At 55.6% G+C, this 55,813-nt stretch carries 62 protein-coding genes (2 of these 62 cut by a window edge); 31 read left to right on the top strand and 31 right to left on the bottom strand.

Going from position 1 to position 55,813, the window contains the following annotated elements; genetic code table 11:
• The 5 genes in view from cysE to nifM are tightly spaced (at most 3 nt apart) and all read left to right on the top strand, a layout consistent with a single transcriptional unit that may run on beyond the window.
• Positions 1-94: the 3' portion of a serine O-acetyltransferase gene (gene cysE / locus QOY30_RS13180; protein WP_283745084.1), read on the top strand. It extends 692 nt beyond the left edge of the window; 94 of the gene's 786 nt are visible here — the last part of the coding sequence; its start codon lies beyond the left edge, outside the window; the stop codon is at positions 92-94.
• Positions 95-97: 3 nt separating this feature from the next.
• Positions 98-619 (top strand): hypothetical protein, encoded by a 522-nt coding sequence (locus tag QOY30_RS13175; protein WP_283745083.1) that lies wholly within the window; start codon positions 98-100, stop codon positions 617-619.
• The gene (gene nifW / locus QOY30_RS13170; RefSeq protein WP_283745082.1) at positions 619-960 is read left to right on the top strand and encodes a nitrogenase-stabilizing/protective protein NifW; all 342 of its coding nucleotides are present in this window, start codon (positions 619-621) and stop codon (positions 958-960) included. The genes QOY30_RS13175 and nifW overlap by 1 nt, the downstream gene beginning before the upstream one ends.
• Positions 944-1,420 (top strand): nitrogen fixation protein NifZ, encoded by a 477-nt coding sequence (locus tag QOY30_RS13165; RefSeq protein WP_283745081.1) that lies wholly within the window; start codon positions 944-946, stop codon positions 1,418-1,420. Before nifW ends, QOY30_RS13165 begins: the two co-directional genes overlap by 17 nt.
• On the top strand, positions 1,404-2,252 hold the full coding sequence (nifM, locus tag QOY30_RS13160) for a nitrogen fixation protein NifM (RefSeq protein ID WP_283745080.1): 849 nt from the start codon (positions 1,404-1,406) through the stop codon (positions 2,250-2,252). The genes QOY30_RS13165 and nifM overlap by 17 nt, the downstream gene beginning before the upstream one ends.
• A 36-nt stretch (positions 2,253-2,288) precedes the next feature.
• Here nifM and QOY30_RS13155 read toward each other — a convergent pair whose 3' ends face one another.
• The 9 genes from QOY30_RS13155 to QOY30_RS13115 all read right to left on the bottom strand — a co-directional run bounded on the left by QOY30_RS13155 (position 2,289) and on the right by QOY30_RS13115 (position 9,392).
• Positions 2,289-2,825 (bottom strand): hypothetical protein, encoded by a 537-nt coding sequence (locus QOY30_RS13155; RefSeq protein WP_283745079.1) that lies wholly within the window; start codon positions 2,823-2,825, stop codon positions 2,289-2,291.
• A 282-nt stretch (positions 2,826-3,107) separates the two neighbouring features.
• Entirely contained in the window at positions 3,108-4,394 is a 1,287-nt protein-coding gene (locus tag QOY30_RS13150) for a TRAP transporter large permease (protein WP_283745077.1), read from the bottom strand.
• A complete protein-coding gene (locus tag QOY30_RS13145) occupies positions 4,391-4,906 on the bottom strand; it encodes a TRAP transporter small permease (RefSeq protein WP_283745076.1) in 516 nt (171 codons plus the stop codon). Before QOY30_RS13145 ends, QOY30_RS13150 begins: the two co-directional genes overlap by 4 nt.
• A 3-nt stretch (positions 4,907-4,909) precedes the next feature.
• A complete protein-coding gene (locus QOY30_RS13140; protein WP_283745075.1) occupies positions 4,910-5,917 on the bottom strand; it encodes a TRAP transporter substrate-binding protein in 1,008 nt (335 codons plus the stop codon).
• 176 nt (positions 5,918-6,093) lie between these two features.
• Positions 6,094-7,032, bottom strand: a complete 939-nt coding sequence (locus QOY30_RS13135) for a TRAP transporter TatT component family protein (RefSeq protein WP_283745074.1) — start codon at positions 7,030-7,032, stop codon at positions 6,094-6,096.
• Between the two features lie 64 nt (positions 7,033-7,096).
• Positions 7,097-7,231, bottom strand: a complete 135-nt coding sequence (locus QOY30_RS13130) for a hypothetical protein (protein ID WP_283745073.1) — start codon at positions 7,229-7,231, stop codon at positions 7,097-7,099.
• Between the two features lie 87 nt (positions 7,232-7,318).
• Positions 7,319-8,548: an NnrS family protein gene (locus QOY30_RS13125; RefSeq protein WP_283745072.1), complete on the bottom strand. Its 1,230-nt coding sequence runs from the start codon at positions 8,546-8,548 to the stop codon at positions 7,319-7,321.
• Between the two features lie 51 nt (positions 8,549-8,599).
• On the bottom strand, positions 8,600-8,914 hold the full coding sequence (locus QOY30_RS13120) for a TusE/DsrC/DsvC family sulfur relay protein (protein WP_283745071.1): 315 nt from the start codon (positions 8,912-8,914) through the stop codon (positions 8,600-8,602).
• Positions 8,895-9,392, bottom strand: a complete 498-nt coding sequence (locus tag QOY30_RS13115; protein ID WP_283745070.1) for an RrF2 family transcriptional regulator — start codon at positions 9,390-9,392, stop codon at positions 8,895-8,897. Before QOY30_RS13115 ends, QOY30_RS13120 begins: the two co-directional genes overlap by 20 nt.
• Positions 9,393-9,533: 141 nt before the next feature.
• Here QOY30_RS13115 and QOY30_RS13110 point away from each other — a divergent pair, with 141 nt between their 5' ends.
• Genes QOY30_RS13110 through QOY30_RS13100 form a run of 3 tightly spaced genes read left to right on the top strand, consistent with a single transcriptional unit; the run spans position 9,534 to position 11,479 of the window.
• A complete protein-coding gene (locus QOY30_RS13110) occupies positions 9,534-9,965 on the top strand; it encodes a hemerythrin domain-containing protein (RefSeq protein ID WP_283745069.1) in 432 nt (143 codons plus the stop codon).
• 15 nt (positions 9,966-9,980) lie between these two features.
• Positions 9,981-10,199: a DUF2249 domain-containing protein gene (locus QOY30_RS13105; RefSeq protein WP_283745068.1), complete on the top strand. Its 219-nt coding sequence runs from the start codon at positions 9,981-9,983 to the stop codon at positions 10,197-10,199.
• The gene (locus tag QOY30_RS13100; RefSeq protein ID WP_283745067.1) at positions 10,196-11,479 is read left to right on the top strand and encodes a hypothetical protein; all 1,284 of its coding nucleotides are present in this window, start codon (positions 10,196-10,198) and stop codon (positions 11,477-11,479) included. Before QOY30_RS13105 ends, QOY30_RS13100 begins: the two co-directional genes overlap by 4 nt.
• A gap of 97 nt (positions 11,480-11,576) precedes the next feature.
• Here the strand turns inward: QOY30_RS13100 and QOY30_RS13095 are convergent, their stop codons facing one another.
• The gene (locus QOY30_RS13095) at positions 11,577-11,954 is read right to left on the bottom strand and encodes a c-type cytochrome (RefSeq protein WP_283745066.1); all 378 of its coding nucleotides are present in this window, start codon (positions 11,952-11,954) and stop codon (positions 11,577-11,579) included.
• Between the two features lie 169 nt (positions 11,955-12,123).
• Complete coding sequence (locus QOY30_RS13090; protein ID WP_283745065.1) at positions 12,124-12,324, bottom strand: hypothetical protein; 201 nt, start codon at positions 12,322-12,324, stop codon at positions 12,124-12,126.
• A gap of 76 nt (positions 12,325-12,400) precedes the next feature.
• Here QOY30_RS13090 and QOY30_RS13085 point away from each other — a divergent pair, with 76 nt between their 5' ends.
• Positions 12,401-12,751 carry a hypothetical protein gene (locus QOY30_RS13085; RefSeq protein ID WP_283745064.1) on the top strand — a complete coding sequence of 117 codons (351 nt, stop codon included), beginning with the start codon at positions 12,401-12,403 and terminating at the stop codon, positions 12,749-12,751.
• 24 nt (positions 12,752-12,775) lie between these two features.
• On the opposite strand, the gene mnmL is transcribed toward QOY30_RS13085, so the two are convergent.
• The 3 genes from mnmL to QOY30_RS13070 form a co-directional block, all read right to left on the bottom strand.
• Positions 12,776-13,729, bottom strand: a complete 954-nt coding sequence (mnmL, locus tag QOY30_RS13080) for a tRNA modification radical SAM protein MnmL/YtqA (protein WP_283745063.1) — start codon at positions 13,727-13,729, stop codon at positions 12,776-12,778.
• A 209-nt stretch (positions 13,730-13,938) separates the two neighbouring features.
• A complete protein-coding gene (locus tag QOY30_RS13075) occupies positions 13,939-14,346 on the bottom strand; it encodes a bacteriohemerythrin (protein WP_283745062.1) in 408 nt (135 codons plus the stop codon).
• Positions 14,347-14,385: 39 nt separating this feature from the next.
• Positions 14,386-15,609, bottom strand: coding sequence for a methyl-accepting chemotaxis protein (locus QOY30_RS13070; protein ID WP_283745061.1), 1,224 nt, complete (start codon positions 15,607-15,609; stop codon positions 14,386-14,388).
• A gap of 303 nt (positions 15,610-15,912) precedes the next feature.
• On the opposite strand from QOY30_RS13070, the gene QOY30_RS13065 reads away from it, so the two are divergent.
• The 3 genes from QOY30_RS13065 (at position 15,913) to QOY30_RS13055 (ending at position 20,195) form a co-directional block, all read left to right on the top strand.
• Positions 15,913-16,614: a pirin family protein gene (locus QOY30_RS13065; protein ID WP_283745060.1), complete on the top strand. Its 702-nt coding sequence runs from the start codon at positions 15,913-15,915 to the stop codon at positions 16,612-16,614.
• 169 nt (positions 16,615-16,783) lie between these two features.
• A complete protein-coding gene (locus tag QOY30_RS13060) occupies positions 16,784-17,413 on the top strand; it encodes a hypothetical protein (RefSeq protein ID WP_283745059.1) in 630 nt (209 codons plus the stop codon).
• Between the two features lie 544 nt (positions 17,414-17,957).
• Positions 17,958-20,195 carry a hypothetical protein gene (locus tag QOY30_RS13055; RefSeq protein ID WP_283745058.1) on the top strand — a complete coding sequence of 746 codons (2,238 nt, stop codon included), beginning with the start codon at positions 17,958-17,960 and terminating at the stop codon, positions 20,193-20,195.
• 251 nt (positions 20,196-20,446) lie between these two features.
• On the opposite strand, the gene QOY30_RS13050 is transcribed toward QOY30_RS13055, so the two are convergent.
• A complete protein-coding gene (locus tag QOY30_RS13050; RefSeq protein ID WP_283745057.1) occupies positions 20,447-21,580 on the bottom strand; it encodes a GGDEF domain-containing protein in 1,134 nt (377 codons plus the stop codon).
• Positions 21,581-21,913: 333 nt separating this feature from the next.
• Between QOY30_RS13050 and QOY30_RS13045 the strand changes: the two genes are divergently transcribed.
• Positions 21,914-22,546, top strand: coding sequence for a hypothetical protein (locus QOY30_RS13045; protein ID WP_283745056.1), 633 nt, complete (start codon positions 21,914-21,916; stop codon positions 22,544-22,546).
• A gap of 11 nt (positions 22,547-22,557) precedes the next feature.
• Here QOY30_RS13045 and QOY30_RS13040 read toward each other — a convergent pair whose 3' ends face one another.
• From QOY30_RS13040 to nifB, 10 genes are all read right to left on the bottom strand, one after another.
• A complete protein-coding gene (locus QOY30_RS13040; RefSeq protein WP_283745055.1) occupies positions 22,558-23,835 on the bottom strand; it encodes a Y-family DNA polymerase in 1,278 nt (425 codons plus the stop codon).
• Positions 23,836-23,838: 3 nt separating this feature from the next.
• Entirely contained in the window at positions 23,839-24,318 is a 480-nt protein-coding gene (locus QOY30_RS13035) for a LexA family protein (RefSeq protein ID WP_283745054.1), read from the bottom strand.
• 74 nt (positions 24,319-24,392) lie between these two features.
• Positions 24,393-25,271: an ADP-ribosyl-[dinitrogen reductase] hydrolase gene (draG, locus tag QOY30_RS13030; RefSeq protein WP_283745053.1), complete on the bottom strand. Its 879-nt coding sequence runs from the start codon at positions 25,269-25,271 to the stop codon at positions 24,393-24,395.
• Between the two features lie 9 nt (positions 25,272-25,280).
• Positions 25,281-25,916 (bottom strand): nitrogen fixation protein NifQ, encoded by a 636-nt coding sequence (locus tag QOY30_RS13025; RefSeq protein ID WP_283745052.1) that lies wholly within the window; start codon positions 25,914-25,916, stop codon positions 25,281-25,283.
• Between the two features lie 9 nt (positions 25,917-25,925).
• Positions 25,926-26,285: a 2Fe-2S iron-sulfur cluster-binding protein gene (locus QOY30_RS13020; RefSeq protein WP_283745051.1), complete on the bottom strand. Its 360-nt coding sequence runs from the start codon at positions 26,283-26,285 to the stop codon at positions 25,926-25,928.
• 34 nt (positions 26,286-26,319) lie between these two features.
• Positions 26,320-26,604, bottom strand: a complete 285-nt coding sequence (locus QOY30_RS13015; RefSeq protein WP_283745050.1) for a 2Fe-2S iron-sulfur cluster-binding protein — start codon at positions 26,602-26,604, stop codon at positions 26,320-26,322.
• Positions 26,605-26,717: 113 nt separating this feature from the next.
• Positions 26,718-27,989 carry an FprA family A-type flavoprotein gene (locus QOY30_RS13010; protein ID WP_283745049.1) on the bottom strand — a complete coding sequence of 424 codons (1,272 nt, stop codon included), beginning with the start codon at positions 27,987-27,989 and terminating at the stop codon, positions 26,718-26,720.
• A complete protein-coding gene (locus tag QOY30_RS13005; protein ID WP_283745048.1) occupies positions 27,986-28,501 on the bottom strand; it encodes an ArsC/Spx/MgsR family protein in 516 nt (171 codons plus the stop codon). The genes QOY30_RS13010 and QOY30_RS13005 overlap by 4 nt, the downstream gene beginning before the upstream one ends.
• A 12-nt stretch (positions 28,502-28,513) precedes the next feature.
• The gene (locus QOY30_RS13000) at positions 28,514-28,768 is read right to left on the bottom strand and encodes a 4Fe-4S dicluster domain-containing protein (protein ID WP_283745047.1); all 255 of its coding nucleotides are present in this window, start codon (positions 28,766-28,768) and stop codon (positions 28,514-28,516) included.
• 112 nt (positions 28,769-28,880) lie between these two features.
• Positions 28,881-30,440, bottom strand: coding sequence for a nitrogenase cofactor biosynthesis protein NifB (gene nifB, locus QOY30_RS12995; RefSeq protein WP_283745046.1), 1,560 nt, complete (start codon positions 30,438-30,440; stop codon positions 28,881-28,883).
• A gap of 360 nt (positions 30,441-30,800) precedes the next feature.
• On the opposite strand from nifB, the gene QOY30_RS12990 reads away from it, so the two are divergent.
• The 5 genes from QOY30_RS12990 (at position 30,801) to QOY30_RS12970 (ending at position 34,605) form a co-directional block, all read left to right on the top strand.
• Positions 30,801-31,532 (top strand): dinitrogenase iron-molybdenum cofactor biosynthesis protein, encoded by a 732-nt coding sequence (locus QOY30_RS12990; RefSeq protein ID WP_283745045.1) that lies wholly within the window; start codon positions 30,801-30,803, stop codon positions 31,530-31,532.
• Positions 31,533-31,535: 3 nt separating this feature from the next.
• Positions 31,536-31,799 carry a hypothetical protein gene (locus tag QOY30_RS12985; protein WP_283745044.1) on the top strand — a complete coding sequence of 88 codons (264 nt, stop codon included), beginning with the start codon at positions 31,536-31,538 and terminating at the stop codon, positions 31,797-31,799.
• Positions 31,796-33,157: a (Fe-S)-binding protein gene (locus QOY30_RS12980; protein ID WP_283745043.1), complete on the top strand. Its 1,362-nt coding sequence runs from the start codon at positions 31,796-31,798 to the stop codon at positions 33,155-33,157. Before QOY30_RS12985 ends, QOY30_RS12980 begins: the two co-directional genes overlap by 4 nt.
• The gene (locus tag QOY30_RS12975) at positions 33,151-33,501 is read left to right on the top strand and encodes a ribonuclease HepT family protein (protein ID WP_283745042.1); all 351 of its coding nucleotides are present in this window, start codon (positions 33,151-33,153) and stop codon (positions 33,499-33,501) included. Before QOY30_RS12980 ends, QOY30_RS12975 begins: the two co-directional genes overlap by 7 nt.
• A 243-nt stretch (positions 33,502-33,744) precedes the next feature.
• On the top strand, positions 33,745-34,605 hold the full coding sequence (locus QOY30_RS12970) for a peptidoglycan DD-metalloendopeptidase family protein (protein WP_283745041.1): 861 nt from the start codon (positions 33,745-33,747) through the stop codon (positions 34,603-34,605).
• A gap of 255 nt (positions 34,606-34,860) precedes the next feature.
• Here the strand turns inward: QOY30_RS12970 and QOY30_RS12965 are convergent, their stop codons facing one another.
• A complete protein-coding gene (locus QOY30_RS12965; RefSeq protein WP_283745040.1) occupies positions 34,861-35,586 on the bottom strand; it encodes a hypothetical protein in 726 nt (241 codons plus the stop codon).
• A gap of 248 nt (positions 35,587-35,834) precedes the next feature.
• Between QOY30_RS12965 and QOY30_RS12960 the strand changes: the two genes are divergently transcribed.
• The 8 genes from QOY30_RS12960 to QOY30_RS12925 all read left to right on the top strand — a co-directional run bounded on the left by QOY30_RS12960 (position 35,835) and on the right by QOY30_RS12925 (position 47,043).
• Positions 35,835-36,227 (top strand): hypothetical protein, encoded by a 393-nt coding sequence (locus QOY30_RS12960; protein ID WP_283745039.1) that lies wholly within the window; start codon positions 35,835-35,837, stop codon positions 36,225-36,227.
• Between the two features lie 97 nt (positions 36,228-36,324).
• On the top strand, positions 36,325-37,587 hold the full coding sequence (locus QOY30_RS12955) for a hypothetical protein (RefSeq protein ID WP_283745038.1): 1,263 nt from the start codon (positions 36,325-36,327) through the stop codon (positions 37,585-37,587).
• A gap of 348 nt (positions 37,588-37,935) precedes the next feature.
• Complete coding sequence (locus tag QOY30_RS12950; protein ID WP_283745037.1) at positions 37,936-38,547, top strand: GNAT family N-acetyltransferase; 612 nt, start codon at positions 37,936-37,938, stop codon at positions 38,545-38,547.
• A 95-nt stretch (positions 38,548-38,642) separates the two neighbouring features.
• On the top strand, positions 38,643-38,855 hold the full coding sequence (locus QOY30_RS12945; protein WP_502958691.1) for a hypothetical protein: 213 nt from the start codon (positions 38,643-38,645) through the stop codon (positions 38,853-38,855).
• A gap of 785 nt (positions 38,856-39,640) precedes the next feature.
• Entirely contained in the window at positions 39,641-41,344 is a 1,704-nt protein-coding gene (locus QOY30_RS12940; protein ID WP_283745036.1) for a putative bifunctional diguanylate cyclase/phosphodiesterase, read from the top strand.
• A gap of 285 nt (positions 41,345-41,629) precedes the next feature.
• Positions 41,630-45,481 (top strand): PAS domain S-box protein, encoded by a 3,852-nt coding sequence (locus QOY30_RS12935; RefSeq protein WP_283745035.1) that lies wholly within the window; start codon positions 41,630-41,632, stop codon positions 45,479-45,481.
• 139 nt (positions 45,482-45,620) lie between these two features.
• Positions 45,621-45,926 (top strand): hypothetical protein, encoded by a 306-nt coding sequence (locus QOY30_RS12930; RefSeq protein WP_283745034.1) that lies wholly within the window; start codon positions 45,621-45,623, stop codon positions 45,924-45,926.
• Between the two features lie 31 nt (positions 45,927-45,957).
• Positions 45,958-47,043 (top strand): virulence RhuM family protein, encoded by a 1,086-nt coding sequence (locus tag QOY30_RS12925; protein ID WP_283745033.1) that lies wholly within the window; start codon positions 45,958-45,960, stop codon positions 47,041-47,043.
• A 252-nt stretch (positions 47,044-47,295) separates the two neighbouring features.
• Here QOY30_RS12925 and QOY30_RS12920 read toward each other — a convergent pair whose 3' ends face one another.
• The 5 genes from QOY30_RS12920 to nifL form a co-directional block, all read right to left on the bottom strand.
• The gene (locus QOY30_RS12920) at positions 47,296-47,520 is read right to left on the bottom strand and encodes a hypothetical protein (RefSeq protein WP_283745032.1); all 225 of its coding nucleotides are present in this window, start codon (positions 47,518-47,520) and stop codon (positions 47,296-47,298) included.
• Positions 47,517-47,825 (bottom strand): DUF6156 family protein, encoded by a 309-nt coding sequence (locus tag QOY30_RS12915; RefSeq protein WP_283745031.1) that lies wholly within the window; start codon positions 47,823-47,825, stop codon positions 47,517-47,519. Before QOY30_RS12915 ends, QOY30_RS12920 begins: the two co-directional genes overlap by 4 nt.
• 5 nt (positions 47,826-47,830) lie before the next feature.
• Positions 47,831-48,049, bottom strand: coding sequence for a Nif11-like leader peptide family natural product precursor (locus QOY30_RS12910; RefSeq protein WP_283745030.1), 219 nt, complete (start codon positions 48,047-48,049; stop codon positions 47,831-47,833).
• Positions 48,050-48,390: 341 nt separating this feature from the next.
• Positions 48,391-49,944 carry a nif-specific transcriptional activator NifA gene (nifA, locus tag QOY30_RS12905; RefSeq protein ID WP_283745029.1) on the bottom strand — a complete coding sequence of 518 codons (1,554 nt, stop codon included), beginning with the start codon at positions 49,942-49,944 and terminating at the stop codon, positions 48,391-48,393.
• Complete coding sequence (gene nifL / locus QOY30_RS12900; RefSeq protein ID WP_283745028.1) at positions 49,934-51,502, bottom strand: nitrogen fixation negative regulator NifL; 1,569 nt, start codon at positions 51,500-51,502, stop codon at positions 49,934-49,936. Before nifL ends, nifA begins: the two co-directional genes overlap by 11 nt.
• Positions 51,503-51,754: 252 nt before the next feature.
• Between nifL and rsxA the strand changes: the two genes are divergently transcribed.
• The 5 genes from rsxA to rsxG all read left to right on the top strand — a co-directional run.
• Complete coding sequence (gene rsxA, locus QOY30_RS12895; protein ID WP_283745027.1) at positions 51,755-52,330, top strand: electron transport complex subunit RsxA; 576 nt, start codon at positions 51,755-51,757, stop codon at positions 52,328-52,330.
• 59 nt (positions 52,331-52,389) lie between these two features.
• Positions 52,390-52,938 (top strand): RnfABCDGE type electron transport complex subunit B, encoded by a 549-nt coding sequence (locus QOY30_RS12890; protein WP_283745026.1) that lies wholly within the window; start codon positions 52,390-52,392, stop codon positions 52,936-52,938.
• Positions 52,939-53,115: 177 nt separating this feature from the next.
• Entirely contained in the window at positions 53,116-54,600 is a 1,485-nt protein-coding gene (gene rsxC, locus QOY30_RS12885; RefSeq protein ID WP_283745025.1) for an electron transport complex subunit RsxC, read from the top strand.
• Positions 54,597-55,664 (top strand): RnfABCDGE type electron transport complex subunit D, encoded by a 1,068-nt coding sequence (locus QOY30_RS12880; RefSeq protein WP_283745024.1) that lies wholly within the window; start codon positions 54,597-54,599, stop codon positions 55,662-55,664. The genes rsxC and QOY30_RS12880 overlap by 4 nt, the downstream gene beginning before the upstream one ends.
• 1 nt (position 55,665) lies before the next feature.
• Positions 55,666-55,813, top strand: partial view of an electron transport complex subunit RsxG gene (gene rsxG / locus QOY30_RS12875; RefSeq protein ID WP_283745023.1) — the 5' end (the start) only. The gene runs 482 nt beyond the window's last position; the window shows 148 of its 630 coding nt (coding positions 1-148); it begins with the start codon at positions 55,666-55,668; its stop codon lies beyond the right edge, outside the window.

Below are 55,813 nucleotides of genomic sequence, written 5' to 3'. Positions count from 1 at the left end.
CAAGCAAGGCGAACCGGTGGAGGGGCAATGCCGTGCCTGCGATGCGGATGATCTTTGCGGCACGGAAGTGGCGCGCGTCATCAGGAGGGAATGAATCATGGATCTGCTCGATTTCGAACAAGCCGAGTTGTATTTCGACGAGCCGCTGGCGCAGGATGTTTCACGCCTGATTGTGGCTGCTGCGGACAAATACGGCAGCGAAGAATCGGAGAGCCTGCTGCTGCGCGCCAGCCTGATGGCGCCGCAGCACTTGATGGTGCTGGTGGCGTTGTATCGCTATTACTTTTACCAGCATCGTTTTGAAGATGCACTGCTGGTGGGCGAGAGCACATTGGCCGTGGTTGGTCGGCGGCTGAATTTCCCCGAAACCTGGACGAATCTGAATGAAGCCAATCTGGGCGAAGGCGTGCTGCGCTCGATGGGGTTGGTGCGCTTCTATCTCATGGTGCTCAAGGCCACCGGCTACATCAACCTGCGCCTGGGATATTTTGAGATCGGGCAGGCCATGCTTGAGAAACTGGTGGAGCTGGACAGCAATGATCGCATGGGCGGCAGAGCGCTGCTGGAAGTGCTGCACCAGGCAATGAATAACGATGAAATGATGCAAAGGAGAGCGTGATGGGCGAACTGACACTGGACGAGGCAATGGAGGAGTTGGTTTCCGCCGAAGATTTCCTGAACTACTTTGGTATTGAATACGAACCCTCGGTAGTGCAAGTAAATCGTCTGCACATCTTGCAACGCTTCCACAACTACCTCAGCAAAGCGGTGATGCCGGATGATGAGACAGCACAGCGCGCGGTGTATGTCACAGCGCTGCAGCAGGCATACCAGGATTTTGTGAAATCTGACGCCCTGACCGAGAAAGTGTTCAAGGTGTTTCACATGCACGAGCCGCAAGTGAAGTTCGTGCCGTTGAGTTCGATCACGGTGACCAAAAAAGATGCTACCCAAGTTTGAATTCGGAGACGAAGTCCGCATCATTCGCAACGTGCGCAATGACGGCACTTATCCCGGTGTGCCCATCGGTACGCTGCTGATCCGACGTGGTTCCACCGGCTTCGTCATGAACGTCGGCACATTCCTGCAAGACCAGTTGATTTACACCGTCAACATCCTCGAACAGGACAAGATCGTCGGTTTTCGCGAAGAAGAACTCATCAGCATCGACGATGTGTGGATACCCAGCAAGTTCGAAAGCCGCGAAAGAGTACGCAGCAGGATCACGCTTACGGTGCGCGGTGAAGTGCGCGTCACACCGGGAATGGAAGGCGAAATACTGAAGGTGTTTCGCGATAAAAATAACGGCGTGCTGTACCACGTGATCTTTCACGATCAGGTGCTGCAAGTATCAGAGTCCGCCCTGGAGGCGACCAAGATCTATGACGATGAGGAGAACAGCGATGCCACAGCTCATTGAGCCGGGCGTGGCCTACCTTGCGCTCAAAGCCGCGCAAAAAATTTACGGAAAAGTGCCCGATGCCTTATCACCTGCCGATTTTGAACGTGTGCAAAACATGGCGCAGCAGCAACACAAACTCGAAGCGCGCGTGCTGACCACACCGGAGGCACGCGACGTCATGGTGCCGCATTCCACGCTGGAAGCCGCGATGCAGGAAATACGCGGTCGATATGCCGGCGAAGAGGAGTTCGTCAGCGATCTGGCACGCAACGGTCTGGACGAAAGCAGCTTTGCTGCCGCACTGGAGCGCGAGATGAAAGTCGAAGCCGTCCTGGAGAAAGTCGCCACACAAGCTGCCAAGGTCAGCGATATGGATGTGGAACTGTATTACCAGTATCACCCCGAACAGTTCCGCCGTCCCGAAACGCGGCTGGCGCGCCACATTCTCATCACCGTCAATGAAAGCATTGCGGAAAATACGCGAGCCGAAGCGGGCAAGCGCATCGCAATCATCGAGTCAAGATTGACCAGGGAGCCGCAGCGTTTCGAAGAGCAGGCCCTTAAACATTCCGAATGCCCGACTGCGCTGGATGGCGGCAAGCTGGGCGATCTGCCGCGCGGAAAACTCTTTCCCGAACTGGATAAAGCCTTGTTCGAATTGAAAGCGGGTGAAGTGAGCGGCGTGCTGGAATCCGAGCTGGGTTTTCATGTCCTGCGCTGCGATGCGATCACCGAAGCGGGGGTGCTGGATTACGACCAGGCAAAACCGCACATCCGAAAATTGATGGAGCAGAAGCGCAAGCGCGTCTGCCAGCAGGCATGGATGAAACAGTTGCTGGAGAAAAAGTGAAAGACCGGCGGATAAAGTTACTGGAAACCGGAAGTGTTACGACCCGGTAGAAGATGAGTTGCTCGACGAGCCTGAGGTCAATGAGTTGAGCGCTTGAGTGATGGCGTACTGGGCGCTGAGGACTGCATTTTGCGCCGCTTGCTGCGGACTGGTGCTGCCTGTCGTAGGAGTGATGCCGTTTGGCAACGAATTCCCAAGTAAACCGCTGGTGGCGACTGTTCCCGGCAAGCTGAACAGCGGGGAGGTGTCCGTGCTTGAGGAATTTGACGACGTGCCGGATATCAGCGTATCCATGGTCTGGGTGATGGCGTACTCGACCTGAAGAAGCGCATTCTGGGCAGCCTGTGCCGGTGTGGTGTTCGAAGTGTTCGATGTCCCCTGCTGCAAGGTGCTCAGCAAGCCGGCGGCGTTATAGGTCAATGGCGAAGGTGAACTGCTGCCCAATGACGTCAGCGTTTCCATCACGGCAAGCTGGGCGGCAGCGGCTTGCACTGACGGCGCGCTGGTTGGGTCAGTGGTTGGGGCCGTGTAGCCATAAGTGCTTGTTGCTGTAACGCTTGGAATTGTCGACATCGCGGACTCCTCTTCTTCATTGCTGCAGTGATGCGTGAGTTGATTCTACACTTCTGGGTTTTTATCACCAGCTTGCTTGTATCTACCTGATCACTATGGGTAATAGTTCACACTTCGCATGCCCATCCGGCTTGTGCCGAGAACGAACAGGTGGGGGCGCTGCAACCTTCCGGTTTTCGGCCTTATGTAGCGCGCTACATAAGGCCGAGTTTGAGACGTCTAGTACCAATGCGCCGACCAACAGCATCTAGCCGATTTCGGCCCGTCAGGCCGACAACGAAGTCAGCCCTTGATCAGCGCCAGGGACAAGGACGGCCAGTAGGTGATGATCAGCACTGCCGCCAACAGGATCGCGACGAACGGCAGCACGGCGCGGAAGATCTCCAGCATCGGCCGGTCGAAGCGGTACATCGCGATGAACAGATTCATGCCCATCGGCGGCATCAGGTAGGCGATTTCCATGTTGGCGAGGAAGATGATGCCGAGGTGCACAGGATGAATACCATAGCCCACCGCAATGGGCAGTATCAGCGGCACCATGATCACCAGTGCGGAGAAAATATCCAGCATCATGCCGAGCACGAGCAGGAACAGATTCAGCAGCAACAAAAAAGTGTAGGCATTGTCCACATGGGTACGGATGAAGCTGAAAAGCTTGCTCGGGATCTCGGCGTCGAGCAGGTAATTGGTGGAGGCCAGCGACATGCTCAGCACGATCAGGATCGCGCCGACCAGTACCATGGATTCGCGCATGATCTTCGGCAGCTTGGTAAAGGTGATCTCGCGGTGGACGAGCACCTCGACGATGAATACATAGATTGCCGTCACAGCGGCGGCTTCGGATACGGCGAAATAGCCGCTGTAGATCCCGCCGAGCACGATGAAAGGCAAGGGCAGCTCCCAGGCCGCCTCGCGCAAGGCAGCCAGTGCCTCATGCCAGCTGAACGGCTGGTGCGCTGCCTGCGGGCCGCGGTTTTGCCACAATCCGTAAATCGACAGCATGACCACGATCAGCAAGCCGGGCAGGATGCCGGCCAGGAACAGGTCGCTAATCGATACCGGAACGCCGATGTTGAGTTGCTGTGCCACCACACCGTAGAGGATGAGCGGTAGCGAAGGCGCAAACAGCAGACCGATACTGCCCGACGTGGTGACCAGCCCGAGACTGTAGCGCTCCGAATAGCCTGCCTGCTTGAGGGCCGGGTACAGCATGCCGCCGAGCGCCACGATGGTCACGCCGGAAGCGCCGGTGAAGGCGGTGAACATCGCGCAGATGACCAATGCCACCGCCGCCAGGCCGCCGGGCATCCAGCCGACAAAGACATTGCTGATGCGCACCAGGCGCTTCGGTGCATTCGATTCGGCCAATAGGTAACCGGCGAAGGTGAACAGCGGGATGGCGAGCAGGACCGGCATTTCCGCGAGGCGGTAGACCTCGATGATGACGACCGTCAGGTCCACGCCTTCGCGTGCAAAATTGATCATCACGCTCGCGGCGATGACCGCGAACAGCGGCGCGCCGAGCAGCACCATGGCGACGAGCGCGATGCCGATCAGGAACATCGTCATTCTGCCTCCTCGCGGCCGCGGGCCTGCTGCACATGATGCATGAAACGCAAGCCGTATCGCAGCGCGATTAGCGTAAACCCGAGCGGCAAGATGAGCTCGGCAACCCATACCGGCAGCGAGCCGAAGGCCATCTCGCCGGATTCGCGTGCGCTCTGCATGAAACGCAAGGATTGCCAGGCCAGCAGCAGGCATACGACCAGCGTGAACAGGTCGGTCACCGCCACCACGCCGGATTTGACGCGGTCAGGCAGCCAGCGCGCGATCGCGTCCACATGGATGTGCTTGCCTTCGCGGCTGGCGGCGACGGCACCCAGGAACGCCACCCATAACACCAGCAGGCGCAACATCTGGTCGGCACCGAAGATGCTCATGTCGAGGAAGTTGCGGAACAGTATCTGCGCGGCCGCCAATAGCACCATCAATGCCAGCATGCCGATGAGCAGCGCGTTCTCGGTCCAGGTGACGATCCTGATCAGGCGGGCAAGCGCAGGGGGCAGGTTGCGGGTCGGCATGCGTTAATGGGCGGGATGGCTTTTGCGGTACGCATCAAGATTGGAGCGCAGCTCCTTGACCAGCGCGGGCGAGAACTCCCCCTTGTCGGTCAGGCGCTGTATGGTCTGGTCGGCTGCAGCACGCAGTTTGGCGATTTCTTCCGGTGCCAGTGTGACGAACTCGATGCCCTGCTTGCGCAGTGCATCGCGCGCGGCGTTGTCGTCGACACGCGTCTGCTTGTTCATTGCCGCATAGACGCGTTCCATCACCTCGCGCACAACGCCCTGGTCCGCCGGACTCATGCCGGAGAAGGATTTCTTGTCCACGACCAGTGCACCGAAGATGGACATGGTGGGATAGTCGGTGAGGTATTTCACCTTGGTGTGCCACTGCAAGGCGATGGCACCTGTTGCGGTGGCGCCTATGGTAGTGATGAGTCCGGTCTGCAGGCCGGTGAGTACGTCGGTGAGCGGCAAGGGCAGCGACGGCGCGCCAAGCGTCTCGAACATCGCACGGCTGATATCGTCGCCTTCAGGCACCCATATCTTCTGGCTCTTCAGGTCGTCGGCGTGCCGCAACGGGGAATTGGACATCAGGTAGGCGAATCCACCGTCGGTGAGGCCGAAGGTCACGAAGCCGTGATCGTCGATGCCCTGTGCGATCTTCTTGTCCATGCGCGCCCGCACGTAATCCAGTTCGTCGTAGGAACGGAACAGCATCGGCAGGCTATATATTTGCGCATCGGGATATATCTCGGCCAGGGCGCCGCCGGTGAGCGCGCCGCCTTGCAATTGTCCGGCGCGGATCTTGCGCAGCACCACGCGGTCGCTGCCCATGCTACCGCCCGGGTACAAGCGGATGGTGACGCGGCCCTCGGTGCGTTTTTCGATTTCCTCGCCGCCGCGGCGCAATTCCTGCGTCCATTGCGTGCCGTCCGGCGCGAACGTGGCGATCTTCAGGGGCAGCGCGTGGGCCGGGACATATGGCACAGCCAGCAGCGCAGCAAATATCAGAGATAACAGTGAACGCATTTTCTTCCCTTTGTTTGTCGACGGAGTATTCCCCGTTCTGTTCTTGTGGAAACGCCGATCAAGTCTGCTTTTCTCCCTCTCCCTATGGGAGAGGGCGGGGTGAGGGTGAAAAGTCGACGGGTTATCCCTCACCCTAACCCTCTCCCATAGGGAGAGGGGACTTGTTCGGCGTTTCCTTAAAAATATTTATCGGCACTCGCCAGCAGCTCGCTTGCCTGCCGCTTGGCCAGCATGTTGCTCAATGTCAGTCCCGGTGCGACCGGATCGGCATCCAGCACTTCCCGCAACAACCGGTCGTGCAGCTCCCGGTCATACATGATGCGGGCATAACGGCGGGCGTATTCTACCTTTGCCATCAGGTCGCGTCCCGCCGAAAGTTGGATGGCGCGCTCGAAATGCACGCGTCCTTCTTCCGGCTTGCCTCCCAGCGTCGGGGGCAGCAGTGTCGCGAACACACCCAGATACAGGTGCGCTTCCCCGTGGCTGTAAGTCTCGTCCAGATCGACCACACGCGTCATCAAGGCCTTGACCTTGGGCAGCGTGGCGATCGCGTCCCAGTCGCTGCTGTTGGCCTGTATCCATCCGGCCCACGTTGTACCGCTGGCATACAGCAAGGGCACATCCTTCACCTTGAGTTCGCCGATGGCGGCGGCAAAATCGTCATAGGGCTTTGCCATCAGATTGCACAACTGCGGCCCGTGAGCGCATAACGCCCTGTCGCTGTAGTCGCGCGCCTTGCGCGCAAGCCGTCTGGCACGTTCCGGATCCTTGACAAAGGCCGCGGCATAGGCGCCATACAGCTTGCTGCCGGCCAGCAGCATGTTCTCATCCTGCGGGTCGCCGTCGATCAGGCTGTCGATGAGCAAGAGGTAGGAGGGCATGCCCGCTTCCACCGTCTCCGGGTCGTTCTGATTGAGGATCGCGCCGGACAAATTGTTGGCGAATTTGCTGCTGGCCGACGAAACGAAGCTGGCGCATCCGGTCAGGGCAAGCAATGTCAGCAGAACGGGGAAAAGGCGGATCAGGCGCATGGAAATCAGGGAGAGTGCATCAAGCAAAGGCTCATTTTGCTTGGTTTTTCGCTTGAGCTCAACTTTCTTGTCTGTTGCGTGCAACAGGGATGAGTCGTTTGAGCCGACTCGCCCCGAATGAACGGATTGTCATCCCCATGGATTATCGTCACAGCTTCGCTGCTATGCCGGACGATGAATAACCGTCATTCAGGGTTTGCAGGAACGCTATCACATCGCGCATGTCCTGTTCGCTCATGGCGGGCGACTCGCCCGATTTGCGGTTGAATGGCGGGTCGGTCACAAATTTTCCGTACTGCGGGATCCCATTTCTGACCGCGGAATTCTGACTTCGCGGATCGCTTCCTTAGATCAGGCGGGTGCGCGCCGGTCACCCCGTTTGCCCGTCCACACGTGGCCGCATATACACGGGTAAATAGCGCAGCACCCAGGGCACGAAGCAGGCAAGCCAGACTAGCGCAGCTGCGACATACAGCCAGTAACTGCTCTGGCCTGGCAGCATATCCGCGAGCATGCGCAACAGGGCGGCTAGCTGGATTCCGGCAAACATCAACACGATCGGCTTGTCCACTTGCATTGGCAGGCCGGAATGCCCGAGCGTCACGCGTGTTCCCATGCCGATCATCAATGTGGCAAAGCAGCCGATGGTAAGCGCATGCAGCGGCGCCAGTCCCCAGACAGGCACTGCACCGGCGTCGATAACGGACAAGATATCCTGGATGCCGAACAGCAGCATCGCAATGCCCATCCACGCGAAGCCGATGTGCAGAACCGCGAGCAACGGTATGCGCAAGCTGCGGAAGAAGCCCCAGGAGTAGCTCATGTAGAGTGCGGCGAAAGACAGGGCGAGGTCGCATACCCATTGCCAATTTGGCAGGCCGACAAGTTGCAGCATCGCGTGCGTCGCGCTGGCTGCCAATATCGTCCACCAGGGCCAGACGTGGCGCGGCACGACGTATTGAGGCAGCGCGCTGCCGGTGAAGAAGGGAAACATGCGGTGCGCGACGCTCGCGAATACCGGGAGCAGGAACAGCCACAGGCCGCCCTGGATGGCAAAGCGCAGAAAGGCTGCGTTGTCGTTCAACAGCCAGATCAGGTAGGAGGCGAGGCCGCACCAACCCAGGCTGAACGCGATGAGGGTGACAGTCGGGTGGCGTTTGTCCGGATACCGTGAGTCGAGCAGTACGCGCAGCAATGCATAGAGCCCGGTCGCCCAGCCGAGCAGCGTGCAGACAACGGCGACGACCAGAACAGCATGGCTGCCAAGCATGCCCGCGTAGAAACCCGCGGTGCCCAGCATCAGCAACAGGAAGGCAGGCATATAGCGTTGCGCGGGAATTTCCCGGCCACTCATCCAGCGCGGGAATACGGTCATCAGGAATCCGAACATGAAGAACGAAAACAGACCGTAGATCATCAGATAGGCATGAGCGGCAACAGGCGCGATCGGCCAGTTCGCCGGATGTCCGACGATGCCAAAGCGCGTCACCAGTTCATACAGCCACCAGAGCATGGCAGCAACCGTTTGCACGGCGCCGCCAAAGAACATGACACGGTGGGGGGCGGCGGTAAAACTGTTCCAGAGTTTGTTTGGCATCATCGTAAGGTCGGGGTGGCGGAAATGTTGCCAAAGCGCGGCGGGCCCGGACGTTTAGCCGGTGCTCCACGCTCTCGGACGTTTCATGCCCGCGATCTTGCAGGCCTGCTTTACATATCCGTAAGGGAATAGCTCGAATACTGCGTTGCGGGAAGCGGGGCCCAGCCGCACGGACAGATGCTTCGTCACATGCCGGACATCGGGCGCGACCTGATGTTCTGCATAATATTGGCGCATGAAACGAATCGCATCCCAATGATCTTCGGTGAGTTGAATATTTTCCTGATTGGCGAACCGTTCGGCGATCTCTTCATTCCAGGTCAACGGTTCGACCAGGTAGCCCTCTTCATCAATGTCTGGTGTCTGCATGTTTCCTCCTCGTCGGTGTGCGTGAACTAAAAAGAACTTCCCTTGGCAGCGGCAGCAACGTCTTCTCAATCGCTTTTTTGTTCTTGACCAGATCGGCCAATGTGGTTTCGCGCAGCACCGAGAAAAAGGCTGCGAGCGCGGTGTCCAGTACTCCGCTCAATTTGCATGCATCGGACAAAACACAATGATTCTGCGCGGCAGTGAAACACTCGACCAGGTCGAAGTTATCCTCGGTTACGCGCAATACCTGTTCGACGCTGATGCTGGACGGGGGCAGCGCCAGACTCACGCCTCCGTTGCGGCCACGCGTGCTTTCGATCAGTCCGGAATGGGTCAATTGATGGGATATCTTGACCATATGGTTCTTGGAAACCGCAAACCGGTCGCTCATTTCCTGGATCGTGACCGGTTCGCCGTAACGGTGCGCCAAATACATCATCAGCCGCAAACCAAGGTCGGAATACTGGGTCAGTTTCATGCTCGCCTTTCAGGCCGGAATCGCCAATCTTTTTATAACATGTATCAATGATACATGTATTAATATATGATGCAAGTAGTTGCTGTTTCTGTCGCCAGTGCAACGACGAAAGCCAACTATTATTTTTTGGGGGATATTGAAATGCCAACCATTGCCGATTTCATGAGTGCCGACCACCTTGCCTGCGACGAGGCGTTTGCCGTTGCAGAACAAGCTGCGTTGGACAACAACTGGAACGAGGCTGAAGCCATGTTCAATCATTTTCGCACCGGCATGGCCAGACACTTCCGCATGGAAGAAGACGAACTGTTTACGACACTGATCGCGGCTAACGGCCCCGCCGGTCCGGTGCAGATGATGCGCATGGAACACGTGCAGATGAATGCGTTGATCGAACAAATGGCCGATACCGTGGCGCGCCACGATGCCCGTGAATACGGTGGCCTGTCGGAGACGTTGCTGATCGTGATGCAGCAGCACAATCTCAAGGAAGAGCAGATACTCTATCCCATGGCAGATCGTTTCCTGGCTGCACAGCGGGAAGCATTGCTGGGCCGCATGCAGGCAGTTTGATGGTCGTGCGCGCACGTGGAATATGAACTGGATGTGTGCGGATTGCCGCCACCCGAGCCTTTCGAGCGGATCATGAGCGCATTGGCATCGCTCCCGGACGAAGCCGCATTGCAGGTGCATATTCATCGCGAACCTTACCCCTTATACGGGGTGCTGCAAGACAGCGGCTATATCTGGCAAACCACGCCTTTGGCAGACGGCAGCTACACGATTCGCATCAGCCGCAACGCATGAAAACCGTTTCGCTCAACACAGAACAGGCGCCGCCGATTTCCGTGCCGCTGCGTTTCTTTGCGGTTGCCCCGTTGTTCCTGGTGCTGGCCGCCCTGATCCTGCTGTCCGGCACAGACAACCCCTTTTCCGATCCGCACATGCCCGCATTGCTGGCCGCGACGCACTGCATCACGCTGGGTTTCATGGCAAATATTATGGTGGGAGCCATGCAGCAGATATTGCCGGTGGTGATCGGCAGCTCGATGCCGGCATCGCGGCTGACCGCATGGCTCATCTTCCTGGCGCTGGTATCGGGCGCGTTGCTGCTGCCTGCCGGATTTGTGCTGGGACTGCCGTCATTGCTCAATCTTGCGTGGCCGCTATTGCTGCTGGCATTTCTGACATTCATCGGTGCCAGCCTGATCAGTCTGGCGCGCTCGTCGGCACGCAATGCCACAAGGACCGCGCTGCAGCTGTCCGTCTGCGCGCTTGCGGTTGGCCTGACTCTGGGCGCACTGCTTGCACACGGTTATGCCACCGGTACAGTGCTGCCAAATGTCGGCAAATTGGCATCGGCACATGTTTCGCTGATGCTGGGCGGCTGGGTGCTGCTCCTGATCGTCGGAGTCTCTTACCAGGTCGTGCCGATGTTCCAGCTCACGCCGAACTATCCGAAATGGCTGACCGTCACGCTGGCACCGGCCATCTTCGTCTCGCTGCTATTGAATGAATTATTTCTATTGTTCCAACCTGAAACGCATTGGCCGGTTGTGGCTGCGCAGGGCATGTTCTGGGTTCTGGCAGGCTGTTTTGCTGTAGCCACGCTCAGCGTGCAAAGCAGGCGTCGCCGCCGCGTTGCCGATGCCACACTGAGTTTTTTCCGATTGGGGATGGTGGCGTTGTTGTGTTCAGCGTTGCTTGCAATGGCGACGCTGCTGATGCAGGTGGTCGATCGTCTGGAAATGTTGATTGTGGTGATTTTTCTGCTCGGTTTTGCCATGTCGGTGATGCACGGCATGTTGTACAAGATCATTCCGTTTCTGGTGTGGTTCCATTTGTTCCGTGGAGGGGTAAAGGTCGGCATTCCCAATATGAAGGAGATCATTCCGGAACGCTGGATGTGGAGGCATTGGTGGCTGCATCTGGGCACCTTGTTGGCGGCGCTGTTTGCGCCCTGGTGGATGACGGCAGTCTGGCTGCTGGCGCTGGGTTTGCTGTTGCAGGGCATTGTGCTCGGATACGCTCTCTTTACTGCCGTCAAAGTCTATCGGCGCACATTGGTACGTCTCGAACAGGCGTGAACAAGACGCTACGCCGCTGTGGCTTTATATTCTCGCCTTCAAAAATAAAACGGGGTCTGTTCGCACAGACCCCGCCGATATCATTGCCCTGAAGCGATTACTTCGCCAGGCTCAATTCAAATTCAACCAATTCCTTGATGTCGGCTTGTTTTTTGCCGGCCGGATCGTTGGGAATCATTGCAGCAGTTCCCCAGTTGCCGTGACCGCCCTTGGAAACTTTCATCATCAGGCCTTCAACCAGCGGATATTCCTTGGCATCTGGTGCGGCCGATCCATTGTTCGAATATTTGTATTTGGTTACCCCTTTGTACTTTTTGGCCACATCCACCCAAGCCGGACCAACCACCTTGTGGTCGATTGCGTGGCAAGCGGTGCAGCCGTCTTTCTTGGCCAATGGCGGCATATCAATCGCCATAGCGCTACCGGCAACCATCAGGCCCCCTGCTGTAATCAAGCTAAAGATGATAGATTTCATAATCACTTGTTCTCCATATTAGATTTATAGACTTGTGCTTTACCGCTCCCGCTATTCAAAAAAACAATCCTGTAGCAATTGTCGAGTTGAATAATGACTATTAACGACTTGCTGCAAAAAAAGTTGACTTAAATGCTACATCTTCATTCGATTTGTGAAAATTATATTTTTATTTATAAATTTGCAGCAGAGCCAATGTATCGACAATGGGCATTCTTAGCGCAGGAAGCGTAAACCATATCTTTGCCTGTCCGTAGCTGTTCCGGAACAAAGCTGCCAAAGCAAGTAGTTGCATAAGATTTTGAGAAGTGGGAGCCGGATCACTTTTGACGAACAGACTGAAGGAGTGAACAATGTCGCGCGCGTTCATGCCGAACGCTGCAAATATCCATTGGCGTCGGAGAAGAAGACGCGCAAGCAGGCTGAATAGTCAGGAAAATAAACGCATGGCCAAAGATCCGGCAGATTGCAGTACCGTCGATTTCATCGCACCTGCATTGCATGTGACGTGCGGTCAGGTATTGATGGATCGGCAACGGCACATCGCGATCGTGGCGAAAAAAGGCCGAACTTGTGCGCATCTGGTACGCGTGAAATCCGGGGTGCTCAAACTGACCAAGCTCACCGCCAAAGAATTGGTGGAAGAGTGGTCGGACGCGGATTATCCGTTTGAACGTGCGGTCGCCAAATTGCTTGAACTGGGCAAACAACATGGCATTACCGACGCTGCACGCCTCGCGCTTGAAGAGCTGGGCAGGACAGGGCGCGAGCCGACGCAACAGCGGTTATTCGGCTAGCAGTCGCCAGACAAGGCGAAGTGATCAGGCAGCATGCCTTAATTTTTCTGTTGCATAAGCGGTAGCAGCTTGGCAGCCCTGGCGGGTGCCGCGTTGCCGCAACTCGAATTCGATTCCGTTCAGCACATTCCATTTTTCCGCACACCAGACTGGCGCCAGCAAAACATCCCGCGATGCCGTCGCCGTTACACGGTGGTAGACGATGTTTTCGGGTGTGCGTTCGATCAGGTTGGCCGCCATACCGATGTATTCATCCCGGGTCAGAGGGTGATATTCGCCCTGCCGCCACTGATGTGCCAGCAGCGTGTGCTTCACGATGTGCAAAGGATGAAGCTTGAGCCCGTCCACGCCGATATCCAGCACTTTGTCCAAGGTGATATGGCAATGCGCTTCGGTTTCACCCGGCAGGCCGACGATCAGATGGGTACATAAAGGAATACCGCGCTGGCGCGTTGCCCTTGCGGTTGCCCGGTATTCGGCAAAAGTATGGCCGCGGTTGACGCGTTCCAGGGTTTCGTCAAAGGAGGACTGGAGTCCCAGCTCCAGCCACACTTCCAGCCCCTGATCGCGAAAACGCTCGAGCAAGTTCAGCACGTCGGATGAAACGCAGTCCGGGCGTGTTCCCACGGCAATTCCGATCATGTCCGGTTCATTTAGCGCTTCGCGATAAAGTGCTTCCAGTGCTTCGACTTTGTCGTAGGTGTTGGTGTAGGCCTGAAAATACGCGATGAATTTTTGGGCGCGCGTTCGCTTGGCGATGGCACGGCGCGCCTTGGATATCTGGGCTGCGAGTTCGAGACGAGCGTCGGCATCAGGGCTGAAAGAAACGTTGTTGCAGAAGGAACATCCACCGCGTCCTTTGGTGCCGTCCCGGTTGGGGCAGGTGAACCCGGCATCCAGCGCGATCTTGTGGACACGTTCGCCATGGCGGCGAAGCAGGTCCTGTCCGTAGGTGTTGACTCTGTCTGAAAGTATCATTGCCTGGTTATACGTATTTTACGACCGCCATTCTGCGCTCGAATCAACTACAACGAGTTCGATTTATTCATTTTTCAGCAATTCGACACTTGATATCAAGGAATCTCTAATGTTTGCCAGATGCTTTTGCGTATCAATAAATTGGCACCTTTGAAAAGGTGCCAATTTATTTAGATTAAAAATATTGCAGTTTGCCGATATCGTTCTCGCTATTTGACGCCAAGCTTGCCGAGCGATTGCCCGAGTTTCTTGTCGGTTTTCATAATATGGTTTGTTAGCCAGTCGCGCAGGAAGTTCATGATCTCGACCGAGACGACGGCGCTTCCGGCATCAAATTTCTTCTTGAAGTCGCCTGCGGTCTGAACGAATTTGACGTGCTCGGCCTTGTGTGCGGGTGTATCTTCATATTTGTGCTGCGCCATCAGTTTCTCTTCATAACCGAAGTGATATACCGTGTAATTCACGAGTTCAGTAAGAACCTTCCCCATCGCATCTGCCCCTTTGCCCGCCTGCATGGCATCGTTGAGCTGGTTGATCAGGTCAATGAGTTTCTTGTGCTGCGTATCTTGTTCGCTGATGCCTGTGGAAAGTGCGTTAGACCAAGTGATTAGAGCCATTTGAATCTCCTTTTTATAGAAGGGAAGGGTTGAGGGAAGTTACGTTGAGGCAACTGTTTCGTCAGGTAAGTTCGGAGCGTTATGGCTCCTTGCTTGCTTGAGGAGTTCTGCGGCAGTGTATGAAATAGTCACCGAGGTCTTCAGCGTTCTTTCGGCAACACTGTCGGTGTTGGCTGCCATGTCCAGAATTTGGGTCACGCTGTCCACAACATTGCTTGCCATCTGCGATTGTTCATCCATCTGCACTGCCAATTGCGAGATTTTCTCCAAGGTATTCTGCGATTCCTCTCGAATGTTCCTCAGAACTTCCGATGCGAGGTTTGCCTTCTCGACGCCCTTGGTCATCAGGGGCATGGCCTGGGTAATTCCCTGAACGGCATCCTTGGTCTGTTCCTGCATGACATGAATTGTCTTGGCAATTTCCTGGGTTGATTGTGCGGTCCTTTCCGCCAATTTGCGCACCTCGTCAGCCACGACGGCAAACCCCCGTCCCTGTTCGCCTGCGCGTGCCGCCTCTATCGCGGCATTGAGCGCCAGCAGATTGGTCTGGTCGGCAATTTCGCGAATGACGACTGCAACCTTGCCGATGTCCAATGCATGGCTGGTCAAGGCATGGATCTGTTTCGATGCGAGTTGCATGGAATCGGAAATGGAATTCATGACCTGTAACGCATCCTGAACCACCGCTTCGCCATTGGTAGACATGGTGGTCGCATTGTTCGAAATCGCTTCGGTTTCACGCGTCAGCTCGGACACGGACTTTATGCGTTGCGACATGTCGTTCATGACTTGCCTGGTGTCGTTGATCGATGCAGCCTGCATCTGCGAAGTGAACAGGATTTCATTGGCGCCTGCAGAAAGCTGCTCGACTTCGGAATTGATTTTCTCTACGTTGGCTGTGATTCCGGCGGAGATGGTTTCAACTTGCGCGGCCAGTTTTTCAACCGAAGCGATTACCGATCCTGTGCCATGGATTTCGGGCAGGGTAGATGTCTCATTGGTGCCATCGGCGACCGCTTTGGCGAAATCGGTGGTACGACCGATACCGGAGCCCAGCATGCGGAACAATATCCGGTGGCCATAAATGTAGGTCGTTATTGGAATCAGGATAAGGGCTGAACAGAAGGTGAAGATTTCTGTCGCTTGGGCAGACGGCAGGAAATTCCTTGCGGATAAAAACACTCCTCCCACCACGACAGTCGCCAAAAAAGGTGGCAACGCCAACATCCGTGCTTCGACTGAAACCATTGGTCGAGACCTCATTTCCATCCCCTCCTGGTGGGACTTTTCCATATGTGCTGACGGTTGCATATTGCACATTGGCCGACTAGCCAAATCAAGTAAAGACCAGTCGTTTTAATTTTTGCTCAGGCTATACCTATCGGCACTGAACCACAATTACTTTAAGGAAATTGGCGTGCAAATAATCAACTAAAATTCGAAGGGTTATGTGACATTCGATTTTTTTCATAATGAAAATTAATTTACCAATTGCTTGTGGCAAGTGCCTGCATAACAATTCGGATTAAAACAAGCAATCAATATCACCAATACGGAGACTTAACCATGCTCACCATTCGCAAATCCCAGGACCGCGGCTACGCGGACCACGGTTGGCTCAAGAGCTACCACTCGTTTTCATTTGCCGACTATTACGATGCGGCCCACATGGGTTGGGGCAACCTGCGCGTGATCAATGAGGACAGCATTGCAGCGGGTACCGGATTCGGGAAGCATGGTCATCAGGACATGGAGATCATCAGTTATGTACTCTCGGGTGAACTGGCGCACGAAGACAGCATGGGCAATGTGCAGACCATTCCACCGGGAGATGTGCAGCGCATGAGCGCAGGCACCGGTGTAGTTCATAGCGAGTTCAATCACGCGCAAGGCGAGACTACGCATTTTCTGCAGATCTGGATCATTCCGAACGTCAAAAGCATCGCACCGGGCTACGAGCAAAAGACCATTCCTGTTGAGAAAAAACGGGGGGCCTTATGCCTCGTGGCTTCCCCGGATGGCGCGAAGGGATCGGTCGCCATCCATGCCGACGCCTCACTTTATGCGGGGCTTTTCGACAAGGGCGAGCGAGCGGTACTGACGCTTGACCCAGGCCGCAAGGGTTACGTGCATCTGGTACGCGGCGCTCTGGCGGTTAACGGTCGGCGCATCATTGCGGGTGATGCGGTCTTGCTGGAAAACGAAAGCCGGATTGAGCTGGACAAGGGCATTGAAGCCGAGGTGCTGGTGTTCGATCTGGAGGCGTGAGTTTTTGCTCGTTGCGACGCAACGCGATGCCGGGTTTGTTGTGACATCCTGACGTCATGACCATGAAAGCGCTCGGTTGGCAAGCAGGGTGATAGACTTGGACCGCGATTGAACATTTACAACGGCTGTGTAGCCCGTTTTAAAAGTTAACCTGGTCGAGGAGGCAATCATGGACAGAGACAGAAGCCGGAATGCCGAGGAAGAAGAAAGCACCTCATCGAAATCCGATCTTGCGCGTGCCAGGCTGAAGGTCATTGCACGTTACGCCATGACCGGATTTGCGCCGGTCGTGTCCGTCGCGGCTTTGATTGTCGGTGTGATCGCGATCTCCAACACTCAATCACAATCAGATCGGACAAAGTTCGGCGCGCTTGAGTCCAGGATCGACAGCCTGAATGCAAACTTGTCCGAGACCAAAAGTGAACTGGATAATCTCAAGTTCACCCAGTCGCGTGAAAAGACAATGCGCGGCGAGGAACACAAGAAACTTGACGAACAGGATGCGAAGATCATTCAGAGCGTGACCCTTCTGCAAACAAAATTGAAAGTTTCTCCCACGCTTGAGGAGCAATTGCGAGCGCCAGCCAGTTCTCCCTTGCCAGTTCCGGTTGGCGCAGCTTCTGCCCCAGCCGTTGCGCCTGTATCGCCGACGGCCAACAAAACGCAAGCCGTCACTTCCGAACAGGCGGTGGCCAAAAAACCGGTTGTCGTCACGACACCCAAACCGAAAGCCGCTGACAATGCGCCTGACCAGGCGAAAGCCTTGCGGGAAGCGATTGAAAAGTTCAACAAACAATGATCTGCAGGATGCAGGATCCTGGATCATCGCTTCCTGAACTTTGGGTCGAGAGGTATGGATAGGTGATAGAACCATATTGAAATACTCGGTTATTGCTATCCAGAGTCGTAGCGTAGTAATGGCGCGTAAATTGCATTATTTCAATCGCTTGTCTGTTTTCTTTTGAGCCCGAAAACAAATCAACCATAAAAATATTGAAAATATATTAAGCATGCATCAATTGCTGCCGATAACTTTATCCACAAGTCGTCGACGAGCGGAACCTGGTTCGCAAAAGATAAAAGCAGAGCAATTCAGTCTGTCAATGAACGACGTTTCTGAAAGCCCAGGTAGTCAATGGATATTCAACCGAACTATCACATAAGGAGAAGCGACATGAAGAAGCTAGCTTTGTATCTATCAGTCTGTGTGCTTACCGGCACATTGTCAGCTTGCGGTGGAGGCAGTAGTGCGGCAACGTCCAGCACTCCCTCAACCTCTACCGTTACGGGCGTCGCGACTCCTGCGGCCGTTTCTGTCGTTACTGCCAATTAGGGAGAGCACCATGAAAAAATCCATATTGCATCAAATCGCACTCCTGATTTCTGCGCTAACGCTCAGCGCAAGTGCATGGGCGACACCTTCAGCCACCTCTCCTTACGTTACCGATCCGCAGAACGAATATGTTCAGGATGCGACTTCGGATGCAATCGGCAGTTTGAATATGGTGCTTTGCATCATGGGCTCCATGAATATGAATGGCAGCGGCATGCTCAATGTCGGGCCTTACATCGCCCTCGTAGATGTGAACAAATGCCAGTCCAAAGGCAGCGCCGGCGGTTCCGCTGGCGGCTCTTCCGGCGCAAGTGCTGCGGTGAACTACATGACTGCAATCGTGAACGCAACGCGCGCCAGCAGCACTGCACCCATGATTGCAGATATCTGGATGTCGTTGACTCAAATGGGCATGGTGACCAACGTCTACGTCAAAGTGACGGCAACCCAGTCGCCAACGGATGTGCCTCCCTATGGCGTGTTTCGCATGGACTACATAGGCAAGAATCAGGCCGGTGCTGTGCAGTTCAACGGTTTTATAAATGCAACTGCGAGCAACTTGCAGTTTTACGAGACAGGTCAGAATTCATCCAACGTAGCGCTGACCATGGCGGCAGGTTCCACCACTTCCGGCAGCGGCACCATGACTACCGGTGCCAGCCCCAATCCGGTCGTTACCTACAATTTCAATTACAACCCGACCAATTTTCTGCGCGGTACCCAATGCTTCGATCGCACGAAGGCTAATGCAGATCGATCCGTCTGGCGTCTGGGTACTTATAACGCGAACGATGGCAGCCGGGTGGACCAGACAAACCCAAGTTTCCAGATTACAGCCACATACTTGGGTAGTTCTTATTACGGCTATGCCGGTTACTACGGTATCGGTTTTCAGGGACTTAACCTCAACACCATCCCCGATGCCAGCCCGATTTCTGGATTGGTCGTCACCGATCAGCGCCCCGGCAACACCACGACATATAGCCTGTCCAAGGTTGGCGGCAAGTTGACCAAATGGACGCAGCATCTAACCAATCTCGCGGCAATGGATGGGATTCCCTTCACCTTCAACGGCGACCTGACTGGCAAGACAACGCCTGCCGTGACAAATCCAGGAACAAGTTCAGGTTGGGGAAATTGGCAGATGCAATGGAATAACTCAACTGCAAAATTTACCGTGACGGGTGTGCAAACTTGTGGGATGAGTGGTTGTGCTTTGTCTACAATTGCTACATCAACGGTTAATGTAGGCGCTTTGACTGGTGTGCCCATTTCGGGCTGGTCCGATTCATTTGGCGGCAACATCAACATCCCGTCTTCTACTGTAGATCATATTAGTACCGACCCGGTTTATTATTTCAGCCAATCTACGGTTATTCCCGGAACAGTGCCGCTGACGTTAAGTTGCCTCAACAATTGTCCTGATGCGGCTTCCGTCGCTGCGGCAAATGCTTACACAAGCGGAATGGCTCCTTCGCCCTATAACGCCACTACCGCTACGCAATGGTTTTCAGCTCCTTCTAGTGGGGTGACGGTCAGCTATACGTTCGGCGCAGGTGGGCTGGCAATCGGCGCAACACCCATGATCATAAGCAATCCCGGTTATTACGCCGCGAGTCCGATGTACCAGAACGGTGTTATGAGCGGCAGGCTGTTTGATACTGCACTTTTATATGCGAACTGTCCTGCTGGTACTGCTGCGGGCACAGTTTGCGAACCGGGTGCGCCAGCGGCCTATTACACCTGGTCAACCGGCACCGACCAGTGGAACCAGTCCTTGTGGCTCACGAACGGCAGTACTGTCGTGGCATTCGACCCGCCTCAAGACATCAATTACCTCGTGCCCACCGGTGCAGCCTATGGTACTTGGGCCGGGAAGACCATCAAGCTGCAGTTCAACGGCTTCGGTAATCTGAACGGCATCCCCGGCTATTGTGTGAACCCGGCGGATAACAGCGTTGTAGACTGCTCTACCGCTAATGCCCGTTACGTGCCGATGTTCTCCATCCCTGACGGTGCAACCATGACGTTGGGTACGACGCCGTTGATCGTCAAGGCGCTGGATGCGGAAATACGGCTCAAGGATCTGGGTGCAGGTGCTCAACAATGCAGCGCAATGACGCTTACTACGCAGGCACCTCCTACCGGCGGCGTACACGACATGAGCAATCCTAGCGATGCGTATTACATCGGTGTCAAACCGACTGTCACTGCCAGCCCCAAGGTGATTGACGGGATTGTCCAGTAACTCGGTTTCAATGAGTATGAAAAAAGCGCGGCTAGCCGCGCTTTTTTCATTGAATTGAATCCAGGAATGAAGCAATTCCGAGTAACGCAGAACTTAACCGTGGAAGACGTGGTTATTGCTCGAAGCAGACACAGGGAAGTCTGCCGGACGCCCGTGGTCAATGCAGGGTGGATAGACGAAGCGGCTTGGCAATTTGCCAGGAGAAATTCTCGCGGCAGCGGAGCATCCCGGAACAGATCACCATGCCGCCATCAGCCACGGGACGCTTCTGTATCCACTGCGGTACAACCCACGCGGTTGCGCCCGTTCCGCTTGGCAATATATACACCTTCATCCGCAGCCTTGAGCAAATCTTCCGGGCCGCTCATTTCTGGCGTGCGCACCGCCACACCCACGCTGATGCTGCCCGGCCATACTCCATTGCCTGCCGGTACGCGCAATGCCGAAATTGCTTGACGCGTCAATTCGGCGGCATGCAAAGCTCCTTCCAATGATGTATGCGGACAGATGATCAGGAATTCGTCCCCGCCCAGACGGCATACGATGTCATCGGTGCGCACGGAATAGCTCAGGTTTTTGGATAACTGCCGCAGTACTTCATCGCCGGCATCGTGACCATAGTTGTCGTTGATCTGCTTGAATCCGTCGGCATCAATCATCATGCATGCCAAAGGAGTTGCATCGCGCTGCGATTCCGACCAGTCACGGGCAAACCTGGACATGGCGTGACGCCGATTCGGCAAACCGGTGAGCACGTCGGTCAGGGCCATATCCTCCAACCTGTGGTTGGCTTCAGAGAGTGCTTGTGTACGCTCGGCAACCTTATCTTCAAGCGTCCGGTTCAACTCAAGCAATTCGCGATTTCGTTCCGACACCTGATGAAACAAACCATTGAGCGCGTATAACAGCGGTTCCGTGGCGCCTTCTTTCATGACCTCTTCGGCCGAAAAAGCGTCGGCAGGTTTCCGGCCTGCCTGAATTGCCCTGACTTGCCTGGCCATGGACTGATCTGTGCCAAGAATGTGGAAGGCGAGCCAGTAAGTGAGAAATTTCAGCAGCGGCTTTGCCGCATCGGGTTTCTGCGGCGACACGCCTGCGCGCATGCGAGCCAATTCCTGCAAAAAATTGAGGTGCAGTTGGACGTGGTGTGCTACATAGCGGGGATCCAGCCCCACCAGAGACATCATGTATTCTTCTTCCCGAAAATGATATTTGGCATAGTCCGCCAACTCGTTGAACACTGTCTCGATGTCACCGAACGAAACACCCTCCAATTGCGACAGCAGATCGCCGAAACGGTTGATTACATCAACGAGATGGTGGTGTTGCTTGTCTACTTCCGCCAAGCCGGTTTCAAAGTGTTTGTCCCAACGGAAAGAGTCCACAGCAATCCCCTATAAAAGTAAGAATGGAATCCAGTCGGGGGAAGTCTACGCAATCCCTACTCCAACTACAACGGCAACGACTGCAGAGGCAGGTTGCCCAATAGTCGGTTTGCGGGCATTGTGCGTTCAGCAGCGAACTTTCAAGAGGAAGTCCAACGATGGTTGCGCTTGAAGTTGTCCTTTATCAAGAGAATCTCGAATAATTCGTCGCACCGGTACAGGCCGGTGTCCAGTCGATTGAAAACACTGGATTCCGCCTTTCGCCGGAATGACGAAATCTGAATTATTAGAGGCTCCCTCAAGTTGTGAAAAATCGGAGTTAAACTACAGGATATGAATGCGCACCTTCGCCTGTCTGTTGCTATTCTTGTCAGTCTCCTGGCTCATGTCATTGCGCTGTTGTGGGTCATGCAACAGGTGAGAATGCGCCTGCCCGACGAACATGGGCTCCTTCAAGTGTTTCTTCCGCAATATTCCCATGAGCATGCCCGCCATCCGTTTCTGCAATCTGCTGAAACTGCTCCGCCCTCTGGCAAGAATGCAGACGCCAAGCATGCGCAGAAATCGGCTGGCCCGGCCAAGGCAACTCAGGAAACTTCATCGGGCCGACCGGCTTCAGGCCGTTTTTATTGGCAACCTCCAGCCGTATACCGGCAAAACGATATGGTGAATGCCATGCAGCAAGCTCAGCTTGCCCAACAGCGCGAAGCGCATAGAGCCGCCGTCATGTCCGGGATATCGAACCTTGCAGTCCAATTGCGTCCGGTCATCACCGCCAGCATTGTTTGCACGCAGCAGGCAAGCAATGAGATCGACTGCATTCCTGCGCCGAAACATCAGGAGCGTTTGTTGTTGGAACAATTTTTCAATCTGGCTTTGGAAGCTCGCCGCTTGGGCGTCGCAGAGAATCCGGTGCGCATGGATTTCGGACCGGAGTTGCGTGTGAGCGTAAGTTTCCTTTACTGAGCAGGTCCCTGCTAAATGCGGCACACGGCCAGTTCGTCCCACTCCGTCGTGTATCGCTTTGACCTGCTCTCTCTGCGCATCGCCCAGGATTGATCTGTTCCTTCGCCCAAAAGCTTTAATGTTCCGCTACCCATTCTGTTGTTGATGCGATCCATTGCGCTCATCAATGCATGGGATTTTTGCCGCGCGATTGCGTCGTCGAACAGGGTGTTGGGCCGTGCTGCGGCAGGAATGATCTGGGTGAGCGTGACGCCGGCCTTCTGGTAGGCGTAGCCGCTGCGATAGATCTGGCGCAAACCATGCAAGGCCGCGCGGCAAAAAAGGCGGGTGTCGTCGGTCGGTTCCACCAGCGGCATCAGTATGCTTTGCTGGTATTGCGGGTCGCTTTCCTTGTGCGGGTTGGTCCGGATATAAACATGGATACCGCCGGCCATGGATCGCTGCTGACGCAATTTTTCGCCGGCGCGGGTGGCGTAAGAGATCACGGCCTGTTCCAGATCAGGCAGACTGGAGGTGAGTATGCCGAAGGAGCGGGAACAGGTGATCTGCTGTTTTGCGGGCGCGACATCATCCAGTTCGAGGCAGGCGGTGCCGTTCAGTTCTTGCACGATGCGTTCGAACACGATGCTGAATCTTGCGCCGAGTCGTTTGGCCGGGGCACGTTTCAGGTCGAATACGCTATGGATTCCGATCTCTTGCAGTTTCGGTACGGTGTGCCTGCCGACACCCCACACTTCGCCTACTGCGATGGAAGCGAGCAGGGTATCGAGTTCGGTTGTGCTCATGCTGTTGAAGTCGCACACGCTGTCGAAGTGGGGATTCTTTTTTGCAACATGGTTGGCGAGTTTGGCCAGCGTCTTGCTGGGGGCGATACCCACGCACACCGGAATACCGATGCATTGCCCGATGGTTTTCCGTACCTGTTGACCATAGGCGGTGTGGTTGGTTGTGATGCCGGTGAGTTCAAGGAAGGATTCGTCTATCGAGTAGACCTCCTGGCTCGGACTGAAGCACGAAAGCAGCGACATCACGCGGTTGGAGAGGTCGGCATACAGGCTGTAGTTGGAGGAGAGGGCGACGATGCCGTGCCGCCTGCCGATGTCTTTCATCTGGTACCACGGCACGGCCATCTTCAGACCGAGGTCTTTTGCTTCCTGCGAGCGCGATACCACACAGCCGTCGTTATTGGAGAGGACGACGACGGGCCTGCCTTCCAGCTTCGGCTGGAACACGCGTTCGCAGGAAACATAGAAATTGTTGCAATCGACCAACGCGATGGCGCGTGGCATGGATCACAACCTGTGTACGTTCCACTGCACCACACCCCAGATGGAAAAATCATGTTCTGCCGTGACGGCCACTTCCGGGTAATCCGGATGCGCGGCGCGAAGCACTTTGCCTTGCGGGGTATAGAGCAACTGCTTGACCGTGAATTCGCCATCGATCACGGCCACCACCACGCACCCGTGTGTGGCCGGTACTGAACGATCCACAACCAGCAGATCGCCGTCGAAGATGCCGAGATCGCGCATGGAATGCCCCGCCACGCGCATGAAGAACGTGGATTCCCGGTGCTGGATCAGGTGCTCGTCCAGGCTGAGACGGCGCTCGACGTAATCGTCGGACGGCGAGGGGAACCCGGCCGGCACCGCTTTGCGCAGCAAGGCGCGCTGTCTTTCGAACATGCTCTTGTTGGGGTGCGTCAGTGACAGCAATGCGGAGTGGGCGGCGCGCCGCACCGGATTGGGAAAATCAGTATTCAAGTTGGCCATGGCATATTTGAAACAGAACGAACGTTCTCAGTATGCTAAAGAACGTTCGTTCTGTTGTCAACCGGGGGAACGCATTATTTTCTTTGAATCAATGCAAGCGCCTGAGCCTCGCATGATTGGCGGGTGTTTGCGTCCAGAGTGTTCAACCAGATTTCGGGAATTGCTTCCAATCCGTACAGCGCACCTGCCAGCATGCCCGCGATCGCTCCCGTGGTATCGGCATCGCCGCCGCGATTGACCACGTCGATCAGGCAGTCCCGAAAATCGTCCGTGTCGAAAAAACTCTGGAATACCGCCTGCATCGTGTCGACGACATAGCCGCTGGGGTTGCTGCTTGGGCGCACGGCCCGGAATTTGAATTCGGGGTGACGCGCCGCAAGCGGATGGGCATGCCGGTGCAGCAGGTGGTTTTTGTCCGCGCCGCGCAGTGCATCCTGCACCATGAATACGAGGCATTCGCAGGCGGCATCGGAAAGGGTGCAGTGATGGGTGACGTGGGCTTGTGCGCGGCAGTCGGTACGCACGGCTGCTTCCGCCTGGCCGAAGGTGGAAAGTGCCACTGGCAACACGCGCATCGCCGCGCCGTTGCCCGCGTCGTGATCGGAGTAGGGCGCTTCCGGATTGCCGGTCTTGCGGAATTGCAGCAGGTTGCGCCGTACGGTATTGCCGATATCCACCGGCTTTGCGCGCATCCAGGTGTCGAATGCCAGCGCCGCGGCAAATGCGTCCACTTTGCCTTGTGCAAGTATGGAACTGCCGAGCGCGAGCGACATGGTGGTGTCGTCGGTGACATGCCCCGGTTTGAGGTGCAGCCAGCCGCCGCCGCGCAGCGTGTCGTGAATGCCGTATTGCGCCGCGATTTCGCGCGGCGTCATGAACTCCACCGTCGCACCCAGGGCATCGCCGATGGCGAGGCCGAGATAGGCGGCGACGGCGCGTTCAGCGGTGTTCACGGGAGCGGGCTATTCCTCAGGCCCGAAGCAATTCAAATAATCCGCACAGTATTCGCAACTGGGGGAGCGGCAGGCATTGATGCCCTCCTGTTCGCACAATTGCTTGTAGATGAATTTCTTCCACTTCATGTCGTGCACGTTTTTGGCCGCAAGCGAGGGGAAATTCTGGTTCATCAAACGGCTGAGATGGTCGCGCGACCACAGCCCCAGGTCTTGCCACAGATGGTCGCTGGCCATGCAGGCTGCGGTAACGATCTCCGCCATCCATTCTTCCGACATGTTTCTGTGGGCACGGTGTGCGAGCAGCAGCCCGAGGACATCGTCGCGTTCCAGTGCGCGAGGATCGGCAATATTTTTTGCGCAACGGATCACCAGCACCTCACCGGGGAAATGCTGTGTCAGCAAGGTGTGAAAATCCTTCTCATCCAGTCCGAGCCCCGGTGGCAACGCGCCTATGCCGTCGATCTGGCTGGAAATCATCTGCGCAAACAATTCATCGTTCGGCAATCCGGCTGCATGCGCCATCAGTTCCGCATACAGGCCCGGGATTTGAAGATTGCCTTTCGCGTTCGTCCTTTCTCCCGCTTGCGGGAGAGAGTTAGAGAGAGGGGCTTTTTGCTGCCTGAGCATGACGTCGGTCCGCATGATGTCCTCCTATTTGCTGGGATACTCGATCAGCAGATCTTCGTCACGCAATACCATTTGGCAAGCCAGACGCCATTCGGTGGTGACGACATCGTTGACCTTCATGGCGTCGATCTGAGCCTTGGTGATCTTGCCGGATTCCTTGAGCACGCTGATCTCGCGATCGGTCAACGGACCGCCCATCGGGCCTTTGTTGGAAAGATTGGTGACCTTCACCAGACAAGTCGAGCATTCGCCGTCCCCGCAGCCGAAATCGATGGGGATGTGGTTATCCTTGGCCAGAGTCAGCACGGTCGTGGTGTGGCTGCCTGCGACGGCATACACCGTCTTGTCCTTGTGCAACGGGCTGGAAAAAGTGATGTTAGGCATTGCTGTTACTCCTGCAGTAGTTATAAAAAAATAGTCAGGCTTTTACGCTGATCTCGCCGCCCAGTACCTGTGCTTGGCAGGCAAGACGGTCATTGCGTCCGGCCATGTTCTCCTGCAGCACCTTGTCTTCCAGCACCGAACGCTGGCTCATGTTCTCCATGCCGGAAGTGATCTTCATCATGCAGGTGCCGCATTCACCCTCGCGACAGCCGTAGGTGATGCTGGCGCCGACTTTCTCGGAGATCTCGATCAGGCGGGTACCGGCCGGGACGGAGACGGTGATGCCGAGTTTTTCAAAAGTGACGTTGGACTTAGGCATGCGAGTGCTCCAGATAATGAAATGCGCGTAGCGCGGCGTTTGCCCCCTCGCCTTGCGGGAGAGGGTTGGGGTGAGGGAAAGCAGACATGCTGAATCCCGAAGATGTGAAAATTTCACGCATGGCTGCTGGCGAGTAATTCAGACATGGAAATGACGCGATTTTCGATGTTGCCGGTCAGATGCTGGGCGAGCTGTTTGCCGAGGTCGCGGCAACGGCCGAGTTCTTCTTCGGTGGGGATCAGTTTTGCGCGCACGCCTTTGATGGGCACGCGCAGCTTGAGTCCGCGCAAGCGATCTTCGATCATATTGATCGCCTCGCCGCTCCAGCCGTAGGAGCCGAATGCGGCACCCAGCTTGTCGCTGACCTTGATGACGGCGAGCGAGGACAGCAGGTCCCACACCGGTTTGACCGCATCGCCGTTGATGGTGGGAGAACCGAAGGCGAGTCCGTCGGCTTCCTCTATCAGGTCGACGAAAGGCAGGTTACCACCGACCTGCAAGTCGTAAAGCGACACGCGCACACCGGGGATGGTCTCCGCACCTTCGGCCACGGCTTGCGCCATGCGCGCCGTGTTGCCGTAGGAAGAGATGTAGAACACCAGCAGTGATTTGTTGTGGGCGCCGACCTCGTTATGCAGCAAGGGCGAAGCCAGCTGCCGGTAACGCTGCATGTAGCTGAGCGGTGCTTCGCGCAGGATGGGGCCGTGCGCCGGGGCGATGAGCGTCAGCGGCAGCGGTTCCAGCAACTCCAGCGCCTCCAGTACATGTTCGCGGAACGGACGCATGATATGTGCGTAGTAATACTCGAACGAGAAGCGGAAATCACCGACCTGGTCATTGAACAGGCGAGAGTCGCAGAAGTGACAGCCGAACACATCACCGCTGAAGAGGATATTCTGTTCTTCTATTAGCGTGCATTGCGTATCCGGCCAGTGCAGGAAGGGTGTGCTGAAGAAACGCAGAGTACGCCCTCCCAGTTGGACTGTGTCGCCAGTCTTGACGATGTTGAATTGCAGGTCGGTGCTTTTGATCAGCGCCTTCAGCATCAGTTGTGCTTTGGCCGAGATATACAGCTTGGCTTGCGGTGCGCGCCGCATCAGTTCCGGCAAGGCGCCGCTGTGATCGGGCTCCAGATGGTTCAGCACGATGGTGCTGATCTCGTCGTAGTTTGCGACTTGTTCCAGCCGCGCAAAGAATTCCGCAGCGTGCGATTCCTTGACGGTATCGATCACCGCGACGCCGTTTGTCCCGCGCACGCAGTACGAGTTGTAAGTCGTGCCGTTGGCCGTCTTGAGGATGATGTCGAATTCGCGCAAGCCGGGATCAAGCGCACCTATCCAATGCGTGCCGGGCGCGATCTCGACAGCATCCGGCACGCGTATCATGTTGCGGATTCCGGTGACGGGCTGGGTTTTGCATGATCGTCGTCGTGATCCTCGCGTAGCGAGTTTTTGTCCCCCTCGCCCGCTTGCGGGAGAGGGCAGGGGTGAGGGGAATGGGCATGCCCATTCGAACAAGTTTCGATATTACCTTTTGGTTTTGCGTCGTTCAGGCCGATCCACGTGTTCACCATATCGTCATCGAAGCCGACCCGGAATTCCCCGTCCACTTGCATCAACGGACGCCGAATCAACAGCGGTTCGGCGATCATCATGTCGAGAGCCGTCTGTGCATCCAGCACGGCAGGATCGACTTCGCCGGATTTGACGCGCGGCGCACTGGGATTGAACCACTGGACCACCGGCAATGCACCGAAGAACGGACGCAGGCGCACTGCACTCCATTTCTCGGTGAGCAGGTTCTTCGCCAGCACGGTATGACCCGATGCGGCCAACCACACCTTTTGCTTGGTGTTGTTGCCGCAACCGGGTTTTTCGTAGAAGACGACGGTGGCCATGACCGAGTTTTCTCAGGCCGCCAGTTTTTGCAGCGGGATGCCGGTAAGCGAGCCGGGCGGGTTCATCGGCTCGCCGTCCTCGTTGAGGATCGCGCCTTCGATCGGACAGATGGTGGCGCACTGCGGGTCCTCGAAATCGCCCGCACATTCGGTGCACTTGTCAGGGTCGATCAGGAAAGTCGGCTTTGCTTCGTAGATCGCCTTGCTCGGGCACAGCGGTTCGCATGCCCAACAGTTGACGCAGGATTCGATGATTTCGAGTGCCATGATGCGCTCCTTGTTCAATATGCTTCACTGATCGAGTGTTCCCTCGTCCCAACCCTTCTCCCGGTGGGAGAGGGAATGAGGATGAGGGACACTTTTGGTACGGATGCCAACCTCAAGCCACCTTCTGTGCTTCCAATTTCGGCTCCAGCTTGCCCGCCACGCGCATCTCTTCGTACACCTTGAGTACAGCTTCCTCTATGGCTTCCATTGCATGCTCGCCGTTGGGCTGGATACCTGCTGCTTCCAGCGGCCCCCAGGGTTCGTAGCCGACCTTGCTGCACAGTACGGCTTCGCAACCGGCCAGCACCTTGAGTGTCTTGTCCAGCGCGCTCTCGCCGTCGCCGCAGGTATCACCGCCTTCGCAGTAAGGCGTGGTCTTGCGGTGGCCGATGAAACGCACTCCTTCCGACGACGCTTCGTAGATCAGGAATTCGCTGGCATGGCCGAAGTGCTCGTTGATCACGCCGCCGCCCTTGGTGGCGACCGCCATCAACACCGGACGCGTGACTTCTTTCTTCTGGACGCCCTGGATGCTGACCAGCTGTACCTTGGTTTCCTTGGCCAGTCGTTTGCTTTCCAGTTCTTCGTTGATGGCGGCATGCACCTCGGCGCGCATCTTCATCGCTTCCGGATAGTTGATGTCCATTTCTTCGATCTTGTCCATGGTGAACTCGGAGCCTCTATCCTCGCCCAGCAGCCCGACTGCATCGGCACGGCACTGACGACAGTGGCGCATCATGTTCATGTCGCCGGAACAGGCATCCTGCAACGCCTGCAGCTCGTCATGGGTCGGTCCGCGCTGGCCGGTCAGGCCGTAGTAGGTGCCATGCTCGGCTTCGGAGATCAGCGGCATCACGTTGTGCAGGAAAGCGCCCTTGGCTTTGACGATCTTCGAGACTTCGGCCAGATGTTGATCGTTCACGCCGGGAATCATCACCGAATTCACTTTGACCAGGATGCCCTTGGCCACCAGCATTTCCAGTCCCTTCTGTTGCTGCTCGATGAGGATGGCTGCACCCTCGCGTCCCTTGATGCGCTTGTTCTTCCAGAAGATCCACGGATAGATCTGCGCGCCCACATCAGGATCGACGCAGTTGATGGTGATGGTCACGTGGTCAATGTTGTACTGCGACAACTGCTCGACCTGCTCGGGCAGCGACAGGCCGTTGGTCGAAACACACAGCTTGATGTCCGGTGCCTGCTCGGACAGCATGCGGAAAGTTTCAAATGTGCGCTCGGGGTTGGCCAAAGGATCACCGGGGCCGGCAATGCCCAGCACCGTCATTTGTGGAATGGTTGCGGCGACAGCCAAGACTTTCTTTACTGCCTGTACCGGATGGTGCAATTCGGAAACAACACCCGGACGCGACTCGTTGGCACAGTCGTACTTGCGGTTGCAGTAATTGCACTGGATGTTGCAAGCAGGCGCGACCGCCACATGCATGCGAGCAAAGTAGTGATGCGCTTCTTCGGAATAGCAGGGATGGTTGAACACCTTCTGGCGGATATGCTCCGGCAGATGGCCCATCTGGTCGTCGGTTGAGCCGCACGATCCGGCGGAACAGCCGCTGGATTTGGAAGTTGCGCGCAGCGCCTCGTTTGCTCCCTCGCCCTCTGGGAGAGGGTTGGGGTGAGGGACGCTTGCAGTATTGTTGATAACAGGTAGTTGCACGATGTGTCCTCCGGTAAGGTCTGGCTGGATATGAGCAAACAGCGTGCCCGATCGGATAGTTCCTCTAATATATTGTTTTATAAGGCTCACATCTGGATGTTGCGCTCCACTGTTGTAAACGGCACATGACAGTTGCCCGGGCTTGTGGCGAAGGCGACAAAATGCCGAATCGGGCTTCGCGGGGATGGGTGGTAGAGCAAATTTGTGGGGCGTTTTAGCGCGTCCATACCTGACTGTACGAATCAAGTTTCCTTTCTGATCAGCATGTTGAGCAACACACGGATTTTATGTGTGCAAGCGCTGGCACTGTACTTGCACTCTGTAAATGCAACGCCACTGGTGATTCAAGGAGACGATGCAATGCAACAGACAGAACTGATTACCCGGGAAGCCGCTCTGCGTGTGGCATTGGCGGCACGCTCGTTACCCAATACCACCTTGCCGCAGTTGATCGATGTGCTGCAGGAAAAGCTGGGCGAAAAATTGGACACCGAAATTTTGCGCACCTTTACTGTCACCGACCTGAAGACCGGTCTGGGTAGCCTGGACGGCGAAGAAGACGGCGAGGACATCGGCATCGGCCTGGAAGCGATGAAACTCGCGGTGCGCATCTTGTGGGGCGATGCGGAAGCGGACGAAGAACTGCCCGATGTGCTGCCCTACAACGATGGCGACTTGCCCGACTCCGTGCGGGTGGCGATTGCATCCGATATCGGCATGACCCTGAGCGGACACTTCGGCTCATGCCTGCGCTTCCTGGTGTACCAGGTATCCGCGACCGACAGCCGCCTGATCGGTATCCGCTCTGCGCTGGAAGCGGATTTCGCCGAGGACAAGAATGCGTTCCGCGCGCAAATCATTGGCGATTGCCATGTGGTGTACATCGTTTCTGTCGGCGGACCCGCTGCCGCCAAGATCATTCGCGCCAATATCTATCCGATCAAACGTCCGGAAGGCGGCACTGCGGAAGAAGTGATTGCCCAGTTTCAGCAGGCGATGTCGAATTCGCCGCCGCCCTGGATGCTCAAGATATTGGGTGTCAATGCAGAACAGCGGCTGAAGAATTACGCGGCCACGGAAGTGCAGGAGTGACGTATGGGCAAGCCTGAACCGAATCCCTATCAGACGGCGAGCAATCTCATCGCCAACGCCATCGGCACAGCCAAAGTATTTGGCGAGAACCGGCGCATCACCAACCTGGTCGCCAGCAGCATCGGACGCTTGATTCTGGAGATGGATGACAGCGATGAGGGAGACGAGTTGCTGGCTCATGCGCTGAGTTGTATCAGTGTACAGGACGCCGAACATGTCCCGACCCTGTATTCGGCGCTGAATGCGCTGTCAGCCTTGATCGAATGAAACATCATCTTGACTGGTCTTCTTATGAGACAGCGGGGCAGGGTGATGCCTATGCGGGCATTCCCGCGACAGGCGGCAATTTCGCCAAAGCAGTGGCAGTGTGCATCAGCGACAAACTCTGCCAGCGCACGCCCAAGGGCGTGATGTGCCCCAGCTTCCGAGCTACCGGCAATGCCACGCATTCGCCGGGCGGCAGGGTGGTGGTGCTCAAAGCCGCGCTGAACGGCGAGTTTGGCGACAATGCCTTTGCTGATCCGCGGCTGGCTGCCGCGATGGAACTCTGCGTAGGTTGTAAAGGTTGCAAACGCGAGTGCGCCAATCAGGTGGATATGGCCGCCATCAAGATCGAGTATCAGGCCCAGAGCAATGAGCTGAGAGGGGTGTCGCATCGGGATTGGCTGGTGGCGGGTTTGCCGCGCTGGTTGCGTTATCGCCGGACGTTGCGCAGTCTGATCCGTTGGCGCAATCGCTTCTTGTGGCTGGCACAGCTGGGAGAATTCTTCTTTGGTATTGCTGCCAGGCGCCAATTGCCGGAACCCGCAGTTGCAGGCTATAGCGCGCCATCCATAAGCAGTGCCCCCGAAGCAGGCGACCGGGATGTCATCTTGTTTGTCGATACGTTTGCGTTGCATTTCGAGCCTGAGATTGCTGAAGCTGCGCACGAAGTCCTCACTGCTGCAGGTTATCGCGTCATTACCCTGCAAGCGCTACCGGACGATCAGGAAGCAAACCGTGCCTTGTGTTGCGGCCGTACTTATCTTTCATTGGGGCAGGTTGAAAAAGCACGGCATGAAGCGCGCCGACTGCAGGCGGCATTGCGTCCTGCATTGGCTGCAGGCACGCCCATTGTTGGATTGGAACCGTCGTGCATACTGTCCTTGCGCGACGATCACCTGAAGCTTGGCTTGGGTGAAGAAGCGGTGGCGCTGTCGAAGCAGGTCTATCTGTTCGAGGAGTTCATCGCGCGGGAACACGACCGCAAACGCTTTACGCTCGAACTCAAAGCGCTGCCGCACCGCAAGACTTTGGTACATGGGCATTGCCACCAGAAAGCGGTCGGCGCGATGAAATCCCTGCGCAAAGTTTTGCGCCTGATCCCTGAATTCGAGTTCGAATTCATCGAGGCGAGTTGTTGCGGCATGGCGGGCAGCTTCGGGCTGGAGTCGGAGCACGCCGACATTTCAATGAAAATGGCAGAACTGGATTTGCTGCCTGCGCTACGCGCTGCGCCCGACGCCACCATCCTCGCCAACGGATTTTCCTGTCGCCACCAGATACGCGAAGGCGTGGATCGCCGGCCTGTTCACGTTGCATTGTTGCTGCGCGACGCCATCAACACAAAGGGACACACATGCTGACCGGAACCCTGCTTGGACTGATGGAAAAGATCGCGCTGGACATCATGATCCTGACCGATGAGATCAACGAGGAAGAATTCTTTGCGAGCCGCATCACCCGCGCACAGACGCTGCAACTGTTGGGCAGTCTGGCGAAGACCGCAGCCAGCTTGCCGGCAGGGACTCGCGAACGCATGCCGCAGATCGACTGGGCTGCGTGGGCGGCATTGAAAGTCGCCCTCGCCAAACCGTCACAACATCCTTTGCAGATATGGGTGGCAATCAGGGAGCTTACACCGCTCACCGTGCAGCAACTGAACGGTTACAGGAAAGTGCAGCCGCAGTTGTTTTCGGTGGTGCCGTGAGCAGGTGCAATGGGGTGAGTCGGCAGATCAGGATGACGCAAACACCGCTGACCTGCCTGACCACAACTCGCCCGAGGAGGATTGTTATGGCTGTCCAAATCCTACCCCTTTCGCTTTTACCGGATGTTAAGAGGACGTGAAAAATCGGCGAATTCCCTGTCGAAGTGGCAAAATAGGGTTCAGAAGCTCCCGTTGAAATGATTGCGCCCAATCGGCCGGACGGTAGCCCCGCAAGAAGGAATCATGCACACACTTACTGCCATCACGCTCCGTATCTGCCGCCGGCTCAATCTGCTGGTTCTGGCTTGGCCCCTGCTGGCACATGCAAGCCTCCCCAACGCCTCCAACGTGCCCGGCGGTATTGCGATTGTTCCGCTCGGCAGCACTTCAAATGGCGCCGACAAACCGCAAACGTGGTTGGGTGACCAGCCTGTCCTTGTTACATCCGATCACGACCAATGGTACGCGGTGGTCGGTCTGCCGCTTGACATGACTCCGGGTTCGCATGAACTAAGCGTCAAGATTGGCAGCGAAACGAAACCAGAATCTTTTGTGGTCAATCCAAAGAATTACCCGGAACAGCGAGTCACGCTTAAGGACAAGAGCAAGGTAGAACTATCGGCGGCCGACCTGGCCCGCGCCGAGCGCGAGATATCTGCCATCAAGGAACTTAAGCGCCACTGGCGTCCTGCGCAGGATACAGACCTGGCTTTCATCGTTCCCGCTGAAGGGAAGCTGGCAGGGCGCTTCGGTCTGCGCCGCTTTTTCAACGGCGAACCGCGCTCGCCGCATGCCGGCCTGGATGTCGCGGTAGCGAGCGGCACGCCGGTCAAGGCCAGCGCACAAGGCCAGGTACTGGCGGTTGGGGATTACTTCTTCAACGGCAAAACGGTATTTATCGACCATGGCAACGGGCTGATCACCATGTACTGCCACCTCGAACGGATCGATGTGCAAACCGGTGAAGCAGTAAGCAAAGGTCAGCTGCTCGGGCTGTCCGGAAAAACAGGGCGCGCCACCGGTCCGCACCTGCATTGGAGTGTCGTACTGAACGGGGCCATGGTCGACCCTGAATTGTTCATTCCGGCAAAAGATCTGCAATGACGGTATTGGCCGGGCTGAATCGAAAGATGAAATGAAAATTGGGGTATCCATCGTCTGTGGTTGATTTTAGTCAAAAACCACTCTGGATGTAATTTTGCATTCGTGTTGATTGGCTATGATTGTGAAAGTTTCAGTTGAGCCAAAAGCCGCCTGTCGTGCATGCACCCTATTCGTACTGTTGCGGGTGAAAGTTAGTAAATGAAATTCTTCAAGACTGCCTCTTATCAATGAAATCTGAGTGAATTTTTGTGAGGATCATTTCGCAAATATGAATGACTCCAGCTCACCAGTATGACGCTCACTGCGCACGCCATTATTTCCGTAATATTCTTCAATAGATTTAACCCACCGCTTTATTTTCGGGGCGTACCAAAATGCTTTATAAAGCCTTCCAGTTACTGGCGTTGCGCCAATTTTTTGTGCTTGCGTTACCATCGTGGTGGAATTCTGAGTAGTTTGAGCACCCTGTATAACTGTTTGCGATGGTTCTAACTCAGCCGACCACTGCCCCTCCATCTCGATTTTCAAGGCATTGAATTTTCCCGCTGGAACCTTGACAGTTTCATATCCGATTACCGTTGCCTTGCTATTCCAATGCTCGAACTTATGGACCTTATTGGGGTGCTGCTCTGTATATTCAACGGTCCAAGTTTTACCAGTCGATAATGGAAATGAGAGTGGCTGATTAACCGTCATTTCCTTTCCATTTACATCACGAAGGCGGCTCCAATCGATCCCCGCTACCACTTCTTTAGGAGGCCGTGTCGATCCTGCTTGTTGCATTGTGTAATAAATGCTTGTTGCGGTAACTCGTGATACTGTTATTTTGTCATTGCTTTGAGACCAGCCATTTGCACCAATCTCATTGGTGGTCAGATATGTCCAATTGTCACCGGCTTTTACAGCAGGAAGATCAATCGAATCTGCAAAGCAATTCATAGAAAGGCCCAGGCACATAAGAACTACAATAAATATTCTCATTTTTTGACTCCCGCATTGAATGAATCTCTGCAATCGTATCATTTTCGAACTGATATCAATATAACCATACCATGGCCCATATTAAGTCTATATACCTTTGGTTGTGATACACGCTTGAATGAATCATGATTGCGCCTCGGACTGAATGCTTTTAACTACGCCCGCATTGAGGTTGGCCAAGACGAGATGCTCAATGGATGTCCAGATTGAAAGTTAGCAGCGACCGATATCGAAACAAGGAGAATACCGTGAATAAATCTTCGTTGATCATCGTTATTGCATGTGTTGCCCTAGTGGCTTGCTCCAGCTTCCCTCCCTCATCTTCAGAGATCGCTAAAGTGCCACAGGTGCGATTTGGTCAATCGCTTCCGAAGGAAGGCGATTACGTTTTGCTATTTCCTGCGGGCACACCACTCCCTGTATCAGTGGCGGTTGGCGGCAATTTATTCGAGCAAGAACAACAGGCCACGCTGCATGTCACGCTCAAGCGTGATGTATACGTATTTGGCCATTTTGCTAGTTTTGACGGTAAAAACTGGTCACGAGGATACCAGTTGATCAAAAGCCAGTTGAAACTGGAAATTCCGCAAAAAGAGGGCAGCAATGCCGGATTGCTGCGGTTGGATATGAACCTGGAATAGGACACGAAATGTCCGGTTCGAGTAACAGAACATAACATCATGCCAAGGGAAGCCGTCGCGTACATGGTTTGACGGGTTTCCGTAAAAGAGAATTAGGATGAAGTTCCAGCCGACAATCATCGTGGCTATATTGTTTTCCCTGCTTATGGCCGGCTGTGCCATCGCGTTCCCGCCGCCGCCCAGCCATTTCACTCTTGCGCACGGCGATTTCTACGCCAAGGTCAAAACTATTGCCATTGCGCCGCTTGCCGCCCCGGCTGACTTGGAGAACCCGGCGCCGGTCGCGGCAAAGTTTGAAACATTGATTGCGGCGACATTGCGTGACGGCGGATATACCGTCGTGCCGTCGAAGGAGTACGCGGCCTTATTCGCGCAGGAGAAAGGCAAGCAGGGTGGATACTTCGATTCCTATACCGGCAAACTGGACGATGCGAAATATGACGCCGTGCTAAAGGCTACGCGTCAGGCGCTTAGCGCCAAATTCAAGGTTGACGCCCTGCTTTATCCAAGCATACAAGTTGTTGATGCGCCCTGGCATGATCAATGGGCTGACTGGGATGGCGTAACTGAGACGATTCAATCCGCCACCGGCCTCGTTGCGAAAGGTGTGGTCAAGTTTGCAACTAACCCTCAAGCGTATGTTTTCGGCAACGGCCCGCATGAAGAGGGCACGATCAAGGCGTTATCGCTGGCGGTCACGATTGAAGATGTGAGTGGCAACAGGATGTACGCCCATCAAGGAGGGATTCAGGTCCTTAGCAAGCTGACGGGACACACGTTCATCCCACTCTCCAGCGAAGAGCTTTTTAACGATGAAGCGCGTAACGCCAAAGCGGTGAGCATCACTTTGGAGGCTGTGTCGCGCGCCGGGTGCGAAACAGACTTCCAGATGCCGCCCTGCAATGGCCCCAGGTTAGTCGTCGGCCAGGAGGCTGCAAAGCGTCTGGTGTTCGTGGTGCAGGGCAACAAAGTATCCGACTCCAAGGATTGGGAACGGTTTCGCTCCGAGTGGAACAATGCCATCGCTGCCTCTGCCGCTTCTCGCGGCATTGCAGTCGAGGTTCGCGATACATCCGCAACCTCCACCCCGGAAACGGCAGTGCTCGCCGTTGTCACCATCAATGACTTTCGTTATATCAGCAAGGAAAGGTACTACTGGACCGGAGTGACGACCGGAAGCCCGTACATCGATGCGGATGTTGAATTCTACGAATTGCCCGGCGACACCTTACTCATCAAGCGGCAGTACAAGGCGTCGTGCTCGCCGGGGATCGACATTTGCACGCCGATACCTCCGATGACCGAAAAGCAAATCAGGATCATCAGCGACGCAATAGTCGCAGAATTGGTAAGGCATTAGCGTGAGATCGCTTTGTGTGCTGAGCGGACAAAACATGTGGTTTGGAATAAGTCGGTTCGGGGCAAGAACAATCGTTCGAGTGCGGAAGGGCGTTCGGTAAGGGTTATGTCAGTCCCTGCCTGGCAGCATCAAACGACTGAATAACTGCTCCACTGTTTCTAGGTTTTTTTGCTTTTGCTCCGCTATGTACAAGAGTATCGCGATCAGTTTCATCTGCGCCTCTCGAGTGCGGTTCAACGGTTTTGGTTTCATGTTCATGGGGAAAGCATACGCTTTCGACTTTGTCGCGACAAGACGCCGCGGTTGTTACTCAAACGTCTCCAATCAGTGAAGAATGTCTGCCGTTTGATGAATAATGATCGAACGGGCAAAATGCGGACGAACGACGATGGTCACGGATGTCATCCGAACAATAATTACCCCCTGAAATCGATAATAGTTAGCGAACTTATGACCATTAACGCACAGCGCAAAGCATTCAGTAATGCCATGGAGAATTTGGCCGGTTGTCAATTATCAAGCTCTTTGACAAATGAACAGGCTCTGGCAGTGGCACAGATGCTTTCAATTTCCGAACCGTGGATGACTTTGAAATTTTCCGCCACTGCCCTGGCGAACTATTTGACCCGTGATGATGCCGCACTGCGGCGATACGCGGTTTCTGTCGATGGCAATCTGGCGGGAATTATTTGCGTGCGCAATCCCTGGCTGCGCGGCCCTTATATCGAATTGTTGGGGTTTTTTCCGGACTACAGGGGCAAAGGCATAGGGAAGCAGGTGTTGGCCTGGGCCGAAGCTGAGGCACGTTGCGAAGCCAAAAACCTGTGGGTTGCGGCCTCATCGTTTAACCATCAAGCCTTGAATTTTTATCAGCGCTTGGGCTTTTGCCCAATTGGCCCGATTCAAGGACTGGTCACCCCTGAATACGACGAAATACTGCTTCGCAAATGTTTAAGCTGATGTCTTGCCGTGCGGATGCTCCCTAGTATTATTTTCCCATCGGGCACGGTCCGACTTTATTATCTGATCTGGTAATTGCTGCAACGGAGAGAACCTTGATGCAAAAATATTTGAGCATTGCCGTTATTTCGATTACTTGTACCCTTTTGTCTGGCTGCACTTCAAAGCAGCTTTATGGTACTGGTCAAGAATATCAACGTAACCAATGCCTGCATATACCTGACAAAACTGAAAGTGACAGATGCTTGAGTAAAATAAACACAAGCTATGACGATTACAAGCAAGCAAAGGATGCGGGCGCCAAATAATCAAGAGCCGCTTGGGGCGTTCTCTAATTATTGATCTTTCCATAATTAATTACACAAAATTTGTGAACTATCGTCATTCCGGCGAAGGCCGGAATCCAGTCCGAAAACAAACTCCCGCAACGCGGGACAAAAGCTAAAAGCATGTTGAATAAACCCGCTGGATTCCGGCCTTCGCCGGAATGACGAGATAACAAGTTTCGTGTGTTGTCACCAATTATGGAAACCTCAATAAGCTCGTAATGCTCATAACACCGATACGTTCCGGCACGTTCTACGTGTTGCCTGCTGTTACTTCGGCTATTTTTGTCATTTTGATTTGCAATGAAACCGCCCATCCCGAATTACTCATCGCAATAAGAAAATTAACGCACACTTAACCGAGACTTAACCACAGCTTAACGATCCTGTTACTAGAATGACCCGATTAAAATCGTGGTGACTATCCGCTTTAAGAGACTTGATGGAATCCTTACCCCCGGTCACTACCATCCGCATATCGTTATCGACCCACCCGATTAAAAAATGTGGACCCTACAGAAGGCTGCAGCATTACAAAAACTTACCTTGGTATTGCCTTCGCCAGAGAATTAAACCAAATCGAGTTGTCATGTCCGGTTATTGCCAATGCGGCCATCCGCATTCGGGGATATCCATGACCGTTGAGATGGATGATCGGGCGTCTGCGTTTGTGAAGAAATATGGGTACATCGTGACCCGATAACAATCGTTCAAATGAGCGTTAAAAATTCGCAAACTGGCGATCGATATGGCAATGGAGAAGAGCTTTGAATAATTGGTGGAGATCACTCGGGATTGGCACCAAGCTGAGCATCCTGATTCAGGGGATGTTGGTCGTCGTATTGTTTCTTGCCCATTTCTGGGTGATGAATCTTGTTAACGAAGGCGTACTGAATGAAGCCGAGAGGCGGGCAGAGATTGCTGCCGATGGCGTCATCAACGGCATGAACATGCTGATGGTCACAGGCATGATTTCCAACCCCGAGAATCGCCGCCTTTTCATAAAAAAAATGGGCGCATCGGAAAATATAAGCGAGTTGCGCATCATTCGCTCCAAGCAAGTGCAGGACCAATTTGGCCCCGGCCTGCCGGAAGAGCAAGTCAAGGACGATATGGATCGTCTGGCGATCGGGTTAAAAAAGCCGCAGTTCAAGTTAAACGAAGATCGAGGCATATTTACGGTGCGTGCAGTGGTGCCCTTTATCGTAAATGCCGATTATCGTGGTACCAATTGTCTGACCTGCCATAAAGTAGAAGCGGGCTCCGTCAACGGGGCTGCAAGCTTGACCATAGATTTGACAAACGAATTCAGCGATATCAAGCACACCAAGAATTTGCTGATACTGGGACATATTCTGCTTCAAATTGTGTTGTTCTTTTCAATCAATTGGCTGATTCGCAGGTTTTTGCGGCCATTGGTTAAACTTCAATCCACAATGGAATTAATGGAACGCCGGGGCAGCATGGAGCAATTTGTTCCGGTCGAATTGGAGCCTGGAAGCCAGGACGAGATTGGAAAACTCGGTATGGCTTTCAACAAAATGGCGGAAGCATTATCGGATGCTGAGAAATCGAAGAAGCTGTCTGCCGCAATATACCAAACGTACGCCGATGCAATCGTCGTGACTGATGAGAAAAATCTCATCGTGGATGTTAATCCGGCTTTTACTCGCATCACCGGTTTTACCCTGAGCGACGTGATCGGCAGGAACCCCAGAATTATGCAATCGGGAAAGCATGATCTGGAATTCTACCGGAACATGTGGCAGGCGATTCTGAATGAAGGATATTGGCAAGGGGAAATCTGGGATAAACACAAAAACGGAGAAATTTGCGCAAAGCTGGCCCGCGTCACTGCCATTCGCCGTTCCGATGGCAGCGTGTACCGCCATATAGCCCAATTCACTGACGTGACCGAGAAAAAGCAAAAGGACGAACAGTTCTTTTGGCAGGCCAATTATGACCTGTTAACCGGTTTGCCCAATCGCCGCCTGTTAAATGACCGGCTTGAGCATGCTCTCGCCGCCCACAAAAGCAGCGAAGATTGTGGCGCGCTAATGTACCTCGATCTGGACAAGCTCAAAGCAATTAACGAAAGCATGGGGCCGGGCTATGGCGATATGCTCCTAATCGAAGTGGCTCACCGGATCAGTTCATGTGTACGAAAAGTGGATACCGTGGCACGCATCGGAAGCGATGAATTCGTGGTGCTGGTGGAAGATATCGATTTTTCGGGCACGAAAGATGCCGCCAAAATTGCTGCAGATATTGCCGAGAATATTCGCGCAAGCCTCTCCGCACCTTATCAACTTAAGGATAAAACGCATCAGGGTTCTTGCAGCATCGGCGTAAGTCTCATTTGCGGCAACAATGCATCGGCAGATGAACTGATTAAGCAGGCCGAAATGGCGATGCATCTGGCCAAGGAATCCGGACGTAACGCAGTACGTTTTTTTGAACCGAAAAAGTAGAATTCAGTTGAAATCCTTGCCGAGTTTGAATCGGGCTCCCTCCCGCTGAATGTCTCCTGGTAATGGTTGGATAGCCTCGCACATGCGACTTATCCATTGAATCGCGATAGCTTTGCCATCATTCAGTGGCAACAGTTGATTGTAAGTCCCATATCCCAAGCCTTCCCATCAGAATTCTGGAAATCAATAAGATAGCTAATATGCCGAATAAGCGTATAAGCATGTGACGTATTACACCTTTGGCCGTGCGATCAGCCAGACATCCGCACTTTAACCGAGGTATCCATGTCCAAGTCAACCGCTCCCCCCATTACCCTCAATCCCGACGGCGCGACGGAGAGCATCACCGAGCTAAAGCGCCAGAAGACCCTGCTCAAAACCGGCGCTTTGCAGAACGCGATACTCAACAGCGCCAACTTTTCGAGGATCGCCACCGACGAGAAGGGAGTGATTCAGATATTCAATGTCGGTGCAGAACACATGCTGGGTTACCTGGCTGCCGATGTCCTGAACAAAATCACCCCGGCCGATATTTCCGATCCTCATGAAGTCATCTTGCGCGCCCAGGCTTTGAGCGCCGAACTCGGGGTACAGATCACACCGGGTTTCGAGGCATTGGTATTCAAGGCATCGCGGGGCATCGAAGATATCTACGAGCTAACCTATATCCGCAAAGACGGCAGCCGTTTCCCGGCCGTCGTGTCGGTCACCGCGCTGCGCGATGCCAACGATGGAATCATCGGCTACCTGTTGATCGGCACCGACAATAGCGCACGCAAGCAGGTCGAAGCGGAGCGCCTGCATTTGCTCGAAATTCAGGAAGAGACGAATAAACAACTGCAGTTGACCAACACTACCTTGCAGGTCAGCGAGGAAAGACTTGCTGTTACGCTCAACTCCATCGGCGATGCGGTGATCGCCACCGATGCGGAAGGGCGAGTGACACTGATGAATCCCCTTGCCGCGCAGCTCACCGGTTGGACGCAGACAGAGGCAAACGGGCGCCCGGTGGGCGAAATTTTTTACATCATCAACCAGGGAACCCGTCAACCTGCCGCGATCCCGATAATGGAAACCCTGGCTCATGGCACGATACAGGGCCTGGCCAACCACACCTTGCTGATCGCGCGCGGTGGCAACGAGTGCGCTATCGCAGACAGTTGCGCACCTATTCGCGACCGGGATGGCCGGGTAATCGGCGCAGTGCTGGTGTTCCGCGATGTCACCGGGGAATATGAAGTGCAGCAAACCCTGGAAGCGCAACAGGTCGAACTGGAACTGCAGAACGAGGAGCTTCGCACCTCGCAAGAGGCACTGCACATCTCGCAGGAGCGCTATGTCGACCTGTATGATTTTGCACCCGTGAGCTATTGCACCGTCAGCGAGCAGGGGCAGATTCTGGAGGCCAACCTCACTACCTCCACCCTGCTTGGCCTGCCACGGAGCGAGCTGGTCAAGCAGTCGATCTCCCGTTTTATCTTCAAGGAAGACGCAGATATTTATTACCTGCTGCACAAAAAGCTCAGCAAGACCGGTGAGCCGCAGAAATGCGAGCTGCGGATGGTGAACAACGGCGCGCAAATCTGGGTGCAACTGTCCGCCACTGCCTCGCAGGACAAAGGGGTACCTGTGCTGCGTATCGTGATGAATAACATCAACGAACGAAAACAGGCCGAAGAAGAATTGTTCAAGGCGGGGGCTTTGCAGCGCGCGATTTTCGACAGCGCCAATTTTTCGAGCATCGCCACCGATGCGAAGGGCGTGATACAGATCTTCAACGTCGGTGCAGAACGCATGCTGGGCTATGCGGCTGCCGACGTAATGAACAAGATCACTCCGGCCGATATTTCCGATCCGAAGGAAGTGATCGTGCGGGCCAAGACGCTAAGCGAAGAACTCGGAACCCCGATTGCGCCGGGCTTCGAGGCCCTCGTATTCAAGGCCTCGCGCGGCATCGAAGATATTTACGAGTTGACCTATATCCGCAAGGACGCCAGCCGCTTCCCGGCGGTCGTATCGGTCACCGCGCTACGCGATGATGAAAACTCCATCATAGGCTACCTGCTGATTGGCACCGACAACACCGCACGCAAACAGGCGGAAGAGGCGCTGCTCAAGGCGGGTGCTTTGCAGAAAGCGATTTTCGACAGCGCCAATTTTTCGAGCATCGCCACCGATGCGAAGGGTGTGATCCAGATTTTTAACGTCGGCGCGGAACGCATGCTGGGATATGCGGCGATCGAGGTGATGAACAAGATCACCCCGGCAGACATTTCCGATCCGAAAGAAGTGATCGCGCGTGCCAAGACACTCAGCGCAGAACTCGGAACCCAGATTGCACCGGGTTTCGAGGCGCTGGTGTTCAAGGCCTCGCGCGGCATCGAAGACATTTACGAATTGACCTATATCCGCAAAGACGGCAGCCGCTTCCCGGCTGTTGTATCGGTCACCGCGCTGCGCGACGATGAAAATTCCATCATCGGCTACCTGCTGATCGGTACCGACAATACCGCGCGCAAGCAGATCGAAGAAGAGCAGAAGAAGCTCGATCAGCGTCTGCGCGACCAGCAGTTCTATACACGCTCGCTGATCGAATCCAATATTGACGCGATCATTACCACCGATCCGCACGGCATCATTTCCGACGTCAACAAGCAGATGGAGGCGCTTACCGGTTGCACGCGCGACGAGTTGATCGGCGCGCCGTTCAAGAACTACTTTACCGATCCGGAACGAGCCGAGGCGGCCATCAAGCAGGTACTGAACGAAAAGAAGGTCACCAACTACGAACTCACCGCGAGCGCCAGGGACGGCAAGGAAACGGTGGTGTCCTACAATGCGACCACCTTCTACGACCGTGACAGGAGGCTGCAGGGCGTGTTCGCCGCCGCGCGCGACGTTACCGAACGCAAACGCCTGGATCGGGAACTGGAAAATGCCAAATCTGTCGCGGAAAAAGCCAACCTCGCCAAATCCGATTTTCTTTCCAGCATGAGCCATGAACTGCGCACGCCGCTTAATGCCATGCTCGGCTTCGCCCAGCTGCTGGAGAGCAGCTCGCCGCCGCCAACCTCCGCCCAGCTGGTCAGGTTGCAGCAAATTATCAAAGCGGGATGGTATCTGCTTGAGTTGATCAATGAAATCCTCGATCTCGCCCTGATCGAATCCGGCAAGCTATCGCTGTCGCGGGAACCGGTGTCGCTAATCGATATCATCCTCGAATGCAAAGCCATGATCGAGCCGCAGGCGCAGCAGCGCAATATCCAATTGACCTTTCCCCGGTTCGATGTGCCTTACTTTGTCCGTGCCGATCAGACACGGTTGAAGCAGATCATCATCAACCTGCTTTCCAATGCGATCAAATATAACCGCGAATGGGGAACGGTCGTGGTGGAGTGCGCCGAAAGTACCCCGGAACGCATACGCATCGGCATCAAGGACAGCGGTATCGGATTGCCTCCCGAAAAAATGGAGCAGTTGTTTCAGCCGTTCAATCGTCTTGGGCAAGAACACGGTGTCGAGGAAGGAACGGGCATCGGCCTGGTGGTCACCAAACAGCTGGTCGAGCTGATGGGAGGGACGATTGGCGTGGAAAGCACCCTTGGAGTCGGCAGCGAATTCTGGATCGAACTGGTCCGCGATGCCGTGCCGCAATCCGCAGCCGAAAATACACCAGCCGCGGAGTTTGCCTTTAAAAACACACATCCCGCGGAACTTGCACCGAAGGTTCCTGAATCTGCGGCACAGCACACCCTGCTCTATGTGGAAGATAATCCGGCCAATCTTATGCTGGTCGAGCAAATCATTGAGAACCATCCACATGTAAGCATGTTGAGCGCGCGCGATGGCAATCTCGGTATAGCGCTTGCTCGTGCCCGTCTGCCGGATGTGATCCTGATGGATATCAACCTGCCCGGCATCAACGGCTTCGAAGCCCTGAAAATCCTGCGTTCAGACCCGATCACGATGCATATTCCCATCATTGCCCTGAGTGCCAATGCAATGCCCAGCGATATTGATAAGGGACTGGAGGCCGGATTCTTTCGTTACCTCACAAAGCCCATCAAGATCCATGAGTTTATGAATGCACTGGATGACGCACTGGAATTTGCAGACAATGGGGTGCCGTCAGAGTAAATAAACCAAAAGGACGGATCTCAGATTATGTAGCTGATAGGTATGGATCCAGTATGTTTCATCCTGGCGATTCGCTCAAACCCGTTAAATCGAAAGAATCCTCCGGTAGAATGCCCACTTCAATCTTGATGGTTACCCCTTGGTCGCATGGTTCAACAGTCAGAAAACGAAGCTAAACACCCTCAACAAATTGCTCAACCTCGAAACACGTTGGACTCGCGAGTTCAAGGCAGAGCATTGGAAGAAGCAAAAGGAAGCAGTGGATCGCAAAAAGCGCGGGCGCGGCCCTCATAATCTCGCCGAACTTCAGGCGTGGCTGACAGACTATCGGGACGGCTTGGTTGAGAGTGAACCCAATTACGAAGTGCACAAAGCCCTGGCCACCGCCATGCTTGAGCCAACTCGACTTGCGGCCTGGCAAGGTTTACTTGGATTAGCGCCGTGATTGCGAGTGCATTTACTAAAGGGGTAACTCAATGACCAACAAAGATAAGCCTTTGGAAATGCAAGGCATCGAAGGCACTGAAGCACCGTTCCTTCTTTACGCTGGCGATGACGAGAAAGTCCATGTCCGCGTGCTCATCCATGCCGAAACCCTGTGGCTGCCCCAGCGCCTCATGGCTGAGCTGTTCCAGACCATTCCGGACAACATCGGCCTGCACCTCAGGAACATCTACGCCGAGGGCGAATTGGTGGAAAAGGCAACTGCCGAGGATTTCTCGGTAGTTCAAAACGAAGGCGGGCGAGCCGTCCGGCGCACCCTTAAGCACTACAGCCTCGATGCTATCATTGCTGTTGGTTACCGCGTCAGCTCCAGGCGCGCCACCCAATTCCGCATCTGGGCCACTCAGATTCTGAAGGAATATATCCGCAAGGGCTTTGTGCTGGACGACGAACGCCTGAAGCAAGGCAAGCAGGTGTTCGGCGAGGACTACTTCCTGGAGTTGCTGGAGCGGGTCCGTTCGATCCGTGCCAGCGAGCGTCGCATCTACCAGCAGATTACAGACATCTTTGCCGAATGCAGTGTGGACTACGATCCCCAGTCCGACGTTACGCAGACCTTCTACGCCATGGTGCAGAACAAATTTCACTATGCCATCACGGGCCAAACTGCCGCCGAGATCATCCACAGTAAAACAGACCACACCGCGCTGCATGCCGGCCTGCTCACCTGGAAAAATGCTCCGCACGGTCGCGTTCTGGCCTCGGATGTCACCATCGCCAAGAATTATCTCTCCGAACCGGAGATCAAGCGGCTGGAGCGCACCATTTCCAGTTTCTTCGACTACATCGAAAACATCATCGAAAACCGCGTGCAGATGAGCATGGCCGACATGGCGGCCAGCGTGGACAAATTCCTGAGTTTCAATGAGTACGAGGTGCTGACCCACAAAGGCAACATCAGCAAGACGCAGGCCGACCAGAAGGCGCTGGCCGAATATGCGGAATTCAACCGGACTCAGAAAATCGAGTCGGACTTTGATCGGGTGCTGAAGGCGACGAAAGCGCTCGGGTTGGTCGATGTGCAACCAGGGAGCAAACAACCTCGGAAAAAGAAATAACTACGGCATTGCTCGGGTGAAGTTGCTTGAGTTCTTGATGTCGAGTTTGCATATACGGAAACTCCTTACGCCATTTTGACTCATGCTTTGGCTGGCAGCGAAGTTGGCCAGTCAGCAATTCCGAACAACGGACAACGCCGGTCAGATGAATCCGGACGACTACGATTTAATTCAATTCAGCTCAGCAGATCATTCAGCCTGAATCTCAGCGTCTTTCAGAATCGGCGTTGGATCCCATGTATCGCAGCAAAATCACTTTGCTTCGCGCCGATGCCTGACTTTCTTCTCCACCTTGTCCGCGACATACGCGGCAAACTCGCCGACATTGTCGTAATCCTGTTTACATGCAAATTCCGCCAGCGCGTCGATCAGGTTTCTGGTCTGCTCTATCTCGGCGAAACTGCGGCCGCAGGTCAGGCATTGTTTGCCATCGTCGCGGCACGCGGTCTTGCCTTTGCAGGGATTGAAAGCGCTCAAGCGGGGTTGCCTTCTGCGTCGAAGATCAGCAGCGTCGTCTCACCGTCGATGTCGGTGATTTCGGCCGCGCTCAGCTTGCCGTTCTCGTGGTAAGAGTAGCGGTGCACGAGTTCGATCTCGCCGTAAGCGAGTTTGTCGAATCCGGTGAGTCTGTCCTGCGCGTCGAAATAGCCGCGAAAGAACGTGTTGCGGTTTTCCACTTCGCTGGTTTGTAATTCATTGACCAGTTTGAACGGTAATCTGATTCCGGTATAGGTGACAAAGAACCGGGACGTTCCCCGGTTCTCTTTGCTCGTGATACTCATTCCGCTCAGGCCCGCAACAGCGCTTTGGCAAGCCGCTCGGAAAGCTGGTCGGCGGTGAATTGCGGTTCGTTGGGAGGATACATCTCGTCTTCGATGAAGTTGAAGCCATGCTCCTGTGCCAGCGCGAGCAGTTCGCGCACTTTCTGGCAGGCGATGAGTTTTGTTTTCAATTCCGGTTCGGATTTAGCCTTGTCGGAGAAGCCTTTGATGTCTTTGATTGCCATGTGTGTCCCGATTATTTTGGAGTAAATGAAACAACGGGAAGCATTTGTCCCGTCATTGTCGGTTGGATTGTTGTTTTTTCAACCTTATGCATCAGGCAGCAAATTGCATGCCTGCCTGATGCCGGGCGGGTTTTCACAGTATTCAGGATGGATTGGTTTCATTTAATAGACGTTCGCCCTGAGCCTGTCGAAGGGCGTTCACACTTCGACATAACCAGCGACTTGCCCGCTTGCGGGCTTAGTCGAATGGCTATAACCGATGACTTGGCAGCTTGCTGCCTTAGTCAGATGGCTAGTTGATTCACCAGTAGTTCCATCAGGCTCAGTACGAACGGATCGTTTTAAATCTGCCGCACCTTGATGTTCAGCGTCTGGATGCGGTACGCAATCTGGCGCGGTGTCATGTCGAGCAGGCGCGCGGCCTTGGCTTGCACCCAGCCGGCCTGTTCCAGCGCGGCGATGACTTTTTCGCGTTCGTCGAGATTGGGGTCGTCGAGATCGAGATCCTGGATTGCGCCGCGGCTTGCCGATATTTTTTCGTCGATGCCGGTGAGCAGGATGGCATCGCGGTCTATCGTGTTGCCTTCGGTCATCACCGAAGCGCGTTCCAGACAGTTTTCCAGTTCGCGCACATTGCCGGGCCAGTCATGGTGCATGAGTATGCGCAGTGCGGCATCGGTCAAGTTGAGCTGTCTGCCCTGTTGCGTACTGACCTTCTCCACCAGGAATCGTGCGATCTCGGGGATGTCTTCCATGCGGTCGCGCAACGGCGGCAAGTACAGCGGCATGACGTTAAGGCGGTAATACAAGTCTTCACGGAAGCGGCCTTTTTCCACTTCCGCTTCCAGGTCGCGGTGCGTGGCGGCAACCACGCGCACATCCACTTTGATGGTTTTTGTGCCGCCGACGCGTTCCAGTTCGCCTTCCTGCAGCACGCGCAGCAGCTTGGCCTGGAAAGAGGCGGAGATCTCGCCAATCTCGTCGAGGAACACTGTGCCGCCTTCAGCTTGCTCGAAGCGCCCCTTGCGTTGCGCCACGGCTCCTGTGAACGCCCCTTTCTCGTGGCCGAACAATTCGGATTCCAGCAAGGTCTCCGGCAAGGCTGCGCAGTTGAGCTTGACGAAGCTTCCGCGCGCGCGCGGCGAGTTGTAATGGATGGCGTTGGCGATCAACTCCTTGCCGGTACCGGTCTCGCCGCGTATCAGCACCGTGGTGTTCCACTTCGCCACCAGCCGCACTTGCTCGAAGATGCGGCGCATCGGCTGGGTGTGGCCGATGATGTTGTCGAAGCCGTACTGGCCGCGCACGGTGCGGCGCAGCACATCCCGTTCTTCGACGATCTCCTTTTTTTCCTGCGCCACTTCCTGCGACAGGCGCACGCTCTGGCCGATCAGATTGCCGACCATTTCCAGAAAGTGCTGGTATTCGCCGAGTTGTCTGTTGATGCTGGGCGCGGGCTGAGCCGCCAGCACGCCGATCACTTTCTGGCCGACGCGGATGGGTACGCCGACGAAAGCGCCTCGCGGATCATAGATGCCCATGCGGCTCAGGAAGCGCGGCTCATCCATGATAGATTCGACCACGATACTGCTGCCGGTCTTCAGGATGGTGCCGACTACGCCTTCGCCGGGCTGATAACTGACTTCCTCGGTGACGGCGTCCGAAACGCCATATACCAGCGACACCTGCAGTTCGCCGCTGGCCGCGTCGATAAGACTGACCATGCCGCGTTCCAGTGCCACACCCTCGTGCAACGCATGCAGCACGCCGTCGAGCGTTTCCTTGAGGTTGAGCGAACGCGACAATACCTTGCTTACCTGGTACAGCGTGTCCAGTTCGGAACGCAGCAGGTCGACTTCGTGTCCGGCCCTTCTTTCAATACGATCATTGGGCATGATTCATTCCCGTCGCGAAAGGCAGTTGCACGCGCACGCGGCAACCGGCGTGATATTCCGGATCGATATCGATGGTGCCGCCGTGACGGCTCACGACTTCCTGGGCCATGGCCAGGCCGAGACCAAGATGCTGTTTTGCGGCCCCCTTGGTGGTGAAGAACGGCTGGAATACCTTGAAGCGCAAGTCATCGGCGATACCCGGTCCGCTATCTTCGACGAACACTTCGACATGATCGGGGCGGGATGTGCAGGAAAGACGCAACTCACGCTGCCCGCCGCGCCGCTCGTTGACCGCTTCGATGGCATTCGCAACGAGTTGCTTGAACAGGTTGGTCAGTTGCGCCGGATTCCCGGACACCACCGACGATTCGGTCGAGGGCGCCCATTCCACCACGATGCCCGCACCGAGCAGGCTGGCTGTGGTGAGTTTGAGCACATCGGCCAGCACTTCGTTCAGATTGACCGGCTGCATGGCCTCCTTGCCCTGATCCGGGATGCAGGCGCGCAACGTCTCCAGCACCTCGCGGCTTTTCTGGATCGCTTCTTCAATTGCACCGGCGGCAGGCAGGTCGCTGCCGGTTTCGCGCCGTCTTCCCATCATGTTGGCGGCGGCACTCAGCATGTTGAGCGGACCTTCCAGCTGGTACACCGCGCCTGCCAGCGTTTCGCGCAAACCCTGTATGCGTTCCTGTTCCGACAACAGAGCGCGCAGGCTGTTGATGCGCAGCGCTTCCTGCTGGCGCTTGAGTTCGCTGATGTCCTGGATGGTGAGCAGCAGGTAGTGGCGGCGCTGCGGGTCGTAGAAAGCATCCGCACCGACATCGTGTTCCTCGAACCACGATATCGCGCAGGAGAACCAGCGTGCCGGGCGGTTGGGATTTTCGATGAAGACCTCGCGCGCGGCGATGTTGCGATGCTTGTCATATGCTTTGGTGAATACCTCGCCCATTTGGGCGCGCAGCGCGGCAAGCAGCCTCACCGCAGGTTCCTTGCCGAGGTCGCCGATCAGCTTCTTGTATTCCTGATTGTCCAGCAGCACGCGCTCCTGTTCGTCGAGCAGCACGATGGCAACCTGTGCCGCATCCACCACCGATTCGATCAGCGTCTTCTGGTTCTGCACCTGGCGTTCCAGCCGGTGCACTTCGGTGACGTCGCGGTGCATGCCGAGGTAATGCGTGGTGAGGCCTTCTTCTCCCACCACCGGGGTGATGGTGACGTCCGCCAGGTAGCGGTTGCCGTCCTTGCGCTTGTTGACCAGCAGGCCGTTCCACGGACGCTGCCTTTGTATCTGCGCCCACAAGGATTCATAGACCAGCTTGGGGGTGACGTGGTACGACAAAATGGATTCGTTGTGCCCGATGACTTCTTGCTGTCCGTAGCCCGTGATGCGCTGGAAAGCGGCGTTCGCATACAGGATGTTGGCGCGCGCATCGGTGATGGAGATCGCCAGCGCGGCTTGCTCCACCGCCTGCCGGAAAAGATGCGTTGGCACGTTGCTGCCGCGCTCTTCTGCGGATGCCTGCGGTTTAGGTTCGTGCGGTACGGGTGGCTTGGCCATGATGTTCCCAATTCATGCGTATGAGACATGTTCAGCAATATCTGTGCCGTTGATTTTCCGTTCCGGCTCAATGCGGTCAATGGCAGGCAGGTTGTCGTGTTTGCTACATCGGCGCACGGCCCGACCCGACAACGACAAAGGTTTTCCGCACTGGTCTGGTGCGTTCCGGCAGCAAACGCCTGATTTTGTGCGGCTCCCTTTCTGCCGTCCGTTCTGGCACGCCGCTTGCACTAAGGAGCACAGGAGATCGATATGCGCGAATACCTTTTATTACTGCTCAGCACCGTGCTGGTGAACAACGTGGTGCTGGTGAAATTCCTGGGGCTGTGTCCGTTCATGGGCATCTCCAAGAAAACCGATACCGCAGTCAGCATGGGTCTGGCCACGACCTTCGTGATGACCATGGCTTCCGCATCCTGCTGGATGCTGGAACACTGGCTGCTGGTGCCGTTGGGTATGGTGTACCTGCGCATCCTGGTTTACATCCTGGTCATCGCGGTCGTGGTGCAGTTCACCGAGATGGTGGTACGCAAAACCAATCCTGCGCTGTACCAGGTGCTGGGCATCTACCTGCCGCTGATCACTACCAATTGCGCCGTACTGGGCATCCCGCTGCTGACCACGCAGGAGAAGCTGCCCTTTGCGAACAGCTTGCTTTACGGCTTCGGCTCGGCTGCCGGTTTTACCCTGGTGCTGTTGCTGTTCGCTGGTCTGCGCGAACGCCTGGCGCTGGCGCAAGTACCGGGTGCGTTCATCGGTGCACCGATCGGATTCATTACTGCAAGTTTGCTGGCATTGGCCTTCATGGGCTTTGCCGGCCTTGTTTAGAAATGTAAGGTGGGCACAAAAACGTGCCCACCCTACCTGGAAATTATCAGGAGAAAAAAATGTTCGTCGCTGTCGTCAGCCTGACTATCCTCGGTTCAGCCATGGGACTTTTCCTCGGCTATGCCGCACGCCGTCTCGAGGTTGAAGGCAATCCGCTGATAGAAGAGATACAGGCCATACTGCCCGGTTCGCAGTGCGGCCAATGCGGCTTTCCCGGATGCGCGGGCGCTGCGCAAGCTTTGGCCGACCGCAGCGCACCCATCACGCTGTGCCCGCCCGGCGGCCGTGCCGTGGTGCAGGCGTTGGCATTGAAGCTCGGTGTCGAAGCCAATCTCTCCGACGTAAAAGACAACGTGCCGATGATCGCCGAAGTGAAGGAAGAAATATGCATCGGCTGCACGCGTTGCTTCAAGGTATGTCCCACCGATGCAATCATGGGTGCGGCACAACAGATGCATTCGGTATTCCGCGAGGCGTGCACTGCCTGCGGCAAGTGCGAGGAAGTCTGCCCGACCGAGTCGATCAAACTGCAGCCGATCCCGGTGACACTGCACGCCTGGTACTGGCACAAGCCGGTCATTCAACCGATGCAGACAGTTAGTGCGTGAGGAGTGCAGCATGAGCAGAGAGCAGGGGCCCCACGTGTGGGGATGTGAACGTCAGCGAGTGCGGGAGGGTCGTTGTGCAGCAACGGGGTACCCACCGGCCTCCTCCTTGCGAGGGCTGCTGCAAAGCATCCGGCTCACTGCATGTTGCATTCCGCTCCATTTTAATGAGGGTGCTTTATGAAACTCTTTCGATTACGTGGCGGGGTGCATCCGGAAAGCTGCAAGGAATTGGCGGCGGATCGTTCGATCCGCGTTCTGCCCATGCCGAAGCGCCTGTACGTGCCCCTGCTACAACACGTGGGTGCGCCCGCACAGCCTCTGGTCAATGTGGGCGACAAGGTGCTGAAGGGGCAACTCATCGGCGCCGGCCAGGGCGTCATTTCCGCTCCTGTGCATGCGCCTACTTCCGGGCGCATCCTCGCCATCGGTGATTTCCCCGCGGCACATCCGTCCGGGCTGACTGCGCCGACGATAACAATAGAAGCGGACGGCGAAGACCGCTGGCTAGAGACGGAGATCGTATCCGATCCATTTGCACTGACACCGGACGAGATTGCTGCACGCGTCGCCGCTGCGGGCATCGTCGGCATGGGCGGTGCGACTTTTCCCTCTGCGGTAAAACTGAATCTCTCGCGCAAGAATAATGTGCGCACGCTCATCATCAACGGCGGCGAGTGCGAGCCCTATATCACTTGCGATGACCGGCTCATGCGCGAACGGGCGGCCGAAATTGTCGAGGGCGTTCGCCTCATCCGGCACGCAGTGGGTGCGACCGAAATCATGGTCGGCATCGAAGAGAACAAACCGGCGGCACTTGCCGCCATGCAGGCTGCGGCAAACGGCACCGAAGTCCGGGTGATCGCCGTTCCGGCGATGTACCCGATGGGATGGGACAAGCAAATGATCCGTGCGCTGACAGGACGTGAAGTGCCTGCAGACGGACGCACTGCCGACATCGGCGTACTGGTGCACAACGTCGCGACGGCCTTTGCCGTACGCGATGCCGTGCGTTTCGGTCGCCCCCTGGTGTCGCGGCTGGTGACGGTGAGCGGCGGTTCGGTGGTCGAACCGGGCAATCTGGAAGTGCCGATCGGAACGCTGGTCGAAACACTATTCCAGTTCTGTGGCGGTTTTGCCGGCAAGCCGGCGCGCATGGTGCTGGGCGGGCCGATGATGGGAATCGAACTGGCAACGGCTGCCGTGCCTATCGTAAAGGGCAGCAGCGGTGTGCTGGCGCTGACCTCCGGCGAGATAGGCAGCGTCCAGCCGGCCCCGTGCATCCGCTGTTCCAGTTGCGTGCGCGCATGCCCTGTCGGGCTGCTGCCGCTGGACATGGCTGCACATATCCGCGCCGGTGATTCGACCGGCTCCGTTGCGCTGGGGTTGAAGGACTGTATTGCCTGCGGCTGCTGTTCATTCGTTTGCCCGTCGCATATTCCGCTGGTGCACTACTTCAACTTCGCCAAGGGCGAATTGATGGAACAGGAACGCGTGAAGCTGAAACAGGAAGCCACCAAGAAGCTGGCAGACGCCCGCAACGAGCGTATCGCCCGCATCGCCCGCGAGCGTGCCGAAGCGGCAGCGAAACGCAAAGCCGCGCGCGAAGCAAAAGAACGCGCCGCAAAAGAAGCCGCAGCCAAGGCTGCAACGGAGACCGCATGAACCCCATTGCACATTCCCCGCACGCACACGCACCCGTCAGCATCGGCAAAGTGATGGGCACAGTGCTGCTCGCGCTGACGCCGGCTACGCTGTTCGGTTTCTGGCTATACGGCTGGCCCGCCATCAACCTGTGGGCGGTGTCTCTTATTGCCGCCATCGTCGGCGAAGCCTTTACTGTCAGTTTGCAGGGACGTGCCGTGCGCCCGGTGCTGATGGACGGTTCCGGAATATTGACGGCATGGCTGTTGGCGATTTCTCTGCCGCCGTTTGCGCCCTGGTGGGTTGCCGCGTTGGGTAGTCTGTTTGCAGTCATCATCAGCAAACAGGTGTTCGGCGGACTGGGCCAGAACCCGTTCAATCCGGCGATGGCAGCACGCGTGATGCTGCTCATTTCGTTCCCGCTGGAGATGACCACCTGGGTTGCGCCCGCACCATTGGGTTCGGCACATGCACCCGGTTGGCTGGAAAGTTTGCACATCACATTCCTGAGTCAGCCGCTGGATGGCATGGCCAGCGCTTCCCTGCTCGGTCATGTGAAGACCGAATTTACGCGCGGCGTCGGACTGGATCAGGCTTTGGCCGGTTACTACGCGCCGCTCGATGCACTGTGGGGTAGCCGTGCCGGCAGTCTGGGCGAGACGGCGGCATTGTTGATACTGCTCGGCGGCTTGTTCCTCATCGCGCGTCGCATCATCACCTGGCATGCGCCTGTTGCGATGCTGCTAGGTGTGGCCGTGCCCGCGCTGGTCTTTAATGCCATCAATGCCAATCATTACGCCGGACCGATGTATCACTTGCTCTCGGGCGGCCTGATGCTGGGTGCGTTCTTCATCGTCACCGACCCGGTGACTTCGCCCAACACCGCGACCGGGCAATTCATCTTCGGGCTGGGATGCGGGCTGCTGACCTGGATTATCCGCACCTGGGGCGGTTATCCGGAAGGCGTGGCTTTCGCGGTGATGCTGATGAACGCGGCGACACCGCTGATCGATTACTACGTCAAACCGCGCATCTATGGCCGCGACCGCAAGGGTGTGTCGTTGACCGCGAACAAAGGATCATGAGATGAGCCTCGAACAAATACGCGGAAAATTGTTTTATCAGGGCCTGCTGCTGGGTGCAGTGGCGTTGTTGACCAGCGCAGCGTTGGCGCTGGCATCGCATGTCACCGAAGTCGATATCAAGGCAGCTGAAGCGGCGGACCTCAAGCAGT

This window comes from Sideroxydans sp. CL21, from assembly GCF_902459525.1.
Classification (GTDB): domain Bacteria; phylum Pseudomonadota; class Gammaproteobacteria; order Burkholderiales; family Gallionellaceae; genus Sideroxyarcus.
Note: the sequence above shows the minus strand (reverse complement) of the source record. Positions and strands in the feature narration are given on the sequence as shown.

What these genes read in the sequence shown, in the direction of transcription:
- QOY30_RS13175 (WP_283745083.1), top strand. Translation starts at nt 98, where the DNA reads ATGGATCTGCTCGATTTCGAACAAGCCGAGTTGTATTTCGACGAGCCG.
- nifW (WP_283745082.1), top strand. Translation starts at nt 619, where the DNA reads ATGGGCGAACTGACACTGGACGAGGCAATGGAGGAGTTGGTTTCCGCC.
- QOY30_RS13165 (WP_283745081.1), top strand. Translation starts at nt 944, where the DNA reads ATGCTACCCAAGTTTGAATTCGGAGACGAAGTCCGCATCATTCGCAAC.
- nifM (WP_283745080.1), top strand. Translation starts at nt 1,404, where the DNA reads ATGCCACAGCTCATTGAGCCGGGCGTGGCCTACCTTGCGCTCAAAGCC.
- QOY30_RS13155 (WP_283745079.1), bottom strand. Translation starts at nt 2,825, where the DNA reads ATGTCGACAATTCCAAGCGTTACAGCAACAAGCACTTATGGCTACACG.
- QOY30_RS13150 (WP_283745077.1), bottom strand. Translation starts at nt 4,394, where the DNA reads ATGACGATGTTCCTGATCGGCATCGCGCTCGTCGCCATGGTGCTGCTC.
- QOY30_RS13145 (WP_283745076.1), bottom strand. Translation starts at nt 4,906, where the DNA reads ATGCCGACCCGCAACCTGCCCCCTGCGCTTGCCCGCCTGATCAGGATC.
- QOY30_RS13140 (WP_283745075.1), bottom strand. Translation starts at nt 5,917, where the DNA reads ATGCGTTCACTGTTATCTCTGATATTTGCTGCGCTGCTGGCTGTGCCA.
- QOY30_RS13125 (WP_283745072.1), bottom strand. Translation starts at nt 8,548, where the DNA reads ATGATGCCAAACAAACTCTGGAACAGTTTTACCGCCGCCCCCCACCGT.
- QOY30_RS13120 (WP_283745071.1), bottom strand. Translation starts at nt 8,914, where the DNA reads ATGCAGACACCAGACATTGATGAAGAGGGCTACCTGGTCGAACCGTTG.
- QOY30_RS13115 (WP_283745070.1), bottom strand. Translation starts at nt 9,392, where the DNA reads ATGAAACTGACCCAGTATTCCGACCTTGGTTTGCGGCTGATGATGTAT.
- QOY30_RS13110 (WP_283745069.1), top strand. Translation starts at nt 9,534, where the DNA reads ATGCCAACCATTGCCGATTTCATGAGTGCCGACCACCTTGCCTGCGAC.
- QOY30_RS13100 (WP_283745067.1), top strand. Translation starts at nt 10,196, where the DNA reads ATGAAAACCGTTTCGCTCAACACAGAACAGGCGCCGCCGATTTCCGTG.
- QOY30_RS13095 (WP_283745066.1), bottom strand. Translation starts at nt 11,954, where the DNA reads ATGAAATCTATCATCTTTAGCTTGATTACAGCAGGGGGCCTGATGGTT.
- QOY30_RS13090 (WP_283745065.1), bottom strand. Translation starts at nt 12,324, where the DNA reads ATGAACGCGCGCGACATTGTTCACTCCTTCAGTCTGTTCGTCAAAAGT.
- QOY30_RS13085 (WP_283745064.1), top strand. Translation starts at nt 12,401, where the DNA reads ATGGCCAAAGATCCGGCAGATTGCAGTACCGTCGATTTCATCGCACCT.
- mnmL (WP_283745063.1), bottom strand. Translation starts at nt 13,729, where the DNA reads ATGATACTTTCAGACAGAGTCAACACCTACGGACAGGACCTGCTTCGC.
- QOY30_RS13075 (WP_283745062.1), bottom strand. Translation starts at nt 14,346, where the DNA reads ATGGCTCTAATCACTTGGTCTAACGCACTTTCCACAGGCATCAGCGAA.
- QOY30_RS13070 (WP_283745061.1), bottom strand. Translation starts at nt 15,609, where the DNA reads ATGAGGTCTCGACCAATGGTTTCAGTCGAAGCACGGATGTTGGCGTTG.
- QOY30_RS13065 (WP_283745060.1), top strand. Translation starts at nt 15,913, where the DNA reads ATGCTCACCATTCGCAAATCCCAGGACCGCGGCTACGCGGACCACGGT.
- QOY30_RS13060 (WP_283745059.1), top strand. Translation starts at nt 16,784, where the DNA reads ATGGACAGAGACAGAAGCCGGAATGCCGAGGAAGAAGAAAGCACCTCA.
- QOY30_RS13055 (WP_283745058.1), top strand. Translation starts at nt 17,958, where the DNA reads ATGAAAAAATCCATATTGCATCAAATCGCACTCCTGATTTCTGCGCTA.
- QOY30_RS13045 (WP_283745056.1), top strand. Translation starts at nt 21,914, where the DNA reads ATGAATGCGCACCTTCGCCTGTCTGTTGCTATTCTTGTCAGTCTCCTG.
- QOY30_RS13040 (WP_283745055.1), bottom strand. Translation starts at nt 23,835, where the DNA reads ATGCCACGCGCCATCGCGTTGGTCGATTGCAACAATTTCTATGTTTCC.
- QOY30_RS13035 (WP_283745054.1), bottom strand. Translation starts at nt 24,318, where the DNA reads ATGGCCAACTTGAATACTGATTTTCCCAATCCGGTGCGGCGCGCCGCC.
- QOY30_RS13025 (WP_283745052.1), bottom strand. Translation starts at nt 25,916, where the DNA reads ATGCGGACCGACGTCATGCTCAGGCAGCAAAAAGCCCCTCTCTCTAAC.
- QOY30_RS13020 (WP_283745051.1), bottom strand. Translation starts at nt 26,285, where the DNA reads ATGCCTAACATCACTTTTTCCAGCCCGTTGCACAAGGACAAGACGGTG.
- QOY30_RS13015 (WP_283745050.1), bottom strand. Translation starts at nt 26,604, where the DNA reads ATGCCTAAGTCCAACGTCACTTTTGAAAAACTCGGCATCACCGTCTCC.
- QOY30_RS13010 (WP_283745049.1), bottom strand. Translation starts at nt 27,989, where the DNA reads ATGATACGCGTGCCGGATGCTGTCGAGATCGCGCCCGGCACGCATTGG.
- QOY30_RS13005 (WP_283745048.1), bottom strand. Translation starts at nt 28,501, where the DNA reads ATGGCCACCGTCGTCTTCTACGAAAAACCCGGTTGCGGCAACAACACC.
- QOY30_RS13000 (WP_283745047.1), bottom strand. Translation starts at nt 28,768, where the DNA reads ATGGCACTCGAAATCATCGAATCCTGCGTCAACTGTTGGGCATGCGAA.
- QOY30_RS12990 (WP_283745045.1), top strand. Translation starts at nt 30,801, where the DNA reads ATGCAACAGACAGAACTGATTACCCGGGAAGCCGCTCTGCGTGTGGCA.
- QOY30_RS12985 (WP_283745044.1), top strand. Translation starts at nt 31,536, where the DNA reads ATGGGCAAGCCTGAACCGAATCCCTATCAGACGGCGAGCAATCTCATC.
- QOY30_RS12980 (WP_283745043.1), top strand. Translation starts at nt 31,796, where the DNA reads ATGAAACATCATCTTGACTGGTCTTCTTATGAGACAGCGGGGCAGGGT.
- QOY30_RS12975 (WP_283745042.1), top strand. Translation starts at nt 33,151, where the DNA reads ATGCTGACCGGAACCCTGCTTGGACTGATGGAAAAGATCGCGCTGGAC.
- QOY30_RS12970 (WP_283745041.1), top strand. Translation starts at nt 33,745, where the DNA reads ATGCACACACTTACTGCCATCACGCTCCGTATCTGCCGCCGGCTCAAT.
- QOY30_RS12965 (WP_283745040.1), bottom strand. Translation starts at nt 35,586, where the DNA reads ATGAGAATATTTATTGTAGTTCTTATGTGCCTGGGCCTTTCTATGAAT.
- QOY30_RS12955 (WP_283745038.1), top strand. Translation starts at nt 36,325, where the DNA reads ATGAAGTTCCAGCCGACAATCATCGTGGCTATATTGTTTTCCCTGCTT.
- QOY30_RS12950 (WP_283745037.1), top strand. Translation starts at nt 37,936, where the DNA reads ATGAATAATGATCGAACGGGCAAAATGCGGACGAACGACGATGGTCAC.
- QOY30_RS12935 (WP_283745035.1), top strand. Translation starts at nt 41,630, where the DNA reads ATGTCCAAGTCAACCGCTCCCCCCATTACCCTCAATCCCGACGGCGCG.
- QOY30_RS12925 (WP_283745033.1), top strand. Translation starts at nt 45,958, where the DNA reads ATGACCAACAAAGATAAGCCTTTGGAAATGCAAGGCATCGAAGGCACT.
- QOY30_RS12915 (WP_283745031.1), bottom strand. Translation starts at nt 47,825, where the DNA reads ATGAGTATCACGAGCAAAGAGAACCGGGGAACGTCCCGGTTCTTTGTC.
- QOY30_RS12910 (WP_283745030.1), bottom strand. Translation starts at nt 48,049, where the DNA reads ATGGCAATCAAAGACATCAAAGGCTTCTCCGACAAGGCTAAATCCGAA.
- nifA (WP_283745029.1), bottom strand. Translation starts at nt 49,944, where the DNA reads ATGCCCAATGATCGTATTGAAAGAAGGGCCGGACACGAAGTCGACCTG.
- nifL (WP_283745028.1), bottom strand. Translation starts at nt 51,502, where the DNA reads ATGGCCAAGCCACCCGTACCGCACGAACCTAAACCGCAGGCATCCGCA.
- rsxA (WP_283745027.1), top strand. Translation starts at nt 51,755, where the DNA reads ATGCGCGAATACCTTTTATTACTGCTCAGCACCGTGCTGGTGAACAAC.
- QOY30_RS12890 (WP_283745026.1), top strand. Translation starts at nt 52,390, where the DNA reads ATGTTCGTCGCTGTCGTCAGCCTGACTATCCTCGGTTCAGCCATGGGA.
- rsxC (WP_283745025.1), top strand. Translation starts at nt 53,116, where the DNA reads ATGAAACTCTTTCGATTACGTGGCGGGGTGCATCCGGAAAGCTGCAAG.
- QOY30_RS12880 (WP_283745024.1), top strand. Translation starts at nt 54,597, where the DNA reads ATGAACCCCATTGCACATTCCCCGCACGCACACGCACCCGTCAGCATC.